The following is a 55,668-nucleotide window of genomic DNA, read 5'->3' as shown; positions in this document are numbered from 1 at the left end:
ACGCAGCCACTTGAACGGCGGCAGCGGGTCCGCCCGCGCGGTGCACAGGTCATCGCGCAGCACACGCAGCCAACGCACCACCCGGCCCGCGTGGGCGCCCGCTCGCTGTCTTCCGCTTACGCGGAGACCTCCGAGCGGTCGCCGCCCCACAGCGTGTGGAACGAGCCGTCGCGGTCCGTGCGCCGGTAGGTGTGCGCGCCGAAGTAGTCGCGCTGCCCCTGGGTGAGCGCGGCCGGCAGGCGCTCCGCGCGCAGGGCGTCGTAGTAGGCGAGGGCCGCGGCGAAGCCGGGGGTCGGCACGCCCTGGCGGGTCGCGGCGATCAGCACCTCGCGCCAGTCGTCCTGCGCGTCCGCGATCTCCCGGGCGAACGTCTCGTCGGACAGCAGGCTCGGCAGGTCGGCGCGGGCGTCGTAGGCGGCGCGGATGCGGTCCAGGAAGGCCGCCCGGATGATGCAGCCGCCGCGCCAGAGCGCGGAGACCGCGCCGAGGTCGATGTCCCAGCCGTACTCCTCGCTGCCCGCGGCGATCTCGTGGAAGCCCTGCGTGTACGACACGATCTTCGACGCGTACAGCGCCTGCTCCACCCGGTCCGCGAACGCCGCCGCCTCCGCCTCGCCGAGCGGCGCGGCCTTCGGTCCGGCGAGGCCCCGCGAGGCCTCCCGCAGCGCCGCGTGACCGGACAGCGAGCGCGCGAACACCGCCTCCGCGATGCCTGACACCGGCACGCCCAGGTCGAGCGCGATCTGCACGGTCCAGCGTCCCGTGCCCTTCTGCTCCGCCTGGTCGACCACCACGTCGACGAACGGCTTGCCCGTGGCGGCGTCCACGTGGGAGAGCACCTCGGCGGTGATCTCGATCAGGTACGAGTCCAGCCGACCGGTGTTCCAGGTGCGGAAGATGTCCGCGATCTGCGCGGGCGTGTACCCGGCGACATCGCGCAGCAACTGGTACGCCTCACCGATCAGCTGCATGTCGGCGTACTCGATGCCGTTGTGCACCATCTTCACGAAGTGCCCGGCACCGTCCGGACCCACGTGCGACACGCAGGGCGTGCCGTCGGCCGCCTTGGCGGAGATCTTCTCCAGCATCGGGCCGAGGGAGTCGTACGACTCCCTCGGCCCGCCCGGCATGATGCTCGGCCCGTGCAGCGCGCCCTCCTCACCGCCGGAGACGCCCATGCCGACGAAGTGGATGCCCTGCTCGCGCAGTGCCTTCTCCCGGCGGCGGGTGTCGGCGAAGTGGGCGTTGCCACCGTCGATGATCATGTCACCGGGCTCCAGCAGCGGGGCGAACTCCTCGATCACGGCGTCCGTCGGCTCACCGGCCTTCACCATGACGACCAGCCGCCGCGGACGCTCCAGCGCCGCCACGAACTCCTTCGCCGTCTCGGCCGCCACGAAACTGCCCTCGTGCCCGAACTCCTCCACCAGCGCATGCGTGCGCGCCGACGTCCGGTTGTGCACCGCGACCGTGTAGCCGTTGCGGGCGAAGTTGCGTGCGAGGTTGCGGCCCATGACCGCGAGTCCCGTGACGCCGATCTGCGCTGAACTGCTCATTGGTGGCTCCTAGTGACCTTGGTATCGGTACTGCCGGGGGTCGGTGGTGCTGCCGGGCTTCCTGTGCCGCCGGTCGGCGCCCGTCGGCCCCGCCGTCGACCATTCTGACCGTCGCGACCATCCTGACGTGCCGCTACCCCGCCCGCACACGCGGGTCCCACGACACCCCGCAGCCACATACGGGCGGGACCCCCTTCCGTACTCATCCGGACCCGTACGGCGCGCACACACGTGTTCGGCGCACGCCCGCGCCTTTGTGCGAGCGGGCCGTACGACGGCGGCAACCGGGGCGCAACGGGCGAAAGGTACCGGCCACTTGGCGCGTCCGCACGGCTGATAGCCGTCTTGTCACCGTCAGTTCGCAGCGCTTACTTTTGCCCCTCCTGACGCAATGTCGAGGGGGACTCCATGGCCGTTCGCGGCCGGCACCGCCGGTATCAGCCGAACCGAATCAACCGCGCCTCGCTCACCGTCACCGCGGGCGGGGCAGGGGTGGCGCTGCCCCTGCTGGGCACCGGCGTGGCCCAGGCGGCCGACGTGGAGACCTGGGACAGGGTCGCCGCCTGCGAGTCCAGCGACGACTGGGACATCAACACCGGCAACGGCTACTACGGCGGGCTCCAGTTCACCCAGTCCACCTGGGAGGCCTTCGGCGGCACCCGGTACGCGCCGCGCGCGGATCTGGCCACCAAGGACCAGCAGATCGCCGTCGCCGAGAAGGTGCTCGACGGCCAGGGCCCCGGTGCCTGGCCGGTCTGTTCCCAGCGGGCCGGACTGACCCGGGGCGGCGACACCCCCGACATCCGGCCGGCCGCCGACCGGACCGAGCGGAAGGGGACCGGTCGCTCCACGGTCGAGGAGGTCAAGCCGCAGCACACGCCCCAGTCCCGGGCGGGCCGCGCCGAGATGTACACCGTGGTCCACGGCGACACCCTGTCCGGCATCGCGGCGGAGGAGCGGGTCCGGGGCGGCTGGCGCGGGCTGTACGAGGCGAACGGCGCGACCATCGGCACCGACCCCGACCTGATCCTGCCCGGCCAGCGCCTCACCCTGCCCGACGGGAAGGCGTCCAAGCGGTCCGGGCAGAGCGGACCGGCCAAGTCCTCCGAGTCCTCCAAGTCCTCCAAGCCCTCCGGCTCGTCCAAGTCGTCCGAGCAGAAGGCCGCGAAGAGCAGGGCCGCGAAGAGCAAGGCCGCCGAGAAGAAGACCGCCGAGAAGAAGGCGCCCGCGCAGCGCACCGAGGGACGGGCCGACCGCGCCACCCAGTCCGGTGCCACCCGGGTGGCGCCGGTCGGCGCCCCGCTGGGCACGCCGTACCACAAGGCGGGTTCCTCCTGGTCGAAGGGCTACCACACCGGTGTCGACTTCCCCGTGCCCACCGGCACGCCCGTGAAGTCGGTCGCGGCGGGCAGCGTGGTCAGCGCCGGTTGGGAGGGCTCGTTCGGCTACCAGGTGGTGGTCCGGCACGCCGACGGCCGCTACAGCCAGTACGCCCACCTGTCGGCGATCTCCGTGCGCAGCGGCCAGTCGGTCGCCGCGGGCCAGGGCATCGGCCGTTCCGGCTCGACGGGCAACAGCTCGGGCCCGCATCTGCACTTCGAAGTGCGGACGGGGCCCGGTTTCGGGTCGGACATCGACCCCGTCACCTACCTGAGGGCGGGCGGCGTCAGGATGTGACCCGCGTACGGTGCCGGTCCTGCAGGGGCAGCGGCACGTACGGGCCGCCGTGGAAGGGCGCGTAGGCGACCAGTGTCAGGGGCGGGTCCGGCTCGACGACCGCGACCGGGGGCCCTCCGGCCTCCGGGGCGGTGCCCACGGCGGCCGGTACGGGGGCCGGGGCCGGTACCCGTACGTTCCGGGTGAGTTCGGTCGGCCTGCGCTGCTCGCGTGCCGACCGTTCCGTCGTCAGCAGGATCAGACCGCCGGCCGCCACCACGCCGCAGCTCAGCGCGAGCGCCGTGCCCGTCGAGCCGTAGCGGAAGGTCTCGCCGAACATCGTGATGCCGACAGCGGCCGCCACCATCGGGTTCACCACCGTCAACGTGGCCAGCGGAGCCGCGAGGCCGGCGCCCCGGTAGGAGGCCTGGGACAGCAGCAGCCCGGCCGTGGCGAACACGCCGATCACCGCGAGGGACGGCACGTCCGTCACCGAGAGGCCGTCGGTCCAGCCCACGGCCACGTCCTTCGTGAAGACGGAGGACATGCCGAAGGCCACACCGGAGGCGACGGCGAGGAGGATGCCGCGCACGGCGGGATGCCGGCGCGCCGCCCGGGCCGCCGCCATCAGGGCGCCGACCGCGGCGGTCGTGGCCGACACCGCCACCGCCCGTTGGACGCCGTCGAGGGACTGGGCGTCGGACGAGGCGACCAGGGACAGCAGACCGGCGAGACCGACGGTCGCCATGAGGGCGCCGCGCCACGCCGTGGCGCCCGCCCTGCGGCCGACGAACAGCGCGGCCATGGGCAGCGCGAACACGATGGTCAGCGCGCCCAGGGGCTGGACGAGGCTCAACGGGCCGTAGGCGAGCGCCACCACGTGCAGCAGTGCGCCGAGGCCGTTGAGCGCGACCGCCGCCCACCAGCCCGGCCGGCGCAGCGGCGCGTACTGCCCGCCGGGCGAGGACACCGCGACCCGCTCCTGCACGATCGCTCCGCCCGCGTACGCCACGGCGGAGACGAACGACAGCAGCACGGACAACGCGAGGGCGCTCATCAGCGGCTCCTCCGCGTGAGGCCGGGGCACTCGGCCCGGCGCGGCGATCGGTCGGCTTTCATGATGAACACGATGCCGTGTCCCGTTGTTCCCGTCGTCGTCCCTGAGCACTCCATGTGTCCTACTGCTGACGGAGTACGCGGACGGCCCCGTCATCCCCTGGGTGGGTGCCGCAGGGCGGAGGTCCCCTGAGGGTCTCCCGCAGGGGCATGGCGCCGTCGCGCCTCGTGGACCCCGGCGGATCTTTGTCATGTCCCTGGACGGATGACGGAATCCGTGTTGTTATGCCAACTGCTGTTCATGACAACGTTGTACAGGCGAGTGCAACGCACAGAACAGAACACGCACCGCGCAACCGAGTACTGCGCAACCGAGTACCGCGCAACCGAGCACCGAGCAGAGAGCCGTCACCTTCCTCACAGACGGAGGATCCGTGCGCATCAGACGACTCAGGAACCGTTTCGCACTCTTCCTGGCCGCCGCACTGGGACTCGCGGGGCTCACCGCGACCGGCCAGACCGCGACCGCGGCCGAGGACGATCCGGTGGACATCCGCGGGCTGAAGGGCGAGTACTACACGCACTCCGCCCCCGGCACCTTCGACTTCCACGAGCTCAAGGCCACCGCCTTCGATCCGCACCTCGACTTCGACAACCTGGAGCCGCGGCTGAACTTCACCACGGGCCGGTCGGACCACGTCAGCGTCCGCTGGACCGGGAAGATCGTGCCGGAGAAGACCGGCGCGCACACCTTCTCGATCATCGGCGACAACGGCTTCCGGCTGTGGATCGACGGCCGGCTCGCCATCGACCACTGGGTCGACGACTGGGACCGCGAACAGAGTGCCGAGCCGATCGAGCTGACCGCCGGCAAGGCCCACGACATCAAGGTCGAGTACTTCGAGCACTACGGCGGCTCCAACTTCCACCTGCGCTGGACCGAGCCAGGCGGCACCAAGAAGCCCGTACCGCAGTCGGCGTTCCGCCTGCCGGACGGCTTCGACTACGACGGAGCCCTCGCGGCCACCGTCCTCGGCTCCGGGCGCACCCTGAAACTCGACTTCCCGCGTCCGCTCGCCGCGCCCCCGGCCGGTCTCACCGAGCACGTCAACGCGGTCATCGGCGGTGCGAAGTGGCCGCTGACGAAGGCCGAGCCGGACCCGGCCGACCCCAAGGCCCTGCTCGTCACGCTCGCCGAACCCGTCGTCGGCAACAAGACGGGCACCGCCCGCGGCACCGCCGACGTCCGTTACGACGGCCAAGGCGGGCTGACCACCACGGGCGGCGACCCCGTGGACGCGTTCATGAGCAGCGGGCCCAACCGCTCCACCCACGAACTGAGCACCGAGTGGGCCGACGAGGTGGGCCCGGACAACGCCCTCCCCGAGTACCCGCGCCCCCAGCTCACCCGGGAGCAGTGGCGCAACCTCAACGGGCAGTGGCAGTTCGCGGCCGCCGAGGAGGGGGAGCGGCCGCCCGTCGGGAAGACCCTGAAGGAGCGCATCCTCGTCCCGTACCCGGTGGAGTCCCAGCTCTCCGGCATCCAGCGGCACGAGGACCGCATGTGGTACCGCCGCACCTTCACCGTCCCCCAGGACTGGCGCATCGGCTCCGGCAAGCGGCTGCGGCTGAACTTCGGCGCCGTCGACTGGCGGTCCGAGGTGTACGTCAACGGCACGAAGGTCGCCACCCACGAGGGCGGGTACGACAAGTTCAGCGCCGACATCACCGACGCGCTGAAGCCCGGCCGCACCCAGGAGCTCATCGTCGGCGTGTACGACCCCACCGACGCCGCGAACGGCGAGAACCCGCCGCTCGGCAAGCAGCGCTTGGACCCCAGCGGCATCTGGTACACGCCCAGTTCGGGCATCTGGCAGACGGTCTGGATGGAGCCGGTGGCCCGGGACCACGTCGACTCCCTCAAGCTGGTCCCGGACGTGCCCGGCGAGCGGCTCACCGTGGAGGCGAAGGGCGTCCGCGACGGCCTGCCGGTCAGGGCGACCGCGTACGACGGACGGCGCAGGGTCGCCACGGCGACCGGTCGCACCGGGAAGCCGCTGACCCTGAAGATCGAGAACCCGCACCTGTGGTCGCCGGACGACCCGTTCCTGTACGACCTGGAGGTGACCGTCGGCGCCGACCGGGTCGACAGCTACTTCGGGATGCGCTCCATCGCCGTCGAGGAGGTCGACGGAGTGCCGCGCACGGTCCTCAACGGCGAACCCGTCTTCCTGATGGCCACCCTCGACCAGGGCTTCTGGCCGGACGGCCTGCACACCGCGCCCACCGACGAGGCCCTCGCGTACGACCTGCGCGTGCACAAGGAGCTCGGGTTCAACTCGGTGCGCAAGCACATCAAGGTCGAGCCGGACCGCTGGTTCCACTGGGCCGACCGGCTGGGGCTGATGGTGTGGCAGGACATGCCCTCCATGAGGGCCGGGGTGAATCCCGACGGGACCGCCCGCGCCCGCTACGAGCGCGAGATGAAGCAGATGATCGACGAGCACATCAGCAGCCCGTCGATCGTCATGTGGGTCACCTTCAACGAGGGCTGGGGCCAGTACGACGTCGGCCGCGTCGCCGAGCAGGCCAAGGCCTGGGACCCGTCGCGCCTGGTCAACAACCAGTCGGGGCTCAACCTCGGCGCCGACGGCAACGCCGGCGACATCATGGACGAGCACGGCTATCCCAGCCCGGCGCTCCCGCCCCGCCCGGACGGGCGGCGCGCCCTGGTCACCGGCGAGTACGGCGGCCTCGGCCTGGCGGTGCCCGGTCACGCCTGGTCGGTGCAGCAGTCGTACGTCGACGTCGACCCGGAGACCTACACCGACGACTACCTCACCAAGCTCGACGAGGTACGGGCCCTGGTCTGCCGGGGCAGCAACGGCGCCGTGTACACGCAGATCTCGGACGTGGAGGGCGAACTGAACGGCCTGCTCACCTACGACCGGCGCGTGCTGAAGCCGGACGTCGCCCGGGTGAAGGCCGGCCATGACGCCCTGATCCGGGACGCGTCCCGGGCGCGACCCGCGGGGTGCCCGGCCCAGGACGCGACGCGGTGAGGACTTCCTCCGGCGGCCCGCACCCGTCCGGGTGGCGTTCGCCCCCGGGGTCTCGTCCCGGGTCTTCCCTCCGGGCGATGACCCGATCGTCTTACCGAGGACCACTTCTGACGCCGTTTCGGACGGTTCCGACCGCACGGCCGTGAGCCCGTCCGCCCGGTGAAGTCCGCCCCTTTCGTCGTACCGACGGGAGGGGCGGAGACGTAATCTGATGTTAACTGTGTGTGGCGGGATCGTACTTGACCGTAATCAGTCAGGGGCGGTGTACTGCTGATCCATCCCGTCGTCATGCGAGGCACGCCTTGAACGCAGACCCACTCGCTCCTCTCGACCTGGCGTTCTGGAACATCGAGTCCGCCGATCACCCCATGCACCTCGCGGCCCTCGGGGTCTTCTCGGCCCGTTCGCCCGCCTCCGGCGCCCACGCGGCGGATCTGCTCGCCTCCCGGGCCGCCGCCGTGCCCGGACTGCGGATGCGCATCCGCGACGTGTGGCAACCGCTGTCCTCGCGCCCCCCGTTCCCGGCTCTGCACCGCCCCGTGGACCCGGCCCTGCGCCGGCCGCTCGTCTCCGCCCTGCGCCGGCCGCTCGCCTTCGGCGGCGCCGAGCGGGAGACCGACCCCGGCTTCGATCCCCAGAACCACGTCAGGCTGCACGCCCCGACCGCCGACTTCCACTCGGCGGCGGGCCGGCTCATGGAACGGCCCCTGGAGCGCACCCGGCCGCCCTGGGAGGCCCATGTGCTGCCGGGGGAGGACGGCGTCTCCTTCGCCGTCCTGTTCAAGTTCCACCACGCCCTCGCCGACGGGCTGCGGGCCCTCACCCTCGCCGCGGCCCTGATGGACCCGATGGACCTGCCCACCCCGCGGCCCCGCCCGGCCGAGCCGTCGCGCGGACTGTTCCCGGACGTGCGCGAGGTGCCCGCCCTCCTCCGGAACCTCCTGTCCGACGCGGGCCGGGCCCTGGACATCGGCGCCTCGGTGGCCCGCTCCACCCTCGACGTGCGCTCCTCGCCCGCGCTCGCCTGCGAGCCCAGCGGCACCCGCCGCACCGCCGGAGCGGTCCTCGACCTCGACGACGTGCACCGGATCCGCAAGAGTGCCGGCGGCACCGTCAACGACGTGCTGATCGCGGTCGTCGCCGGCGCCCTGCGCCGCTGGCTCGACGAGCGCGGCGCCGGCAGCGAGGGCGTCGCCCCGCGCGCCCTCGTCCCCGTCTCCCGGCGCCGCCCGCGCACCGCGCACCCCCAGGGCAACCGGCTCTCCGGCTATCTGATCCGCCTGCCGGTCGACGAGGCGGAACCGCTCGACCGCCTGGCCCTGGTGCGCACCGCCATGGACCGCAACAAGGACGCGGGCCCGAACCGGGGCGCGGGCGCCGTCGCCCTGCTCGCCGACCACGTGCCACCGCTCGGCCACCGGCTCGGCGGCCCCCTGGTCGGCCAGGCGGCCCGGCTCTGGTTCGACGTGCTGGTCACCAGCGTGCCGCTGCCCGGCTTCGGCCTGCGGCTCGGCGGCGACCCGCTGGGCGCGGTCTTCCCCCTCGCGCCGCTCGCCCCCGGGCACTCCCTCGCGGTCGCCGTCTCCACCTACCGCGGCCGCGTCCACTACGGGCTGGTCGCCGACGGCGCCGCCGTCCCCGACCTCGACCGGCTCGCCGGGGCCCTCTCCGAGGAGGTGGCGACGCTCATCTCCGCATGTGATCCCTGACCCGTCGCCCGCCGCGGGTTTGGTGCTGCGGCCCGGCGCTCCGTAAAATCCCCCGTTCGGCAGCGGGCGCGACCGGAGCGCCGCCACAGCAGACCAGGAACGGCGACGGCGATGACGGTGACAGAGGACGGCCTGCGGGCCACGGACGCGGTGGCACACGGGGAGGCCGTGGCACACGGGGACGCCGTGGCGCACGGGCCCGGCATCGACCCGGAGCGGCTGGCCCTGTGCCTCGACGTGCTCGCGGAACTCGACACACTGGACGTCGACCACCCGGACGCGATCAAGGTCCGCCGCGCCACCTCGCACATCTACCGCACGGTCAAGCAGCGCCGTCGCCAGGAGCGCCGGGCCGCCAAGACGGCCCACGACAAGGCGGTCACCGAGGCCACCGCCACCGGGTCCGCCGAGCGCATCGACGACGAGACGGAAGGCATCCTGCCCTCCTCCCGTACCGAGGAGGGCCAGATCGCGGGGATACTCCAGCGCCCCCGCTCCTGCTACATCTGCAAGCAGCGGTACGTCGAGGTCGACTACTTCTACCACCAGCTCTGCCAGAAGTGCGCCGCCGAGAACCGGGCCCGGCGCGACGCCCGGACCGACCTCACCGGCAAGCGCGCGCTGCTCACCGGCGGCCGGGCCAAGATCGGCATGTACATCGCGCTGCGGCTGCTGCGTGACGGCGCCCACACCACGATCACGACCCGCTTCCCGAACGACGCGATCCGCCGCTTCAAGGCCCAGCCCGACAGCGACGAGTGGATCGACCGGCTGAAGATCGTCGGCATCGACCTGCGGGACCCGGCCCAGGTCGTTGCGCTGGCCGACTCGGTGGCCGCCGCCGGCCCGCTGGACATCCTGATCAACAACGCCGCGCAGACCGTACGGCGCTCCCCGCAGGCCTACAGCGAGCTGGTCGCCGCCGAGTCCGCGCCGCTGCCCGCCGGCGAACTGCCCGCCGCCGAGGTGATCGGGGGCTTCGGCTCCGGCGCGGTGGCCGAGCTGCCCGTAGCGGGCTCCGGCGCGCTCACCGCACAGGACGTCACGGGCCTGGCCCTGGTCTCCGGCTCGGCCTCCCTGGAGCGCATCGCGGCGGGCACCGCGATCGACGCCGGCGGACTGGTCCCGGACCTGCACGACACCAACAGCTGGGTGCAGACGGTCGAGGAGGTCTCACCGGTCGAGCTGCTCGAGGTCCAGCTCTGCAACTCCACGGCGCCGTTCCTGCTCATCAGCAGGCTGCGCCCGGCGATGGCGGCCGCGGCGGCGAAGCGGACGTACATCGTGAACGTCTCCGCCATGGAGGGCGTCTTCGACCGCGGCTACAAGGGCGCGGGCCATCCGCACACCAACATGGCCAAGGCGGCCCTGAACATGCTCACGCGCACCAGCGCCCAGGAGATGTTCGACAACGACCGCATCCTGATGACGGCCGTCGACACCGGCTGGATCACCGACGAGCGCCCCCACCCGGACAAGATCCGCCTCGCCGACGCCGGCTTCCACGCCCCCCTGGACCTGGTGGACGGCGCGGCCCGCGTCTACGACCCCATCGTGCGCGGTGAGGCGGGCGAGGACCTGTACGGCGTCTTCCTCAAGGACTACGCACCCGGCAGGTGGTGACGGCCGAGGCGACGTCAGTCCATCGCTCCCAGCCGGGAGTTGCGCGCCGCCAGCAGTTCCAGCACGGTGCGCCAGTCCTCCAGGACCCCGGCGTCGAAACAGGCGGTGCGTGCCTCCTCGTCCGCCGCGCGCAGGGCGAGGAGGTCGTCCTCCGGCGGAAGACCGGGCCGCGGCCGGCAGCGGACCAGGTCGGCGACCCGCTCACCGAGCAGCGCGCGCACCGCGTCCGCGGCCCGGTCCGCCCGGGTGTCCGGCTCCCCCGGCCGCAACAGCCGTCCGATCGGCCGTACCAGGCCCGCCACCTGGAGCTCCTTGTCGGCAGGGCGCCCCCGGCGCAGCAGCGCGGCGGTCCGCAGGGCGTGCTCGTACGTGTCGCCCGGGGCGCCGCCGGGGACCGGGGCGTCCCGGGCGGCCCGGCAGGCGTACAGCAGGTCCATCAGCTCCTCGACACTGCGCAGCTCCATGCGCCGGTCCTCCTGGAAGACAGCCGTTTGCCGTACGGCAGCACAGCATGAGGAGCTTGCGTACCGGCCAACGGGACTTGAATTACGTCATGGCCATGCAACTTTCTCGAACACTCGACCACATGGACAGCCGCATAGTCCGATCGAGTGACCGGCCGTATCGGCACGGATGGCGGGAAAAGAGGTCGTAAGGGCTCATCGGGCGCAGTCCGACGGGCGATCGGCGCCGCGAATTTCGAGCCCCATCGAGCAGGGGGCCGCTCATTTGGTTAATCTGAGTCGGACGGGCAGCCGTAAAGGGTCCTACCCACACCCACAGGTCCGTCATGGGACACGCCGCTTCACAACGGCCTGCTCTCCTACGAGTTAACGGCGCCACCGCGTCCGAACGGCTTTCGACTCATGCCCGAGCGGACGTACGACGCGGGCGCGGCAGGACCGGCGCGAAACGTCCCGAGGGTGACCGACACATAAGGAGTGCGCGGTGACACCGGAGAAGACGACCAGCGATCAGCCGACCAAGGAACGCCCCGAGCGGGCGGGCCGCCCGGCCGGTCAGCTCTGCAGTCTCGACGTGTGGGCCCGGTCGGCCCCGATCCGCCTGGCGGGCTACGAGGACGACCTCGCCGAGCCCCACATCCTGCCCAGCGTCGACTGACCCTCACTCCGGCACCGCGGCGCCGCGGGGGAGACCTGTGTCCGGTCCCGGGCGCCTCCGAGGAGGACGCCCGGGACAGGTGGTGTCAGGGCCGGACGTAGGGCCTGGTCAGGATCTCCAGGTTGTGGCCGTCCGGGTCCTCGAAGTAGGCGCCGCGGCCGCCGAAGAGATGGTTGACCCTGCCGGGTTCGGTGTGGTTCGGGTCGGCATAGTAGGTGACCCCGACCGCCTCGAGGCGGTCGATCATCGTGTCGAACCGCTCCTCGGGCACGAGGAACGCGTAGTGCTGCGACTGGATGGGCTGGTCCCGCAGTTCGTAGTAGTCGAGCGTCACGCCGTTGCCCAGGTCCACGGGGAGGAACGGCCCGAACGGGGCGCCGACCTCCAGCCCCAGTATCGCGGCGAGGAACTCCGCCGAGAGCCGGCGGTCCCGGGCGTACACGGCGGTGTGGTTCAACTGGACTGCTGCGGTGCGGGATTCGGGTGCGTCGGACATGGTCGGTGCGTCTCCGATGTCGATTTCCGTCGGGATGCCACGAGATGCGGCGGGAAGGGGGAGGAACGGAAGAGAACACGGAGAGGGGGCGGGGCGCGGGCGGCGCCCTGCCCTCGGCCGGGCGTGAGCGGGGACAGCCCCGCCCGGATCACGACGAGGCCGGGAGCGTCTTTCGTGTGTGGCCCAAGGCCGACCCGGCAGTCACCCGGCCGACGATAGGCGCACGCCGCCGAGCACCGCAACACCCGGACGGCCGGAGCACTCTCTCAGGGTGTCCCCGAAGCCCGTGCCAGCCGGGTCGGCGGCAGGTACTCGCGCACATACGTCCGCTCCCAGCACGCCCCCGTCTCCCGCAGCTCCCGCCAGGACGTGTAGCGGTACCGGAAGAGCCGGGCGCGCACGTACCGGGGCGGCGCGCCGGGCGGGAAGGGGGAGCGGCGCAGCAGCCGCAGCGTGTCCCGGTCGTCCTCCAGCAGCCGTTCCACCAGCGCGCCGAACCACGGCCCGGCGTAGGACGGCGACAGCGCGGCGAACCACATCAGCCAGTCGAGCCGCAGATGGTACGGCGCGAACTGGCGCGGCCAGCGCCGGGGGTCGCCCGGCTTGCCCCGGAACTCGTACTCCCGCCAGTCCGAGTCCGCCCGGGGCGCCTCGTCGGCGGTGCCCTCGACCACCACCTCGTACCGGATCCGGCTGACGCTGCCGAACGCCCCGTAGGTGTTGACCAGGTGGAGCGGGTCGAACGAGCGGTTCATCACCTGGCGGCGGGAGAGCATGTTGCGCGCCGGCTGGTAACCGAGGCAGAGCAGCAGCGCGGAGACCGCGAGGACGACGACCACGTACCACAGCGGGGCGCTGGCCGTGTCCGGCGGCTCGGAGGGGAACGCGACCGCGGACAGGGCCAGCACGATCGTGATCCAGTTCAGCCAGGAGAAGTTGCCCGACAGCACCAGCCACAGCTGTGTGACGATCATCAGCGCGGCGGCAACCGTGGCGATCGGCTGGGGGGTGAACAACAGGAACGGCACGACGAGTTGGGTGACGTGGTTCGCGGCCGCCTCGGCCCGGTGCAGCGGCTTCGGCAGATGGTGGAAGAACCAGCTCAGCGGCCCCGGCATCGGCTGGGTCTCGTGGTGGTGGTACAGACAGGTCAGCTTCCGCCAGCACGCGTCGCCGCGCATCTTGATCAGCCCGGCGCCGAACTCGACCCGGAACAGGATCCACCGCAGCAGGAACAGCACGACGACCGGCGGGGCCACCTCGTCGTTGCCGAGGAACACGGCGAGGAACCCGACCTCGAGCAGCAGCGACTCCCAGCCGAACGCGTACCAGGTCTGCCCCACGTTCACGATCGACAGGTACAGCGCCCACGGCACCAGCCACAGCAGCATCCCGCCCCACAGCGGAAGCCGGGAGTCCAGCCCCGCGAGCAGCACCGCCGACACCGCGCAGCCCGCCCACGCGCAGAGCGCGAAGAAGCGGTCCGAGTAGTACAGGTGGAACAGGCTCGGCGACCGCCGGAACGGCACCCGCTCCACGTACCGGGGCACCGGCAGCATGCCGCGTGTCCCGGTCAGCGCACGGAACTGCAGCGCCGCCGTCAGGAACGCGACCAGGTACAGGCCGGCCAGTGCCCGCTGGAAGACCAGCCGGCTCAGCCAGTACTCGGATGCGGTGAACCACTCCACGGCCGTGCGCTCCTTCCCCCTCATTGTCCCGCCGCCCGCCCCGGGGCCCGTAGCGGTCGAATAATCCGGTGAATCCTGACAAAGTTACTTTCATGGCTGATCGGGGAGCGAGCGCCCTGTCACTCCCGGACGACTGGCCGGACCACCCGGATCCGATCCTGGCGCTCAACCGCATGGGCAGTTTCGACTTGGACCTGGACACCGGGATGCTTCAGATGGACGCTCAGGCCCGAGACCTCTTCGACCTGCGCGCCGACGAATTCGACGGCCGGCCCGAGTCACTGACGCCACGGGTGCCGACCGCGGAGACCGCCCGCCTGGACACCGCCATCTCGCAGGCAATGAAGGACGGCAGCGAGAACTACGGCGTCTACTTCCGGGTCCGCCGCCGTGACGGCACCCTGCGCTGGACCCACACCCACGGCTACATCCTCCGGGACGGCACCGGCCGGCCCGTCCGCATCATCGGCATCGTCCGGGACGCCACCCAGGAGCTCGGCGCCAGCGAGGTGAGGCAGCAGCGGGTCACCCAGGAGGACGCCCTGCGCGAGCAGACCAACATCGTCCAGCTCACCACGGCCGCACTCGCCCACGCCCGCACCGTGCAGGACGTCATCGACGCCCTCAAGGACACCCACGGCCTCACCCATCTGGGCGCCGCCAGTCTCGTCATGGGCCTGGTGGAGGCCGGCCGCATCCGGCTGGTCGCCGAGGGCCCCGCCGACAGCTTCGTCCCGGGTACCCGCGTCACCCGGATCGACGAGCAGTACCCGATGAGCGAGGCGGTACGGACGCTCAGCCCGCGCTTCATCGAGTCGCCGGAGGAGTTCGCCGAACGCTACCCGGTGCTGTGGCCGCACCTCACCGACCTGCACATCACCTCGGCCGCCTACCTGCCGCTCATCGTCCAGACCCGCCCGATCGGCGCCATGGGCCTGCTCTACAGCGACCGGCGCGGCTTCACCCCCGAGGAGCGCAACATCCTCGTCGCCCTGTGCAGCAGCATCGCCCAGAGCCTGCAGCGGGCCATGTTCTACGAGCAGGAGATGGACCTCGCGCAGGGACTGCAACAGGCCATGCTGCCCCGCACCATTCCCAGCGTGCCCGGCGCCGACATCGCCGTCCGCTATCGCGCGGCCGGCATCGGAGGCTCTCTGAGCCGGGACATCGGCGGCGACTGGTACGACCTGATCCCCCTGCCCAACGGCCGGGTGGGCGCCGTCATCGGCGACGTCCAGGGCCACGACACCCACGCCGCCGCCGTCATGGGCCAGCTGCGCATCGTGCTGCGGGCCTACGCCGCCGAGGGGCACCCGCCGGCCACCGTGATGGCCCGCGCCTCCGTCTTCCTGCACGAACTCGACACCGACCGCTCCGCGACCTGCCTCTACGCCGAGGCCGACCTGGCCACCGGTGTCCTCCAGGTGGTCCGGGCCGGCCACATCGACCCGCTGGTCCGCCGCACCGACGGCTCCTGCCGGCGCGTCTCCGTCGCGGGCGGGCTGCCGCTCGGCCTGTCCGCCGAGTTCGACAGGCTCGAGTACCCGGTCGGGACCATGGAGCTCGATCCCGGCGACGTGATGCTGCTGTGCACCGACGGCCTCGTCGAGCAGCCCGGCGCCGACCTCGACGACGGCATCGAGACGCTCGGCGCGCTCATCGCCACCGGCCCCGAGGACGTGCGCGACCTCGCCGACCGGCTCATCGACGTGGCCGAGGAACGCGGTGGTGACGACGACGTGGCCCTGCTCCTGCTGCGCCGCCGCCCACCGGACAGCCCGCGCTCCGGAGGACGGCTCCAGCAGCACGTGGCCCCCGGCGACCCCGAGGCCCTCGCCGAGGCCCGGCGCATGATCCGTGCCGGGGCCGGCGCCTGGGGCGCCGGGAACCGCGCCGACGAGATCGAACTGACCGCCGACGAGCTGATCACCAACGTGCTGATGCACACCGAGGGTGCGGCCGTCGTCACCCTCAGGGTGCTCACCGGCGCCGAACGGAGACTGCGCGTGGAGGTCACGGACTCCTCCAGCGCCCTGCCGCGCCGTCGCGAGGCGGGGGAGTCGGGCGTCTCCGGGCGGGGCCTGATGCTGGTCGAGACGCTCACCGACCTGTGGGGCGTGGAGGCGCGGGGCGGCGGCAAGTGCGTCTGGGGCGAGTTCGCGGTGAACACTCCCCCCGTCACGGACCACGGCCACGACACCGGGGACGGCACGGGAGGCGGTTCCCGCTGACCGGTCCGGCCCCGGGCGGCCGGTGTCGGCGGGTGCCGGTGGGGGCCGGTGGGGGCCGATGGGGGCCGATGGGTGCGGCGGTCGGTGGGCGTCAGCGGTCGGTGGGCGTCAACGTCACCAGGTGCTCGCCGTCCGAGGAGCGCAGCTCGTAGCGCATGATCTGCCCGGAGTGCAGGGTGGAGCCGCTCGTCATGCTGTTGGGCCGGGCGTCGTGGCGGGGCACGCTCCAGCTGGTCACGGTCTCCTCGGTACCGTCCTGCCCGACCACCACCAGCCGGCAGACGCGGGGACCCGCGCCGTCCTTGACCTTCAGCTCCAGCCGACTGCCCCAGTCCTCGTCCTCCGTGGTGATCTCCGCCCACACCCCGGACCGTTCGTCGGTGGCCGCGATGCTCTCGCGCGGCGGCCGGTCACCGCCGCTCGCCGTCACGGCGAGCACCGGCGCGGTCGTCGCGAGCACCACCGAGGCGGCCAGCGCGAACAGCAGCCGCCGGCGTTCCGCCCGCCGCCGGGCCGTCACCTGCGACAGCAACCGGTCCAGCATCCTCGGACCGGGCCTGGCCATCGGATGCGTCAGCGGCGGCGTGGAGCGCCGGTACAGCATCAACTGCCGTGTCGTCGCACCGAATCCGGTCACCTGTGCAGCGCAGCTGGGGCACTCCATGAGGTGGTCCTCGAAGCGGAACGCCTCCGCCTCGTCCAGCACGCCGAGCGCGTACGCCCCGACGTCGCGATGCCGTTCCAGGGACCTCATGCCGAATCCTCGTACCGTTGGGTATGGGTGGGGTTACTCCTTGCTCCCATCGGTACGCACCAGGCAGTCGATTCACTCAAGCCGCACACCGAATCGTGACCAAAGGATTCGGAGCCCTCGGGTCCACGGATTGGTCCGATTCACCGGAAGGCTAGAAAAGGTGGATGGCGAGGTGCCCGAGCGGCAGTCCGAGCTGCCACGCCGGTGTCCACACCTTCGGCCCCTCGTCCTCGCCGGCCCCCGCGCCGCCGCCCGGCACCGCGTTCAGATCCGGCGCGAGCAGTTCCGTCTCCCGCAGCCAGCGCCAGGCCGACCGGGCGAGTTCCAGATCGGGCCGCACCGTGCTCCGGCCGACGGCGAGGCTTTCCGCGGTCAGGTCCGCCAGGCGCCCCTGCACCCACTCCTGCCACGGCTGGTCGTACGCGGTCAGCGACAGCCAGGTCTCCAGATGGGTGACCACCCGGATGCCGGAGAGCTCGCCCTCGGCGTCGGACAGGAAGACGGTCAGTGCCAGCGCGTCCCGGCCGGCCCGGAACTCGAAGGACGTCGGCGGCATCAGGTCGCCGCTGCGCAGTAGTTCGTCGGCGATGTACTCGGCGTACAACCAGGCCATGGGGACGGTGAGTTCACCGTCCCCGAGGTCGTCGGTGCTCTCTTGCCCTCTGTGCGGCATCCCCTTCAGCCTTCCTCCGGTACGTGCGCGTCGCCCGACCCGGGCTCCCGGTCCGCACCACGGATGAGGACAGCCGATTACTCAACCGGGGCCGTCGGCAAGGCGCTTTACGAAGGTTTGACCCGGCTGTCGGTTTCACCGCAGGTCGGTGGCGTATCCCGGAAGCACCCGGCGCAGGGCCCGCAGCGCGTAGAACGCGCGGGACTTCACGGTACCGGGCGGGATGCCGAGGGCGGCCGCGGCCTCCGCCACGCTCGCCCCCTGGAAGTACACCAGCACCAGGACTTCACGGTGTTCGGGAGTGAGTGTCTTCACAGCCTTGCGGACGTCGAGCGCCGCCGCGGCCCGCTCGGCGTGGTCGGAGGTCACCCGCGCGTTCTCCAGTACCGCGTCGCCCACCTCGGCGGGCCGTGCCTGCCGTGCCCGCCGCGCGTCGATGGCGAGCCGCCGTCCCACCGTCATCAGCCAGGGCCGTACGGAGTCGAAGTCGTCGGCGCGCAGGGCCTCGGGATGCTGCCAGGCCCGTACCAGGGTCTCCTGCACGAGGTCCTCGGCACGCTGCCGGTCCCCGTCGCAGAGCCTCAGCAGCAGTGCGAAGAGGGGCCGGCCGTGCTCGCGTTGCAGGGCGGCGAGTTCGTGCTCGGCGGTGGTCCCGTTCGTGAGTGTGATTCCGGCCGTCATGGCGGTATGGCAGCGCACGGCGATCTCCGGGGACAGGGCGCGCGCAGGAGCGTGCGGCGGACGGTCGATCGCGTCGACGAACGGTTCGACGAACGGTCGAGGCGGCCGTTCGCGCACGCCGGACGGCTTAAAACAGCGTGTCGGAACAGTGATGAGCCAGAAGTTGATTCTTACCTGTTTGTCAGTAAATACAACAACGAAGAGCGTGACAGCGAAGAGATCCGTACCGGGGTGAAGCGATGATTGCACGCAGTAGACAGGTGGCTCTGGCCCTCACCGCCGTCCTCGCCGCGGGCGCCGCCTGCCAGGCCCGGGACCACCACCCACCGGAATCCGGCCATCCGGGTGCCTCGGCCGTGCGGGACCGCGGCTTCACCCTGGTCGCCTCGGGGGACGTGCTGCCGCACGACTCGGTCGTCGACCGCGCCCGCTTCGACGCCGGAGGGGCCGGCCACGACTTCCGTCCGATGCTCTCCGGGGTCCGCTCCGTCGTCGTCGGCGCGGATCTGGCGCTGTGCCACACGGGGATCGCGTACGGCGGCCACGGCGGCTCTCCCGGTTTCACATTCCCGCCCGAACTGGCCCAGGGCCTCGCCGCCACCGGCTACGACGGCTGCTCCACCGCCTCCGGCCACGCCCTGGACGAAGGCGTCGACGGCATCCGGCGCACTCTCGACGCCCTCGACGGCGCGGGCGTGCGGCACGCCGGGACGGCCCGCTCCGAACACGAGGCCCGTACGGCGACCGTGCTGCGCGCGGGCCGGGCCGAGGTCGCCCACCTCGCCTACACCTACGGCACCGGCGGTCTCCCGCTCCCGCCCGACCGGCCCTGGGCCGTCGCCCTGATCGACGAGGCCGGGATCCTCGCCGACGCCCGCGCGGCCAGGAGGGCGGGCGCCGACGTGGTCGTCGTCTCCCTGCACTGGGGCACCGAGTGGCAGGAGGCCCCCGACGGGCAGCAGACCGCCCTGGCCCGTTCGCTCACCGCCGCCCGCACCGGCGACCGGCCCGACATCGACCTGATCCTCGGCACCCGCACCCATGTCCCGCAGGCCTACGAGAAGGTCAACGGCACCTGGGTGGTCTACGGGACGGGCGATCAGATCTCCGGCGGGACGACCGGCTCCGGCGGTGTCCCGGACCCCCGCGGCAACCGGTCCACGCTGGGCCGCTTCACCTTCGCCCCGCCCGTGCGTCCGGACGGGCGCTGGGAGGTGACGAAGGCCGAGTTCGTCCCGCTCCTCTTCGACGTGGACGCCGGCCGCGTGGTCAACCTCGACCGGGCCCTCCGGAAGGGTGCCGAAGTCAGCTCCGTACGCGACCGGATCCGTGACGTGGTGCTGAGCCGGGGCGCGGCCGAGGACGGACTGGTCATGGGGGAGTAGACCGTCCCGCCGAGGCGGCGGTCAGTTCACGTCCACACCGTCGAACAGCGTCAGCATCTGCGCGAGGACCCGCACGCAGGTCCGTACGTCGGCGTCCGTGAGGTCGCCGCCGACCTCCCGCAGCACGGCGTGCTCCCGGGCGACGACGGCCGCGATCGCCGCCCGGCCCTCCTCGGTGAGCCGGATCAGCGAGGAGCGCCGGTGGGCGGGGTTGGGGATGCTCTCCACCAGGTCCCGCGCCACGGCGTCGTTGACCATGCGCTGCACGAACTGACGGCTGATCGTCTGCGCGCGGCCCATCTGGGGCACGGTCATCGGACCGTGCTTGTGCAGCAGGTCCAGCACGGCGCGTACGCCGACGGACAGGGCCTGCTCGCCCTGTGCTCCCTGTGGGCCCTGTTCCACGGCCCGCTGCACCCGCCGGTACAGCGGGCCGATCAGGTCGAACACCTCCATCAGGCGCGGGCCGAGTTCCTCGGGTGAAAGGGGCCTGTCGGTGCCGTTCCCAGTGTTGTTCACCCCCTCATCATGACACTGTGGTTGTCAAATTCCGCCGGAAGTGACACCTTGGTTGTCATGAATACGGTTGCGGAACTCCGCTGCTTCACCTCCTCCGACGGCGACCTCGCCTACCACGACAGCGGCACGGGAGACCCGGTCGTCCTGCTCCACTCCGGCTTCGTCGACCACCGGCTCTTCGCGGACCAGATCCCGGCCCTCGCCGCCCACCACCGGGTGATCGCCCCCGACGTGCGCGGCCACGGCTCCTCCGCCAACGCCACCCAGCCCTTCCGCTGGGCGGACGACCTCGCCGCCCTGCTGCGCCACCTCGACGCGGGGCCCGCGGTCCTGGTCGGCGTGTCGATGGGCGGAGCCATCGCGACCGACACCGTCCTCGAACACCCGGAGCTGGTCCGCGCGGTCGTCGTCTGCGGGGCGGCCACCAGCGAGTTCGAGTACACCGATCCGTGGTCCCGCCGAATCCAGGCCGAGTTCGCCCGCACCCTGGGCGCCGGGGACGTCGAGGGCTGGCTGAACGCCTTCGTGCGGGTCGCGCCGGGCGAGCACCGCGGCTCCGACGGCGTCGACCCGGACATCCCGCGCCGACTGCGGGAGATGGCGCTGCACACGATCTCCAAGCACACCCCGGACGAGAAGGACCTGCGCGTCCCCGTCACCGGCACCTGGGACCGCGTGCCGACGATCGACGTGCCGGTGCTCGCGGTCAACGGCTCGCTCGAACCCGCCGACCTGACCGCGGCGGCGGAACGTCTCGTCCACGAGGTGCGCGACGGCCGCGCCGCCACCGTCGAGGGCGCGGGACACTACGCGTGCATGGAACAGCCCGAGGTCTTCAACGCGATCCTCCTCGACTTCCTGCGCACCCTCTGACACCGCGGAACGTGGGGAACTCCGCGCGCGGGAAGGAGCCGGAGCCGTCCGCTTCGACCACGATCACCTCCGGTCCGCCGGTGCCCCGTTCGAGCCGTGTGGAGAGCTGTTCCGGCACGGTGCAGAGGCTGTCGAAACCCGGTGCCGGCGGGGGCTGGGCCGAGCGGGTGGAATCGTCCCGCCGGACCGGTGCCACCGAGAGGCGCCCGTTCCTCGGGGGGCGACTGATGAGTCATGCAGAAGGATCAGTTGCTCACCCGGCGCCGAGTGCTGCTCGCCGGCGCCGGCGCCGCCGTCGTGGGGGCGGCCGGCACGGCCGGGGTCCTCATGACGGGCGCCGGCACCGAGGCGGCAGGCCCCGCCCCGCCCGCCGCCGGAAGCCTGGCCGCCGGCCGCCCCCTCAAACCCTCCGCGTACCGCCTCAGGCCCCTCACCGGCTACGGCTCGCCGAGGAGCGTGCCCCGCAGGGCCCAGGTGCGGAGCGCACCCCTGCTGCGCCTGTCCGGACAGGGCCGTGCCATGGTGCTGACCTTCGACGACGGACCCGACCCCCGCTACACCCCGGACATCCTCGACACGCTCGCCGCGTACGACGTACGGGCGATGTTCTTCGTGTGCGGGGAAATGGCCTCCTACCACAAGGGCCTGCTGGCCCGTATGTCCGACGAGGGGCATGTCGTCGGCAACCACACCTGGTCCCACCCCCTGCTCACCACTCTCTCCCGGAGCGGGATCCGCTCCGAGATGGAACGCACCAGCGATGTCATCGAGGACGGGTACGGCGAGCGCCCCCAGTGGTTCCGCGCGCCCTACGGGGCCTGGAACCGCGCCGCGTTCCGGCTCGGCGCCGAACTCGGCATGGAGCCGCTCGCCTGGACCGTCGACACCCTCGACTGGACCTCCCCGGGCACCCGCGTCATCGTCGACCGGGTGAGGAACGGCGCCGCCCCCGGCGCCGTGGTGCTCTCGCACGACGCCGGGGGCGACCGGTCCCAGAGCGTGCGGGCGCTGCGTGAGTACCTGCCCGGACTGCTGGACTCCGGCTACCGGGTCACCGTGCCCCGCCGGCAGTACACCTGACACCGGACGGGCGCCCCGCCCGGCTCGGGCGGGGCCCGCTCAGCGGACCGCGGCCAGCCGGGCGAAGACGACGACGTTGCCGTCGTAACCGTTCTGCTGGGTGAAACCGCCTCCGCAGGTGATGACCCGCAATTCCGACGTGCCTTTCGAGTTGTAGACCCGGTCACCGGGAAAGTCGTTCTTCGCGAAGACCTCGACGCCGTAGATCTCGAAATCCGCGGTCTTCCCGTCCTTGCGCGCGATCTCCACGTGCTGGCCCTTCTGCAGCGCGCCGAGCCCGTAGAAGACGGCCGGCCCCTGGTGGTTGTCGACATGCCCGACCACGACCGCCGTGCCCTTCTCCCCGGGAGTGACGCCGCCGGTGAACCAGCCCGCCAGATTGGGGTCCTCGGGCGGTGGCGCGTCGATCCAGCCCTCCGCGTCCAGACCCACCGCCATGACCGGCGCGTCGACCTGGATCGTCGGAATCCTGACCCGGCCCGGCACCGAGTACGGCAGCGGTGCCACCGGGCTGCCCGCGGTGTCACCGGGCGCCCGGCTGCCGGTGGAGGCCGCCACGGCGGGTTGCGGCGGCCCCGCGTCGAACTCCCCCGAACCGTTCCGGATGAGCGCGAGGCCGGTGAGCAGAACCAGCGCTATCACGCCCCACGGAGCACGCTTCTTCCGCCGTGCCTCCTCTTCGATTTCCGCCGGCTCGAAAGCAGACATTCGCTTTTCCCCTCTCGACACGGCCGTCGCCGCGTCACTCGCGCATGGCAGAAACGCTAAGTGCCGCGCGCGTGACCGGCGACGGGAGAAAGGCGAACGGGTGGCGGTGCCGCCATCGGTGCGCCATCCGGGGTTCCGCCGAACGGAGATCTTCTGACACTCCGTGACCTGCGGTGATATCCGAATGCGTGAATGCGCGCGGACGATGTCTCACCGGTACGGACCATTGCCGAAATGCGCGCCGGGGCAGTGCAACTGAGGGTTTTGCCGGGAGGCGCTTTCTCGCCGATCGACCGGGGACCGGCCCCGGGGCGCCTTCCGCGGAGGATCACATGCGCAAGTCACGTGCCCTGGCGTCCGCGGGCGCCGCGGTCGCCGTCCTCGGGCTCGCCGCCCCGGTCGCCGTGGCGGACGGTGGCCGGGCCGCCGGCCCGTCCAACATCGTCGCCCTGCCCAGCGTCATCGCCCGCGGCGGCCAGTTGACCATCACCGTCGACGGCTGCCTCGACGGCGGCCACGCGACGTCCAACGCCTTCCCGCGGACCGAACTGAGGCCCCTCCACGGGGGAGGCGACACCGTGAAGGGCATCGCCACCGTCGACTTCGACGCGCGCGCCGGCTCGTACGACATCACCGTGCACTGCTCCGGCCGGAGCCTGACCCGGCCGGCCGCCTTCACCGTCCTCGGCGGGGTCCGCGGCGGCCTCGGCGGCAGCAGCACCGCCGGGGCGACCCCGACCGACATCGCCATCGGCGGCGGACTGGTGACCGCCGCGGTCGCCGCCGGCGGTGTCTTCTGGATGCGCCGCCGTGCCGAGAGGCAGATCTGAGTCCCAGCCCTCCCGGAGGCCGTTTCCCGCACGTGTGACTTCAGGGCTGTGCCCCGGATCCCGTCCGGGTCCGGGGCACAGCCCTGAAGTCGTGAGATCCCGCCGGACGGAGCCGTCCTCCGTGCCGTCGCGGCGGGAGCGACGCGTATCGCGTGCATGGCGAGTCCTCCGGGTCCCGAGGCGCGGCGGCGGACCTGTTCCGCCGGCGCCGGAAACGCGTCTCGACGTACGAAACACGCCTCGACGTGCGAAACGCTAGAAAGCCGCACCGGCTCGCGCGATCTCAGTCGCGCGAACGGGGTACCGCCGTGGGCCGCGCGGGGGAACCGCGTTACGGCGGCCGGGGGACGCGCACGGCGTGACGCACGTCCCCGCGGGGGGTGCCGTGGTGGGCGCCCCGTCAGCCTCCGGCGTGGGGGAACAGGAGAAGGAACGGATCGGCCGAAGCGGCGAGACCCCGGCTGAAGGGCGCGTCGAAGTCCCAGATCAGAAAGAGCAGGAAGGCGATCAGCGCGGAGAACAGTCCGGCGAGGACCAGTTCCCGGCCGGTGCGGCGGATCTGCAGCGCGAAGATCATTCCGATGGTGATGACGGCCCCGGCGATCAGCCCGAACCACACCACGCCCGGCATGGTCTCCCCGGTCGACTCCGCCCGCGCGGCGCGCGCCTGGTCGGCGGCGGACACCTGGTCGACGAGCGGCTGATAGGCCTGCGCCTCGAAGTCCGTCCGCGGTTCGTAGTCGGTGACGTCCCGGCGGACCCGGTCGAGGAGGTCCGTCCCGCGTTCGGTGACCCGGCCGTCGTCGGCCATGACACGCCACTCGGTGGTGACGACGTGTCCGACATAGGCGTTGACGTCCTCCCGAATGCGGTCACGGACGTCGGCCGGATAGATCCGCACCCGCTCCGAGATCTCGTGCAGAGCCACCGCCTCCGCCCGCACGTGCTCCTGCGCCGCGCCGCGGCCCTCCCAGACGCCGGCGATGGCCAGACCCAGGACGATGGCGTACACCACGCCGATCCACATCGTCATGTACTCGATGACGTCAGGGGTCTCGCTGGGGTCCTCGTCGTCGGCGGCCGTGCGGTGACGTACGAGAGTGATGGCGACCACCACGACGCAGACGGCCAGCATCGCGAGGGTGAGAACAAGCCATTCCGGCAAGAGGTGCCTCCACGGCGGGACGGGCCCTGTGCGGGCGTTCGGGTTCAGCGGGGCCGCAGCGCGGCGACGGCGACCACGGCGGGCGTGGTGATGAGCAGGACGAAGGTGAGGGGCGACGTGGCGCCGCCGGAAGGCCGTTTGACCGGGGGCGCCGCCCGGTACCGCGGGTAGCGCACGGGCGTCGCGGACGGAGACGGCGTGGGGGTGGCCGAGGGGGCCGGGGGAGGCGAGGGGCGCGGCGTGGGAGTGGGAGGAGTGGGCGTGGGGGCCGGACGGGCGGGCGGTGGCGCGGGGCGGGCCCGTCGCGGAGGTGGCGGAGGCGGTGGTTCGGGCTTCGCCGTGGGGGTGGGCTTCGGTGTCGGAGGAACCGGAGAAGGCGGCGGGGGCGGGGGAGCGGGGGGCGGCGGGGTCGGCGTGGGTTCGGGTGGCGGTGGAGGGGGCGTGGGTGTGGGGGTGGGCGGCGGCGGGGCGGGGGGTGAACAGGGCGGGGGCAGCGGCCAGGGCATGCTGCCGGCGACCGCCACCGCCTCCGTTCCCCCCGGGCCCGTCGAGGCGTAGGCGCAGGCGTCGGCCGTCGCCGCGCCAGGGGCGCCGACGAGTGCCCAGGCCAGCGTCGCCGTCGCCAGCGCGCGTGCGGCGAGCGCGGATCGGGTCGGTACGAGTCCTTGCACGACGGAGATCATGAGCCGGGGCGGCACGGGACACGCGCGGGCTCCGGATGAATAGCCCGATGGAGTTAAATCCGTCATCTTGCGATTGGTCCAGGCTGATCACCCTCCAGGAAAAGGCGTACTGGTGTGCGATACGGCAGGGCTGTGCGGGCGGATCGGGGCGGAAGTACGGGTTCCGGAAGAAATATGGGCCGCCGTTGAACACAGCAGGTGCCTTCATGCGTACTCCACGTCGAGCGGCGGCGCAGCAGGGCGCTGCAACACCCTTGCGATGATTCTGGAGTTGAGATGAAGACCTCCTGGCGGACCGCCTCACTGGTGGTGAGCGCCGCGGCGGTGCTGACACTGACGACGGCGTGCGGTCAGGACACCGCGCCGCCGGCCAGCAGTCAGAACGTCGGCGCCTCGGCCGTGCCCGGCGACCTCGGGGGCATCGACACGGGGGCCGGCGCAGAGGCGTCCGAGGCCCCCGTCGGCGGCGTGGGCACGCTGGGTGTCTCCACCAACGCCGAACTCGGCGAGCTGGTGACGGACGAACTCGGGCTCACGCTCTACCGCTTCGACCAGGACACCGCACAGCCCCCCAAGTCCAACTGTGAAGGCGACTGCGCCAAGACCTGGCCCCCGGTGCTCGCCGACGACGCCAAGGCCGGCAAGGGCATCGACGCGTCACTGCTGGGGGAAGTCACCCGGGCGGACGGTTCCAAGCAGCTCACCGTCGACGGCTGGCCCGCCTACCGCTACGTCAAGGACGTCAACGCCGGTGACGTCAAGGGCCAGGGCGTGGGCGGCAAGTGGTTCGGGCTGACCCCCGAGGGCAAGAAGGCGCAGGCGGCCGACCTGCCCGGTCTGTCCACCCGCAAGGACCCCGAGCTCGGTGAGATCGTCGTCGACAAGAACGGCATGACGGTCTACCGCTTCACGAAGGACGAGGCCTGGCCGAAGCCGGTCTCCGCCTGCACCGGCGCGTGCCTGGAGAAGTGGCCGGTGGTGGCGCCGGTCGACATCAACGACACCAAGGGCATCGTGAAGAAGAACTACATGAAGTTCACCCGCCCGGACAACGGTGCCGAGCAGCAGACGATCTACTGCTGGCCGATCTACACCTTCGCCGGCGACAAGGCCCCGGGTGACACCAACGGCCAGGGCGTCGGCGGCACCTGGTACGCCGTGCGCCCCGACGGGAAGCCGGTCGGCGCGCCGGAGAAGTAGCAGCCTCCCCAGGGCGTCGTCCACTTCGGCGCCGCCGGTCCCGGTCCGCCCCTCCGCGCCGCACGGAGGGGCGGACCGTTTTGCTGTGATTCACCGGAACTCGTGGAAATTTCGGCGGCCTTCTCCCCGCGTTTCACCGCACGTCGGAACTCTCCGGGACGCCGCAGGTACCTTTCGTGACGTTCTTTACGGGCGACAATGCGGTATGTGCCACTGGCAGTGACCGGGAACGGACGGTCAATTTCCGTTTGGGGTCGCTCCCTTGGCGGGCGATCAGTAGCCTCGGCTCGAACACCGGATCGCCTACGCTGTGGAGAGATACATGGAGCGTCCCGCCTGGGCCCCACGGAGCATCGACATCACGGTGCCCAGTGTTTCCCGGATGTACGACTACTACCTGGGCGGTTCGCACAACTTCGAGGTCGACCGGGAAGCAGCCCGCAGGGCCATGGAGTTCATGCCGGGACTGCCCAAGGTCATGCAGGCGAACAGGGCATTCCTGCGCCGGGCGGTACGGTTCGCGGTCGGCGAGGGCGTCACCCAGTTCCTGGACATCGGCTCCGGCATCCCGACGTTCGGCAACGTCCACGAGGTGGCACAGGCGGCCGCTCCCGGCACGCGGGTGGTCTACGTCGACCACGACCCGGTGGCCGTCGCGCACAGCCAGGCCGTCCTCGAGGGCGACGACGGCGCGGGCGTGGTCGCCGGGGACCTCCGAAAGCCCCAGGACATCCTGGCGAGTTCCGAGGTGGGGCGCCTGATCGACCTGGACCGGCCGGTGGCGCTGCTGCTCGTCGCCGTACTGCACTTCGTGGAGGACGCGGACGACCCGTACGCGGCGGTGGCCGAACTGCGTGAGGCCCTCGCGCCCGGCAGTATGCTGATCCTCACCCATGCCTCGTACGAGGGAATCCCCCTGCCTCCGGAGCGGGCCGGTGGCGCGGTGGACGTGTACAAGGACATCCGCAACCCGTTGATCATGCGCTCGCGTGAGGAGATCACGCGGTTCTTCGAGGGGTACGACATGGTGCAACCCGGACTGGTGCCGATGCCGCGGTGGCGGCCGGACACCGCACCGGAGGACGAGGATCCCTACGAGCTCTCCGGACTCGCGGGCGTGGGGCGTACCGCGTGAGCGCGGAGCCGGACGGGCCGGAGGACAGACTGCGCCGGTTCGCGACGATCTGGAGCCGGGCGGTCTTCCCGGTGACCTCGACGTCGTCGACCCGGCCCGAGTTCGAGAAGCAACTGCTGCCGCTGGCCCGGCGGTTGAGTGAAGCGCTGCTGGCCAGGGCCTTCGATCCGGACGCCGGTCAGGCGGTCGGAGCCGCCCTGATCCGGGTGCACTGCACCGACCCGGAGGCGCTCAGCCGGACCCTGGACTGCGTGGACGCCTACCTCGTCCTGTACTGCGGCGGGGACGGCGACCACGAGGACCTGCGGGCGCGCAGCGCCAGACTGCAACACGCCATGGCCGCCGGTTTCGCGCGGGCGCTGCGGAAGCGGACGCTGGCCGAGCAGGAGGCCGTCGCCCAGGCCGCGCTGAAGGCGCAGGGCGCGGTGGCGCAGGCCCTGCACGCCACCGAGGCCCGGTTCCGCGCGGTCTTCGAAGGCGCGGCGATAGGAATCGGCATCGCCGACCTCGACGGCAACGTCCTGCAGGTCAACGGCGCCCTGCGGCGCATGTTCGGCCTGTCCGAGCAGGGCCTGCGCAGCCGCAACGTCAGGGAGTGGACACACCCCGACGACGCCCCGCAGACCTGGAACCTCTACGACGAACTGGTCCGCGGCGACCGTGAGCACTACCACCTCGAGAAGGCGTTCCACCGGCCCGACGGAACGGTCCTGTGGACCAATCTGACGGTGTCCCTGCTGCGCGACGCCGACGGTGAACCGCAGTACCAGCTCGCCCTGATGGAGGACACCACCGAGCGGCGGCTGCTCAACCTCCGGCTGCGCTACGAGGCCACCCACGACGCGCTCACCGGTCTGCCCAACCGCACCTTCTTCTTCGAGCGGCTGGAGAAGGCGCTCAGCGCCGGCCCCGGACAGCGCTTCGGTCTGTGCTACCTCGACCTGGACGGCTTCAAGACCGTCAACGACAGTCTCGGACACGCGGCCGGCGACCGGCTGCTCGTCGAGGTCGCCGACCGGCTCCAGTCCTGTGCCACCGCGCCCGGCGAGATGGTCGCCCGGCTCGGCGGCGACGAGTTCGTGGCGCTGACCACGGGCCCCGACACCGAGCGCACGGTCGACGAACTCGCCACCCGCATCATGAGCGCGCTGCTCGCCCCCATCGGCGTCGACGGCCGCGACCTGACCGTGCGCGGCAGCATCGGCGTCGTCGAGGGGCCGGCCGGGGAACGCAGCCCGGCGGAGGTGCTGCGCAGCGCCGACATCACCATGTACCGGGCCAAGTCGGCGGGCGGCAACCGCTTCGAACTGGCCGATCCGGAGTCCGACGCCCGCGCCATCACCCGGCACGGACTCACCACGGCACTGCCCGCGGCCCTGGAACGGGGCGAGTTCTTCATCGAGTACCAGCCGCTGGTCCACCTCGGCGACGGCAGCGTCCGGGGCGCCGAGGCACTGGTGCGCTGGCTGCACCCGCAGCACGGTGTGCTGTCCCCGGACCGGTTCATCCCGCTCGCCGAGCACACCGGGCTGATCGTCCCGCTGGGCCGCTGGGTGCTCGAGCAGTCGGTGCGCCAGGCCCGCGCCTGGCAGGAGCGGCACGGCGGGGCGGAGGCGCTCGGCCCGCTGCGCATCAACGTGAACCTCTCGCCCTGCCAGCTCACCCACCCCGGCCTGGTCCAGGACACCGTCGACATCCTGGAGCGCACCGGTGTCGAGCCGGACGCACTGTGCCTGGAGGTGACCGAGTCGGCGCTGATCGGCGCGGACGACGACCTGCTGAAGCCGCTGCGGCGGCTGGCGGAGATGGGCGTGGACATCGCCCTGGACGACTTCGGCACCGGCTACTCCAACCTCGCCAACCTGCGCCGCCTCCCGGTGAGCATCCTCAAACTGGACCGTTCCTTCACCCAGAGCATGCAGCAGTACCCGGCCGACCCGGTCGACCTCAAGATCGTCCAGGGGATCGTCTCCCTGGCCCACAGCCTCGACCTCGCCGTCACGGTGGAGGGGGTGGAGACCGGAGCGCAGGCCGAGCAGCTCCGCGTACTGGGCTGCGACACGGCGCAGGGCTGGTACTACGCCCGCCCCGGACCTCCGGAACGCCTGCACGACCTGGCCCTGGCCGACGCGACGGGCTGACCCCGACGGCCGCGGCAGGCCGGTGGCCGAGCCCCGGACCCACCGCACCGGGCCCACCGCACCGGACCCCGGCTCGTGCTGCCCGGCGCGGGTTCGACGCGCAGCGGGTACCGCGGGTACCGCGGGTGCGCCCCGTGCGGAGCGGTACCGGGGCCGGGTGCCGGGTTGCGGCCGCGGGGCGGTGGGCTGCGGGACGGCACCCGGCCGGCGGGCTCACCGCTCCAGCAGCATCCGCTGCAGTTCCCGGGCCGCGCGCGGCGGCGCCACGTCGCTGCGGTGGGCCAGGGCGATGGTGCGGTGGAGGCCGGGACGGGCCAGGGGGGTGACCCGCAGGCCCTGCCCGGACCGCGCGGCGACCATGCGGGGCACCACGGCGACGCCCAGCCCCGCCCGCACGAAGCCCAGCACGGCGTCCATCTCCCCGCCCTCCACCGCGAAGTCCGGTTCGAAGCCCTCCGCGCGGCACGCGGCCACGGTCAGCTCCCGCAGGTCGTAGCCGTGCCGGAACATCACCAGCCGCTCGCCCTCCAGATCGGCGACGCGCACGGTGCGCCGGCCCCGGCCGGGCTGAGAGGCGTCGGGGGAGGACACCACCACCAGGTCCTCGCGCAGCAGCTCCACCGTGGTAAGGGCGGGGGAGGGGGTCGGCAGGGGCAGGACGACCAGGGCCAGGTCGAGCGCACCGCGGGCCAGCTCCCGCACCAGGTCGTGGGAGCCGCTCTCCTCGACCAGCAGCCGGACGCCCGGATAGCGGTCGTGGAAGGCGCGCAGCACGTCCGGCAGCAGACCGGTGCACAGGCTCGGCGTCGCCCCCAGCCGTACCCGGCCGCTGCGCAGCTGCACCAGCTCCTGCACCTCGTGCCGGGCCGTGTCGGCGTCGGCCAGGATGCGCCGCGCCAGCGGCAGCAGCGCCTCGCCGGCGTCGGTGAGCGTGATGTTGCCGCGCGCCCGCAGGAACAGGTCCGCCCCCAGCTCCCGCTCCAGCGTCTTGATCTGCTGCGAGAGGGAGGGCTGCGCGACATGGACCATTTCGGCGGCCCGGGTGAAGTGCCGGGTCTCGGCGACCGCCACGAAATACTGGAGCTGCTGGAACTGCATGGGACCACTGTAGACCTTCCATAGGTGAAGGCTATGGAAACGAGGCAGACCATGTCTTGGACCGATGGGGCTCTTCGGCCCTAGCGTCTTGTGGCATGGCTCTGGCAACGCGGACGGACCGACGGCCGTCCATGGCGCGCACCGTGTGGGACTCGACCGTCGGCAAGAAGACAGTGATGGCCGTCAGCGGCCTGATCATGCTGCTCTACCTGGTCGCCCACATGATCGGCAACCTGAAGATCTACTTCGGGGCCGCCGAGTTCAACGAGTACGCACACTGGCTGCGCACCCTGGGCGAGCCCCTCCTGCACCACGAGTGGGCGCTGTGGCTGGTCCGGGTCGTGCTCGTCGTCGCGGTCGTCGCCCACGCCGTCTCCGCGTACCAGCTCAGCCGCCGCGACATCAAGGCGCGCCCCAGCAAGTACGTCCACAAGAAGGCGCGGGCCAGTTACGCCACGCGCACCATGCGCTGGGGCGGGATCATCCTCGGCCTCTTCATCGTCTGGCACATCCTCGACCTGACCACCGGCACCGTGCACCCCGGCGGTTTCGAGACGGGCAAGCCCTACCAGAACGTCGTGGACACCTTCTCCACCTGGTACGGGAACGTCATCTACATCGTCGCGGTGCTCGCCCTCGGAATGCACGTCCGGCACGGCTTCTGGAGCGCCGCCCAGACCCTCGGCGTCGGCAGCCGCACCCGCGACCGCGTGCTCAAGGCCGCCGCCAACGTCCTCGCGCTGCTGCTCACGGTCGGCTTCGTCGCCGTCCCCGTGGGCGTCATGACCGGAGTGGTGAGCTGAAATGACCGCCTACGCTGTCTACACCGAGTACACGACCGGTGAGCCGGTCGCCGACACCAAGGCCCCGTCCGGGCCGATCCACGAGCGCTGGGACACCCGCCGCTTCGAGGCCAAGCTGGTCAACCCCGCCAACCGGCGCAAGCAGACCGTCATCGTCGTCGGGACCGGCCTGGCCGGCGGCGCGGCCGGGGCCACGCTCGCCGAACAGGGTTACCGCGTCATCCAGTTCTGCTACACGGACTCCCCGCGCCGGGCCCACTCCATCGCCGCGCAGGGCGGCATCAACGCGGCGAAGAACTACCGCAACGACGGCGACTCCGTCCACCGCCTCTTCTACGACACCGTCAAGGGCGGCGACTTCCGGGCCCGCGAGTCCAACGTCCACCGCCTCGCGCAGATCTCCGTGGAGATCATCGACCAGTGCGTGGCCCAGGGCGTGCCGTTCGCCCGCGAGTACGGCGGTCTGCTCGACACCCGCTCCTTCGGCGGCGTCCAGGTCTCCCGCACCTTCTACGCCCGCGGCCAGACGGGCCAGCAGCTCCTCCTCGGCGCCTACCAGGCGCTGTCCCGGCAGATCGCCGCCGGGAACGTGGAGATGCACCCGCGCACCGAGATGCTCGACCTCGTCGTCGTCGACGGGCGGGCGCGCGGGATCGTCGCCCGGGACCTGATCACCGGGAAGATCGAGACCTACTTCGCCGACGCCGTCGTCCTCGCGACCGGCGGCTACGGCAACGTCTTCTACCTGTCGACGAACGCCATGAACTCCAACGCGACCGCCGTCTGGCGGGCGCACCGGCGCGGCGCGTACTTCGCCAACCCCTGCTTCACCCAGATCCACCCCACCTGCATCCCGCGCACCGGCGACCACCAGTCCAAGCTGACGCTGATGAGCGAGTCGCTGCGCAACGACGGCCGCATCTGGGTGCCGAAGGCGAAGGGCGACGACCGCCCGCCGAACGAGATCCCCGAGGACGAGCGCGACTACTACCTGGAGCGCATCTACCCGTCCTTCGGCAACCTCGTCCCCCGTGACATCGCCTCCCGCGCCGCGAAGAACGTCTGCGACGAGGGCCGGGGCGTCGGCCCCGGCGGCCAGGGCGTCTACCTGGACTTCGCCGACGCCATCGAGCGCATGGGGCGGGCGGCGGTGGAGGCCAAGTACGGCAACCTCTTCGACATGTACCAGCGGATCACCGACGAGGACCCGTACCGGGTGCCGATGCGGATCTACCCCGCGGTGCACTACACGATGGGCGGCCTGTGGGTCGACTACGACCTCCAGACCACCGTCCCCGGCCTGTTCGCCATCGGTGAGGCCAACTTCTCCGACCACGGCGCCAACCGCCTCGGCGCCTCCGCGCTGATGCAGGGACTGGCGGACGGCTACTTCGTCCTCCCCTCCACCATCAACGACTACCTCGCCCGCAACCCGCACAAGGACGAGGTCGACGCCGGCCACCCGGCGGTGCAGGAGGTGCTGGCCGAGACCGAGGACCGGCTCAACCTGCTGCTGTCCGTGGACGGCGACCGCACCCCCGACTCCTTCCACCGCGAACTCGGCGAACTCATGTGGGAGTTCTGCGGCATGGCCCGTACCGAGGCGGGCCTGCGCAAGGCGCTGGAACGCATCCCGCAGATCCGTGAGGAGTTCTGGCGGCGGATCAAGGTGCCCGGCACCGGCGAGGAGTTCAACCAGTCGCTGGAGCGGGCCAACCGCATCGTCGACTACCTGGAGCTCGCCGAGCTGATGTGCCTCGACGCGCTGCACCGCTCCGAGTCCTGCGGCGGCCACTTCCGCGAGGAGTCCCAGAGCCCCGAGGGCGAGGCGGCCCGCAAGGACGAGGAGTTCTCCTACGCGGCCGCCTGGGAGTTCACCGGCACCGGCGAAGCCCCCACCCTGCACAAGGAAGACCTGGTCTTCGAGTACGTCCACCCCACTCAGCGGAGCTACGCATGAAGCTCACCCTGCGCGTCTGGCGGCAGAAGAACGCCGATGCCGACGGCGCCATGTCCACGTACGAGGTGGACGGCATCTCGCCCGACATGTCCTTCCTGGAGATGCTCGACACCCTCAACGAGGAACTCACCCTCAAGGGCGAGGACCCCGTCGCCTTCGACCACGACTGCCGTGAGGGCATCTGCGGCGCCTGCTCGCTGGTCATCAACGGCGACGCCCACGGCCCCGAGCGCACTACCACCTGCCAGCTGCACATGCGGTCCTTCAAGGACGGCGACACCATCGACATCGAGCCGTGGCGGGCGTCGGCCTTCCCGGTGGTGAAGGACCTCGTGGTGGACCGGTCGGCGTTCGACCGGATCATCCAGGCCGGCGGCTACGTCAGCGTCCCCACCGGCTCCGCGCCCGAGGCGCACGCCACGCCGGTGCCGAAGCCGGACGCGGACTTCGCCTTCGAGCACGCCGAGTGCATCGGCTGCGGCGCCTGCGTCGCGGCCTGCCCGAACGGCGCGGCGATGCTCTTCACCTCGGCGAAGATCAACCATCTCAACGTGCTGCCGCAGGGCGCGCCCGAGCGTGAGACCCGGGTGCTCGACATGGTGGCGCAGATGGACGAGGAGGGGTTCGGCGGCTGCACCCTCGCCGGCGAGTGCGCCACCGCCTGCCCGAAGGGCATCCCGCTGACCTCCATCACCGGGATGAACAAGGAGTGGCTGCGGGCCACGCGCAAGGGAACCGGACGGTAGCCGCCGGGCGGGCAGGGGAGAACGTTCGCCAGGGGGCGGACGGGCGGGGCCGGGAGTGGTGCTCATCCCCGGTCCCGTCTGCCGTCCGGGTGACGCCCGGCATTCAGCATCCCCACATCCGCGCTCCCGGCTCAGGTCACGTGCACGCCAACCGGCACAGGCAGAAACAAGGGGAGTCCCCCTTTTTTTCCCGCTCCGGCGCGTGACCAGGAGAGAGCCATGACCGGCGTGCTGACCGCAGACCACCCCGCGAAGCCCGCGGCGCCCACCCGTTACACCGTCACCCTCGCCCGCGACGAGGAGGACGTGCGCGCCGCCCAGCGGCTGCGGCACGACGTCTTCGCCGGTGAGCTGGGCGCCCTGCTGTCCACCCCCCAGCCGGGCCTGGACGTCGACCCCTTCGACGCCTACTGCGACCACCTGCTCGTGCGCGAGGAGGTGAGCGGCCAGGTCGTCGGCACCTACCGGCTGCTGCCGCCGGAGCGTGCCGCGGTCGCCGGGCGCCTGTACGCCGAGAGCGAGTTCGACCTCGGCGCGCTCGACCCGATCCGGCCGGGCCTCGTCGAGGTCGGCCGCTCCTGCGTGCACCCCGACCACCGCGACGGCGCGGTCATCGGCCTCATCTGGGCCGGCATCGCCCGCTACATGGTCGACCGGGGGCACACATGGCTGGCGGGCTGCTGCTCCATACCGCTCGCCGACGGCGGCGCGCTCGCCTCCGCCGCCTGGGACCGGGTGCGGGGCGGGCACCTCGCCCCCGAGGAGTACCGCGTGCGCCCCCTGCTCCCGTGGCCGACGAACCCCGGGGCCCTCGCGGCGCCCGCGGCCCGCACCGAGTTGCCCGCCCTGCTGCGCGGCTACCTCCGGCTCGGCGCCTGGGTCTGCGGCGAGCCCGCGCACGACGTCGACTTCGGCGTCGCCGACCTGTACGTCCTGCTGCCGATGGACCGGGTGAACCCGCGCTACCTGCGGCACTTCCTCTCCCTCGTACCGGCCTGATGAGCGTCTGGCTGCCCGCCGCGCCCTGCACCCCGAGCGGCTGTGTGGAGCCGACGGGGGCCGCATCGGCCGTACCCAGGGCGGTGCTGCGGCTGACGGCGGTCGCCCTCCTGGTCCTCGCCGGGGCGGCGCTGCTGCCGGCCGGACGGTGGATCCCGGCAGGGCTGGTGGGCCGCTGGTGCCGGTGGACCGTGCGGGCCGCCGGGGTCCGGGTCCGGGTCACCGGCGCCGCCCCGCCCACCGGCGGGCTGCTCCTCGTCGCCAACCACATCTCCTGGCTCGACGTACCGCTGCTGAGCGCGGTCCGCCCGGCCCGGATGCTGGCCAAGACCGAGATACGGCGATGGCCGGTGGCCGGGCCGCTGGCCGGACGCGCCGGCGTCCTGTTCATCGACCGCGACCGTCTGCGCGCCCTGCCGGACACGGTCGCCCGGATCGCCGGGGCGCTGCGCGAGGGCGCGGCGGTCGCCGCCTTCCCCGAGGGCAGCACCTGGTGCGGCCGACGGCAGGGCTCCTTCCGCCGGGCCGTCTTCCAGGCGGCACTGGACGCCGGGGCCCCGGTCCAGCCGGTCCGCATCCACTACCGGAGCGCGCACGGGACGCCGGCCACCGCCGCGGCCTTCGTCGGCGACGACACCCTGCTCGCGTCCCTGTGGCGGGTGGTCTCGGCCCGCGGTCTGACCGCCGAGGTCGAGATACGGGCCGCGATCCCGCCGGGCACCCACGCCGACCGCCGCGCCCTGGCCGCCGCCGCGCAGCCGCCGGCCGGCGGCCCCGGGCGGGAACATCCGGTCGAGGACGTGCGGCGGGGGCACCAGAAGTGAGCGCTGCCGAAAATTAAGTGCGTTTTATCCCTTACGTGAAGTTTCCATGGTGTTGATGAGGACATCCGGACGGGAGTGACACCCTGAAAGGAGGGTGAGGCCAGATGATCACCCGCGATGAGGTCAAGATCCTCCTGGATCACCCCGTCTACGACGGCGAGGGCAACAAGATCGGTGAGGCCAAGCACGTCTTCTTCGACGACATGAGCGGCCGCCCCGAGTGGGTGAGCGTCAGGACGGGCATGTTCGGCTCCAACGAGTCGTTCATCCCCATCCGCGACGCCGAACTGGTGGAGGACCACCTCGAAGTCCCGTACCTCAAGGAGAAGGTCAAGGGCGCACCCGACGTCGACGTCGACGCACAGGGCCACCTGTCGGAGTCGGAGGAACACCGGCTGTACGAGTACTACGGCATCGACTGGAGCGGTGTGCTGCGCGACGACACCGAGCGCTCCGGCGAGGGCCGCGGCGACCGGCACCCCGGCATGGGCAAGGCGGGAACGGCCGGCGCGGCGGGTGCCGCCGGCGCGGCGGGCGCGGCCGGGACGGCGGGAACGACCGGAAAAGCCGGGATGCCGGGCAGGACGGGGACACCGGGTGCCGCTGGAACAGCCCGCACGGCGAACACGGCGGGCACGGCGACGGCCGGCGCCGCGGGAACGTCGGCGACGACCGGGAAGACCGGCCGGACCGCCGCACGCGGCGGGCCGGGCGCCGACTCCATGACGCGCATGGAGGAGGAGATGCACGTCCGCGTCGAGCGACGCGAGACCGGACGGGCCAGGCTGCGCAAGTACGTCGTGACGGAGGAGGTCGAGAAGATCGTGCCGGTGCGCCACGAGGAGGTGCACGTGGTGCGCGAGCCCATCACGGAGGCCGACCGCGCGGCCGCGCTCTCCGGCGCCGAGATCGGCGAGGCCGACTACGAGGTCATCCTGCACGAGGAGCGCCCCGTCGTGGAGACCCGGGCGGTGCCCGTGGAACGGGTACGGCTGACCATGGAGGAGCACACCGAGAACGAGACCGTGCGCGGCCGGGTCCGCAAGGAGCGCATCGAGAGCGAGGGAGTGCCGGACGACACCCTGCGGAGCGACGACACGACCCGGCGGGGTCGCGACGTTCCGCGGCGCGGCCGCGGCTGACCGGACCGAACCGCGTGCGCGCCGGTGAGGCGGCTCACCGGCTCACCGGCGCGCCGCGCCGCCGTCCGGATCCGGGTGCCGCGCGCCGCCGTCCGCCCCCGGAAGACCGGCGACGGCGGCGAGCCGCCGGTAGGAGTCCAGCAGGGCCGTACGGTCGTGGGTGCTGGTGGTGACCAGGACCTCCTGTGCGCCCGTCTCCTCCAGCACCCTCTCCAGTTCGTCGGCCACCTGCTCCTCGGTGCCGGCGATGTGGCCCCTGAGCCCGGACTCGTACAGGTCGCGCTCCTTGGCCGTCATGGAGAGCGCATCGACGCGCTCGGCGGGCGGCAGCGGCGGGAAGGTGCCGCGGGTGCGGGAGTGCGCCATCGACCAGGCCTCCGGAACCAGCAGCCGGCGGGCCTGTTCGGACGTGCCGGCCACGGCGACCGTGCCGGAGATCACCACGTACGGCTCGCTCGCCCACTCGGACGGGCGGAACCGCGCGCGGTAGTCGTCGATGCCGCGGCGCATCCGGTCGCGGCCGCGCAGGTCGCCGATGACCATCGGCAGGCCCGCGCGGGCGGCGATCGCCGCCCCCTCGCCCATGGCGAGCACGAACGGGGGCACGGCCAACCCCTCGGCCGGACGGGCGCGCACCCCGGTGGGGGAGGTGCCGCGGAACCAGCCGAGCAGCTCGTCGATCTGGGCGCCGAAGTCCTCGGCGTCGTCCCTGCCGCGGCCCAGAGCCCTGCGCACCCCGTCGGTGAAGCCGACCGAGCGGCCCAGGCCCATGTCCACCCGCCCCGGGAAGAGCGACTCCAGCACCCCGAACTGCTCCGCCACGACGAGCGGTTGATGGTTGGGCAGCATGACCCCGCCGGTGCCCACGCGGATCGTCCCGGTCGCCGCGGCGACGGCGGCGGCCAGCACCGTCGGCGCGGAACCGGCCACCCCGGGCACCCCGTGGTGCTCGGAGACCCAGAACCGGTGGTAGCCGAGCCGCTCCACCTCCCGCGCCAGCCGCACGGTGTCACGCAGCGCCTCGGGACCGGTGTGCCCCTCGCGGATGCGGGACCGGTCGAGGACGGAGAAGCGGGTACGGGCGATCAGCGGGGTCACACCTGGTTCAACACCCGGCCCGCCACCGCATTCCCCCGTCCGGGCCGGACGGTGCGACCGACGGCGGGAAGCACCCGCCGGACGGCCCCGCCCCGGGGCGGGGCCGTTCCCCTCCGGAGCGGGCTCAGTCCGTCTCGTCCAGGCGGAAGCCGACCTTCAGGCCCACCTGCCAGTGCGCGATCCGGCCCTCCTCGATCTGGCCGCGCACCTGGGTCACCTCGAACCAGTCCAGGTTGCGCAGGGTCTGGGAGGCGCGCTCGACACCGTTGCGAACGGCCTGGTCCACGCCGTCGGGCGAGGTGCCGACGATCTCCGTGACCCGGTAGGTGTGGTTCGACATGCGGTGCTCCTCTCGACGGCGGCTCCCACCGGTACGCGGGACGCCTCCTGATGCCACACGTCACTCCACCGTGCCTCAAGTCGTGGCGTACCGCGAGACGTCGGCCCTCCAGGCCCCCCGGCAGGTCAACGCGCCCTGCTCAGCGACAGCGCGAACCGTTCCTCCTCGTCCGTCCACCATCGGTCCAACTCCATTCCCGCTGCACCGAGTTCCTCCCGTACTCCCTCCTTGCGGAACTTCGCCGAGACCTCGGTGCGCAGTTCCTCGCCCGCGTCGAAGTCGACGGCGAGACCGAGCGCGGGGACCTTCACCGTCTGCGCCCCGCGCGAGCGCAGCCGCATCTCGATCCACTCGCGCCCGGCGTCCCACACGGCCACGTGGTCGAAGGCCGCCGGATCGAAGTCGGCGCCCAACTCCCGGTTGATCACGGTCAGGACGTTCTTGTTGAAGGCGGCCGTCACCCCGGCCGCGTCGTCGTACGCCCGGACCAGTGTCTTCTCGTCCTTGACCAGGTCCGTGCCCAGCAGCAGCGCGTCCCCCGGGGCGAGCAGTCCGCGGACGGAGGCCAGGAACGCGGCCCGCTCGGCGGGCAGCAGATTGCCGATCGTGCCCCCGAGGAACGCCACCAGGCGCGGCCCCGGGGTGTCGGGCAGCGTCATCCGGCCGGTGAAGTCGGCGATCAGCGCGTGCACCGCGAGGTCCGGCCGCTCGGCGACGAGCGCCTGCCCCGCCCGGGTCAGGGCGCTCTCGCTGACGTCGACGGGGACGTAGGTGTGCAGTGAGGTCAGGGCGTCGATCAGGTGACGGGTCTTCTCCGAGGAGCCGGAGCCCAGTTCGATCAGGGTGCGGGCGCCGGCCGCCGCGGCGATCTCACCGGAGCGGGCGAGCAGGATCTCGCGTTCGGCCCGCGTCGGGTAGTACTCGGGCAGCTCGGTGATCTCTTCGAACAGCTCACTGCCGTACGCGTCGTAGAACCACTTCGGCGGCAGCGTCCTCGGCCTGCCGCTCAGGCCCCGGAGGACGTCGGCGCGCAGGGCAGCGTCGGTGGCGTCCTCGGGCAGGGTGCGGGTGAGCAGGAACGGACTCACGTGCGGAGCTCCTTCAGGGGTGCCGATGGGTCGGTGGGCGCCAGGACCTCGTCCGGCTCCTCGATCGGGGTGAGCAGCACGTCGGTGCGGCTCGCCGCCAGCAGCGTGCGGTCGGGGACCTCGCACCAGTGCGGATCGTCGTCGTAGGGCTCCGAGGCGACGACGGTGCCGCCGCCCGGCCGGGCGAGGTACCACAAGGTGTCGCCCCACGCGGTCGCGGTGACCGTGTCGCCCTGGGTGAGCAGCAGGTTGAGCCGGGAGCCGGGGGCCGCCGCGGCGACCTCCAGCACGGTGTCGGCCAGCGCCTGCCCCTCGGGTTCCCCGGCCCGCAGCCGGGCGAGCACGAGGGCCCACACGAACGCGGAGTCGCTGCGGGCCTCCAGCGACAGCACGTCCTCGGCGGGCAGGGACCCGGCGAGCGGCGCGAGCGTGCCCGGCCAGCCCCGTACGGCGCCGTTGTGGCTGAACAGCCAGATCCCCGCGGCGAACGGGGCCGCCGCGGCCTCGCCGTCCGCGCCCGACAGGGTCGCGTCCCGTACGGCGGCGAGCAGCGCCGGGGTGCGGACGACCCGGGCGAGATCGGCGAACGACAGGTCCGCCCAGATGGGCCCGCCCCTGCGGTACCGGGCCGGCACCGGGTCCCCCGGCGCGTACCAGCCCACCCCGAAACCATCGGCGTTGACCGTTCCGTACCGCTGGCGCCGGGGCGCCCACGACTGGCGGTACAGCCCGTGCGGCGGGCCCACGAGGAGTCGGCCGAGCGGTTCCTCGGGCCCCACGTACGCGAGGTGACGACACATCAGGCGCTCTCCGATCGTGCCGTGCGGAAGCCGGAGAAGATCTGCCGCCGGACGGGGTGGTCCCAGTTGCGGAACGTGCCCCGGCAGGCCACCGCGTCCACCGCGAACGAACCGCCGCGCAGCACCTTGTACCCGGACCCGAAGAACACCTCCGAGTACTCCTTGTACGGGAACGCCCTGAACCCCGGGTACGGCAGGAAGTCGCTCGACGTCCACTCCCACACGTCGCCGATCAACTGGCGCACCCCGAGCGGCGACTCACCGGCCGGATAGCTCCCCGCGGGCGCGGGCCGCAGGTGCCGCTGGCCGAGGTTGGCGTGCTCCGGGCCGGGTTCGGCGTCGCCCCAGGGGTAGCGCGCCGAGCGGCCGCCGGCCGGGTCGTGGCGGGCGGCCTTCTCCCACTCGGCCTCGGTGGGCAGCCGGCGCCCGGCCCAGCGCGCGTACGCGTCGGCCTCGTACCAGCACACGTGCAGCACGGGCTCGTCGGGCGGCACGGCCTCGGTGACACCGAAGCGGCGCCGTAGCCACCGCCCCGTGCCGGGGGCGCCGTCCCGCTGCCAGAACAGCGGGGCGGTGACGGAGTTCCGGCGGATGTGGTCCCAGCCCCGGGCGGTCCACCAGCGCGGGTCGTTGTAGCCGCCGTCCTCGACGAACGCCTGGTAGGCGGCGTTGGTCACCGGGGTGGTGTCGATGTGGAACGGCGCCACCTCGCGCCGGTGCGCCGGGCGTTCGTTGTCCAGCGCCCACGGCTCGTCGGAGGTGCCCATGGTGAACGGGCCGCCGGGGACCAGCACTTCGGACGGGCCGGTGAACAGCGGCACCGGCTCCGGGTCCGGGGCGGTCAGCGCCTGCGGCCCCCTGCGCAACTGATGGGTGATCAGCATCGTCTCGTCGTGCTGCTGTTCGTGCTGCGCGATCATCCCGAAGGCGAAGCCCGCCTCGGTCAGCCGCTCGCCGTGGAACGCGGTGGCCTCCAGCACGTCCAGCGCCCGGCCGCGCACGTCCGCGACGTAGCGGCGGGCCTCCTCGGGAGGCAGCAGCGGCAGCCGCGGCCGCTCGGCACGCGGGTGCTCGAAGGCGTCGTAGACGCTGTCGATCTCGGGCCGTATCGCCTCCTGCCCGGCGACGGCCCGCAACAGCCACTGCTCCTCCTGGTTGCCGATGTGGGCGAGGTCCCACACCAGGGGCGACATCAGCGGCGAGTGCTGGGCGGTCAGCTCGGGTTCCTCGACACAGCCGGTCAGCAGGGTGGTCCGGTCGCGCGCGGTGATCAGCGCGGCGACCGCGCGCTCGCGCAGGGCTTCGGAGTCGGGGGCGGGGGCGGTCATGAGCGGGTGTCCTTCCCGTGCGGAGGCACTCCGTGCGTGTGCGGGTGCGTGCGCGCGCCGGACACGGCGGTGCCGTCGGCGCGGGCGGTGACGGCACCGCGCAGGGTGTCGAGCAGGTCGTCGGCGGGGCAGCGGCCCCGGGCGACATAGCGGTCCCGGTACCCCGCCACCGCGTCCACGACCCCGGTCGTGGCGCCCAGCCGGGGCAGCGCCCGCAGGGCCGCGGCGAAGCAGGCGGTGGCCACCTCGCGCAGCTCCGGATCGGCCAGGCCGCCGCGGGCCGCGTCCCGCCACAGCGGATTGTGCGGCGCAGGCATCCCGTGGGTCCGCTCGGCCAGCGGCTTCACCGCCCGGTAGGCGGTCTCGGCGGCCTCCGGATCGTCGAACAGCGCCGCCGTCACGGCCAGCGGCACGATCCAGCCGTCGTCACCGGGCTGGGCGTCGATCATCCGCAGCTCCAGGTGACCGCGCGGCCTGACCGGCGGGAACAGCGTCGTCACGTGGTAGTCGAGATCGTCCCGGGTCGGCGCCCTGGGCACCCTGGACCTGGTCCACTCACGGAAGGTCAGCCCCTTCGGCACGTCCCACGGGCCGCCGTCGCGCCGTACGCACATCACCGGCGCGTCCAGGACGTGGCGGGCCCAGGCCGCGCGCGGATCGGAGTCCAGCACGGGGCCGCCCGCGCGGCCGGTGCCGATCTGCGCCCAGCGCAGCTGCCGGGTGGACAGCCAGCCGGTCGGCCGGTGCCCGGCCAGCGGGGAGTTGGCGAACACGGCGACCAGGACCGCGCCGAGCTGGTGCGCCAGCCACCAGCGCCGCACATGGCCGAGGGGGCCGGGCTCCTCGTACCCGGCGTCCAGGCACACCTGCACGGACGCGGAGGTGCACATCATGGCGCGGCCGGCGGGGCCGGTGCGGTCCAGGCAGGCCTCCATGGCGTCGTAGCGCGGTTCGCGCAGGAACCGGCGTGGTGTGTGCCAGGGATCGTGGCCGAGACCGACGAGGGTGAGATCGTCCTCGCGCAGTACCGCGCGGACGGCGTCGAGGTCGGCGCGGACGGTGTCGACGCACTCCATGAGGGAGGCGGCGGGCGGCGAGCTGAGCTCCAGCTGGCCGCCGGGTTCGACGGTGAGCGCCGAACTCAGGGGCACGGTCCGCAGTGCGGCGTAGGCCGCTTCGAGTCGTTCGGATGTCACGGGGAGCTGCGGGGCGCGCAGCTCGTGGACGAGCCATTCCACCTCGACTCCGAGGCGGCGCGGCGGTCCGGTCTTGAAGCAGATGCCGCGGACCAGCGCATCCACCTCGGCTTCGGTGACGGCGGGACGTGGCCCGGTATGGCCACTTGCCGAATCGGACATGTGGGGATCCTCCTGAGATACCTCCATGTCGCCGGCCGGGGTCCTTCGGTCCCGTCCGGCTTCAACTCGTCCACCCAAAACCCTCGCGACGCTCGGCACAAGAGCGCCCGGTGGGGCGTCCCGGGTGCGGGAAAACCCCGTTGCGTCGCCTCACCAGCATCGCTCACGATGCTCGTACGGGCACGGCGGGGAGATCACGGGGAGCCGGTGGGGATGTCGGTGAGGGGATTCGCGGGGCGCGCGGTCACGGAGCGTACGGGGGTTGCGGCGTGAGCGCGCGTCTGCGCGGCATCGCGCGCGAGGCCGAGCAGATCGTGGCGGCCGGGACCCACCGCGCTCCGAGCGGCCGCGAGGTACGCCTCGCGGCGGCCTTCCGGGCCGCCCGGGACGGGACCCGGATGTACGGGCCGGAGCCGGTGCGGGCCCCGGAGGAGGCCCCGGAGCGGGTCTCCCCGGTCAGGACCCGGATCGAGGTCACCGGGGAGAGCGGCCTGGAGGCCGCGCGCCGGCTCGCGGGAGACGCGGGGCCGGACGAGCCGCGCCGGGAGCCGGGAGTGCTGAACTTCGCCTCCGCGATCCCCAAGCTCTCAGCTTCGTTCGAGCAGGGAGGCGCCCCCACCCCCGGCGGCGGCTACCTCAACGGCGCGCAGGCCCAGGAGGAGGCGCTGTGCCGGGCCTCCGCGCTCCACACCTGCCTGCTGCGGGCACCGGAGTACTACGACCACCACCGGACCCACCGTGACCCGTTCTACTCCGACCGGGTGATCCACTCACCCGCCGTGCCCGTCTTCCGCGACGACCGCGGCCGGCTCCTCGAGGAACCGTTCCGGGCGGGCTTCCTCACCTCGCCCGCGCCGAACACGGGCGTCATCCTCCGGACGGCGCCGGAGCGCGCGGGCGAGGTGCCCGGCGCCCTGGCCGTCCGGGCGAGCGGGTGCTGGAGACCGCCGTGGCGGTCGGCCACCGGCGGCTGGTGCCGGGCGCCTGGGGCTGCGGGGTCTTCCGCAACGACCCCGCGCGGCGGGTGGCGGCCGCGTTCCGGGCGCTGCTGGAGCCGGGCGGCCGGTTCGCGGGAGCCTTCGAGCACGTGGTCTTCGGGATCCCGGACCGCACGCGCGGGGGCGCGATCTGCGGGGCCTTCGACCGGACGTTCGCGGATCTGGCGGCGCACACCGCGGACACCGCGGATCCGGCGGAGGTCAGCTCCAGCCGTACCGCTCCCGCAACCGGTGACGCACCAGATTGAACCGCATCCGGTCCAGGGCGCAGGCCTCGCGGCGCATGCCGTCCTCGTGCAGCCGCAGCACCCGGTCGACGGCGACCCACGAATCCCGGCCCGACCGGTCCCACGGCCCGCTGCCGATCGGCACCCAGTCCCGGTCCCCGTCGCGCCGCCTGCTCGACAGCTGCACGGCGAGAACGGTTCCGGCCGCCTCACGGGCGACGACGAGCACCGGACGGTCCTTGCCCCGGCCGTCGTTCTCCTCGTAGGGAACCCAGGTCCAGACGATCTCCCCGGGATCGGGGTCACCGTCGTGCGCGGGCGAGTACTCCGTGCGCACCCGGCCCACCTCGCCGGGCCCGGCCTCGACGGTGGCGGTGGGGCCGAAGCGCCCCGGGGCTTCCTCAGTGCTGTACTCGGTCACAGGCGTACCGTACGGGATGCCCCCGGACCCGTGATCAACTGCCGTGCGGCACCGGGCCGGTGGCCCGGCGGTCTCAGGCGGTCGGCGCGGCGCCGTGCACGCCCAGGCCCGTGAGTTCCCGCCCCGAGACCATGCCGGCCTCGATCCGTACGAACACCCCGTCCCGCATCGGCATCCAGGTGTCGGGACCGTTCCGCAGCAGCCGCTCGTGCTCGGCGGGGTCGGTCACCACGGCGGCCCGGCCGGTGATCACCACGCTCCAGCCGGCCCGCAGCTCGGCCTGGAAGTCGTCGGCCTCGAAGGCCACCACGACACCGTCGATCGCGCGCACCAGGTCGGAGTCCCGCGAGGTGCACAGCAGCACGGAGGAGTCCGTGTCCAGGGAGAAGTTGACCGGGAGGACCGCAGGCAGCGCATGCCGGGTGTATACGACGCGCCCCACCGGCACCTTGGCCAGCAGGCGCAGGCACTCCTGGCGATCGAGTGCGCGGAAGCCATCGCTCTGGAACATCAGTCCATCGTCGGCGGCGGAAACCACCGGAGCTAGGGCCGGACGGCCCTGATGAGCCGCCGGTGCTTGAAAACGGTCCCGGCGGGTACCCCGGAGGCCGGTGGGGTCCGGCAGGGACGGCCGGGCCCTGCCGTGCGGCACCGTGGGGCGGTCGCTCCCCGCCGGGGACACTGAGCGTATGGCCCGCACCCCGGCCCCTTTCTGCTCTCCCGGTCCCCCCGCCTCCCCGCAGCCCGTGCCCGCCGAGCTCCGTCCCTATCTGGAGGAGCAGGTACGTCGCATCCGCACCGTCTGCGGTCCTCACCTGGTGAGCGTCCTCGCGATCGGTTCGATCGCCCTCGGCGACTACCTGCACGGGCGCAGTGACGTCGACGTCATGGTCGTGGTGGACCCGTCCCTGCCCGGCCGGGCACTGCACGAACTGGCCGGGACGCTCAGCCACTCCGCACTGCCGTGTCCCGCCGCCGGGCTGGAACTGGTCGTCCACGCCTCCGACACCGTGGCCGGGGCGGGGGAGGGCGGGGCCGGCTATCTGCTGGACCTCGACACCGGGGCGGAGCTGCCCGAGAAGGTGAGTTTCGACCCGGTGGAGTCCGCGGACTTCTGGTACGTCATCGACCGCTCCATCGCCTTGCGGGCCGGACGCCGGCTGTTCGGCAGGCCGGCCCGGGAGGTGATCGCCGAGCCGCCCCGCGCCGCACTGCTCACCGCGCTGCGGGCCTCCGTCCGCGAGCACGCCGACGGAGAGGGCCACCTGGCGGACAACAGGGTGCTCAACGGCTGCCGCACCCTGGTGTTCTGCCGCACCGGCCAGTGGCTCCCCAAACGCAGGGCGGCGGAGGCGGTCGTCGGCTCCGGGACCGCTTTCCGACCCCTCGTCGAGGCCGCGCTGCACAGTTTCGAACGCCCCCGCGGGGCCGCGCTCCCGCTGCCGGCCGCCGATGTCCGCCGCTTCCTGGAGCAGGTGGCCGCCCGCGTCGACGGGGCCATGGAGGCCCGTAGGCGGCGGGACCTCGAGGAGCACCTCGACGACGGCCGACCGGGCTGCCTATGATCCCCGTGCGGCATCGCGTGTCGGTCACCGGCAGGGTGAGGCATGGAGGCGCCGCGGATGCCCGTGGAGGCATTGAAACCGTGTCAGTCGAGTTCAACCACACCATCGTCCTGACCCGCGACCGGGAGAAGTCCGCCCGTTTCCTCGCCCGGATCCTGGGACTGGAGGTCGGCGAACCGGCCGGGATGTTCCTGCCGGTGACGACGGCCAACGGCGTCACGCTGGACTTCGCGACCATCGACGCCGACATTCCCGTGCAGCACTATGCCTTCCTCGTCTCCGAGGACGAGTTCGGCTCGGTCCTCGGCCGGCTCGTGGAGGCCGGGGTTCCCGTCCAGGCCGATCCGCACGGCCGGTACCCGCGCCGGATCAACCGCAATGACGGCGGGCGCGGCGTGTACTTCCGCGATCCGGCCGGACACGGTCTGGAAGTGATCACCCGCCCCTACGGCAGCGACCCGGCGTCGCCGCTGAACGGCGTCACGGAGGAGGTCCCCGGAGCGCTCTGAGCACCGGGCGGGCGGTGTGGCCCGGAGGGAGGGGAGGGCTCAGCGCCGGTACAGCCCCACCAGGGTGCCGTCGGCGATCCGGGTCCTGTCCACGACCTCGTGCACCTGCTCCGCGCGGGGCGCGTCGGGCAGCACACACGGCTCGGCGAGGGCGTAGAGCCGGAAGACGTAGTGGTGCGCGTCGTCCCCGGGCGGCGGATGCGGCCCGCCCCAGCCGCGCTCCCCGTAGCCGTTGACCAGCGCGGTGCCCCGCGGCGGACTCTGCCCCGCGCCGACGCCGCCGCTGTGCGGGTCGATGCCCACGACGATCCAGTGCACGAACGTCCCCGACGGCGCGTCGGGGTCCTCGCACAGCAGGACCAGCTCCGCCGCGTCGTCCGGCACGCCGCTCCAGGCCAGCGGCGGCGAGACGTTCGCCGCCTCGTACGCGTGCCGCCGGGCGATGAACGTGTGGTCGTCGAAGGCGTCACTGCCGATGTCGATACCGGTCATGCGCCCCGGGGTACCCCCTCGTCCCCCGGGCATGCGCTCCTGGACCGGCGCGGGAGGTTCGTCGGTGGAGCGTGCTTCGGACCGTCCGCGACGGGGTACGCGGGAGCCGCGCCGGGGGGAGCCGTCCCCGGTGCGGAGACCGGTGCGGAGAGGGGCGTCCGTCATGCTGTTCCGTGATCGACGGGAAGCCGGCCGGGAACTCGCCGAGAGGCTGCGCGGGATGCGGGGCGACGGCGCGCTGCCCGAGCCCGTGGTCCTCGCCCTGCCCCGCGGTGGCGTCCCCGTGGGCCACGAGATCGCCGAGGCGCTCGAGGCGCCGCTCGACGTGCTCGTCGTCCGGAAGATCGGCGCCCCCTTCCACCGGGAGGTGGGCGTCGGGGCGATGGCCGGTGACGAGGTGCCCCTGTTCGATCCGTCCACCCTGCGGGCGCTGGGCCTGAGCGAGACCGATCTGGATTCCGTGGTCGAGCGGGAGCGCGTCGAACTGCGACGCCGTGAACAGCTCTACCGCCAGGGCCGGCCCGCCCCCGAGCTGCGGGGACGTACCGTGATCGTCGTCGACGACGGTCTGGCGACCGGTTCCACGGCCCGCGCCGCGCTCCGGTTCGTACGGCGTCAGGCGCCCGCCCGGGTCGTGCTGGCCGTCCCGGTCGGTTCCCCGGAGAGCGTCGAACGGATGCGCGCCGAGGCCGACGAGGTGGTCTGCCCGCACCGGCCCGCCGGCTTCATGGCCGTGGGCGAGTGGTACGCGGACTTCGACCAGCTGACGGACGAGGACGTGCTGACGGCGCTGCACCGGCGCCAGGGGGCGGCCGGTCCGTAGGCGCGAAGCGGATGCCGCCGCCCGCTCGGACGACGCCGCCCGCTCGGACGACGGCACCCGTTCAGACGACGTCGTCCGCGCGCAGGGCGCCGATCTCGGCGGGGGAGTGGCCCAGTTCGGTGAGGATCGCCTCCGTGTGTTCGCCGACCGCCGGCACCGGGTCCATGCGGGGCGGCAGGCCCGCGAGGTCGGCCGGTGGAAGCAGGGCCTGAACGGTCGCTCCGGGCACGGCCACCTCGCGCCAGCGGTCGCGGGCGGCGAGGACCGGGTGGTCGAGGAAGGCGGCGACGTCGTTGACCCCGGCGCAGGCGATGCCGGCGGCCTCCAGCTCCTCCAGCAGCTCCTCGGCGCCGGAGCGGGCGCAGCGCTCGGCGATGACGGCGTTGAGCTCCTCGCGGTGCGCCACCCGGGCGGAACCGGTGGCGAAGCGGGGATCCTCGGCCAGCTCGGGGCGGCCCAGGAACTCCGTGCACAGGGCAGCCCACTCGCGCTCGTTCTGGACGGAGAACAGCACCTCGTGCCCGTCGGCGGCCGGGTACGTCCCGTACGGGGCGATCGTGGCGTGCTGGGTGCCCAGCCGCGGGGGCTGGGCGCCGCCGTGGCGGGTGTAGTAGGCGGGCTGGCCCATCCACTCGGCGAGCGCCTCGAACAGCGACACCTCCACGGGGTGGACGGTGCCGGTGGTCGCGCGGGTGTACAGCGCGGTGAGGACACCGCTGTACGCGTACATCCCGGCGGCGATGTCGGCCACCGAGATACCGGTCCGGGCGGTGCCGTCCGGAGTCCCGGTCAGCGACACCAGACCCGTCTGGCACTGCACCAGCAGGTCGTACGCCTTGCGGTCGGCCCAGGGACCACTCGTGCCGTAGCCGGAGATGGTGCAGGGGATCAGCCGGGGGTGGCGCCGGGCGAGTTCGTCGGCGCCCAGGCCGAGCCGGCCTGCCGCGCCCGGTGCCAGGTTCTGCACGAACACGTCGGCACCGGCGAGGAGCCGGTGCAGGATCTCCCGGCCCCGCGGATCCTTGAGGTTCAGCGTGAGGGAGTCCTTGGAGCGGTTGAGCCACACGAAGTAGCTGGAGTGACCGTGGACGGTGGTGTCGTAGCGACGGGCGAAGTCCCCCTCGCCCGGCCGCTCCACCTTGATCACACGGGCGCCGAGGTCGGCGAGCTGCCGGGTGGCGTACGGCGCGGCCACGGCCTGCTCCAGACTGACCACCGTGACCCCGGCCAGGGGATGTCTCTGCACGTCCACGCCCTCCGCTCACCTCCCCGATTAGTACGGCCGAGGCGAGCGGCCTGTCAACGGGCGCCCGTTCCACCTCGTCGCGCACGGGCTGGGCGTCGCCCTGATTCCGCGGCTGGCTCAGCTGACCCCGCACCTGCCGATCACCCGTGTGCGCTGCACGGGCAACCCGCACCGCAAACTGCTGACCTGCACGCGAGGAGGCGCCCACGCCCGCCCGGCGATCGAGGCCGCCCTGCGTGAACTACGGGAGCTGGCGCCGACGGCCGTCGCCCAGCACCGGCCGGGGTCGGGCAGCGGGCCGGGGCCGAGCGGCAGGGCGGGCGACCGGTGCCGCCGAGGCCCTGCGACCTGATCCGCCGGACGGGTCCCGGTCGCCCGTCGCGGCCTACCGCCGTCCGGGTGCCCCCGTGCGCAGCCCGTCCATGATGAGGTCCAGCAGCCGGGCGGCCTGTGGTCGCCAGTCCCCGGTGGGGTCGAGCTGCCAGAGGCCGCCGATCGCCAGAGTGAGGTCGTCCGCGCTCACCCCGGGCCGGATGGACCCGGCCTCCTCGCAGGCGCGCAACAGACGGTCGGCCGCATCGGTCACCGGGGTGTGGCCCGGCTTCGCCGGGCTGCCCGGAGCGCCGGTGGCCTGCCGGATGGCGTCGGCGAGTCCGGCCTTGGTCATGGCGAAGAGGGCGAGCCGGTCCATCCACTCGCGCAGCGCCCGGTCGGGTTCCCGGGTCTCCAGCAACCGGGCGGCGCTGTCGGCGACCTGGCACATCTCATGCCGGTAGATCTCCAGGACGAGCGCCTCACGGCTGGGGAAGTTCCGGTAGAGCGTGCCCTGCCCGACGCCCGCCTTCCTGGCGATCACACTCAGCGGGGTGTCGGCCGAGCGAGTCAGCTCGGCGAGGGCCACCTCCAGAATGCGCTCGCGGTTGCGCCGGGCGTCCGCACGCAACGGTGCCTGCGCGCGGGGAGACGCCTCGTTCTCCTGCCCCACTCGTCGGTCCTCCTCGGCGGGCGGCCGTGGCCGAAAGCCGTCCTTGTTAACCGGACAGCTGTCCGTTACGGTTTTTCGAGTAACGGACAGCCGTCCGCTTCGGCGCATCGTATCGGTGGCCGCGGACGGTGCGGGAGGACCGACCGGTATGCCGGTGCGCCCGGGGGCGGCCGGCGTCCCCGCATCCACCCCCCGGCACGGTTCCGTTCCTCTCCCGTGTGCCCGATGCCCTTCTCCGACCCTCTGACCGCTGTCCTGACTCGTCCGCCTTCCGGAGGACCCTGTTCGGTCTGCCCGGATCCGCGAAAGAAGGCTGTTCATGGCCCCCTCGACGTCCAGCACCGTCACTTTGAACATCAACGGCGAGAAGCACACCCTCTCCCTCGACCACCGCACCACCCTGCTCGACGCCCTGCGCGAGCGCCTCGATCTCACCGGCACCAAGAAAGGCTGCGACCAGGGACAGTGCGGTGCCTGCACCGTCCTGGTCGACGGGCGCCGGACCGTGTCCTGCCTGCAACTGGCCGTGGCGGCGCAGGAACGGGAGATCACCACCGTGGAGGGCGTCGCCGACGGGGAACGGCTGCACCCCGTGCAGCAGGCCTTCCTCGACCTGGACGGCTTCCAGTGCGGCTACTGCACGCCCGGCCAGATCTGCTCCGCCGTCGCCGTGATCGAGGAGCACGCCGCGGGCTGGCCCAGCGCCGTCACCGCCGACGTGCGGCCCGAGGCGGGACCACCACCCCTGAGCCCCCAGGAGATCCGCGAACGGATGAGCGGAAACCTCTGCCGCTGCGGCGCCTACGTGTCGATCGTCGAGGCGGTCGCCCGCGCGGCCGCCGAGCGCACCGGGCCCACCGCACCCGTCGAAGACCCGGACCGGACCCGGACCACGGACCGCGCCGGGGCCGAGGAGGCCGCCGCATGAGGGAGTTCGACTACCGTCGCGCCGAGGACGTCCCCGGCGCGGTCGCCCTGCTCGGCGCCGACCCCGACGCCCGTTACCTCGGCGGCGGAACCAATCTCGTCGACCTGATGAAGACCGGCGTCGAACGCCCCGCCCGGCTCGTCGACGTACGCGAACTTCCCCTGAACCGGATCGAGTCGACCGGTGACGGCGGGCTGCACATCGGCGCCACCGTCACCAACAGCGACCTCGCCGCCCATCCCGAGGTACGGCGCCGCTGGCCGGCGCTGACCCAGGCCGTGCTCGCCGGCGCCTCGGGACAGCTGCGCAACATGGCCACCGTCGGCGGAAATCTGCTCCAGCGCACTCGCTGCGGCTACTTCACCGACGTGACCCAGCCCTGCAACAAGCGGGACCCCGGCAGCGGTTGCCCCGCCGTCGAGGGCGAGCACCACAACCACGCCATCCTGGGCGCCTCCGAGCACTGCGTCGCCGTCCACCCCTCCGACATGGGCGTGGCGCTCACCGCCTTCGACGCCGTCGTCACCTACCGGACCGCCGACGGGCCGGGCGAGTTGCCCGTCACCGACTTCTACCTGCCGGTCGGCGACAGCCCGCACCGGGAGACGGCCCTGCCGCAGGGCGCCCTCGTCACCGGTGTCACGCTGCCGCCCGCACCGATTGCCGCCCACTCCCGCTACCGCAAGGTGCGCGAACGCGCCTCGTACGCTTTCGCGATCGGCTCGATCGCCGCCGCCCTCGACGTGAGCAACGGCGTCGTGCGCGAGGCGCGTCTCGCCTTCGGCGCGGTCGCGTCCCGGCCGTGGCGGGCCCGTGAGGCCGAACGCGTACTGACCGGGGCCCCGGCGGATGCCGACTGCTTCGCCGCGGCGGCCGACGCCGAACTCGCGGCGGCCCGGCCGCTGCCCGGCAACGCCTACAAGGTGACGCTCATGCGCAACCTCGTGGTGTCCGTCCTGTCCGAACTCGCCGAGGAGACCGCCCGATGACCACCACGACCGGCCGTGCGACGGTGACGGGCGCCGTCGGAACCGCCCACACCCGCGTGGAGGGCCGCGAGAAGGTGACCGGAGCCGCCCGCTACGCGGGCGAGATCCCCTTCGACGGACTGGCCCACGGCTGGCTGGTGCTGTCCACCATCGCCCGCGGCCGGATCAGGTCCGTCGAGACCGCTCCCGTCCTCGGCATGCCGGGCGTGCTCACCGTGCTGCACCACCGAAACGCCCCCCGCCTGGAGACCGACTACATCGGCCTGCTGGGCGTCCCGCCGGACCCGACCGCCGCCGTCTTCCAGAACGACCGTGTCCCGCACGCGGGCTGGCCCGTCGCGCTCGTCGTCGCCGAGACGTCCGAGCAGGCCCGGGAGGCCGCCGAAGCACTCGTCGTGACGTACGAACAGGAGCCGCACGACATCGCGTTCTCCGGAGACCGCCCGGACGCGTACCCGGTGGACGGGCACATGCCCGGGGTGACGGAGAAAGGCGATCTGGAGGCCGAACTCGCCGCGTCCGCCCACGTCCTGGACGTCGAGTACACCACTCCCGAAGAGCACCACAGCATGATGGAACCGCACGCGGCGACCGCCCTGTGGGACGGCGGACGGCTCGAGGTCGTCGACTCCAACCAGGGCACCACCTGGGTCGCCGACGAACTCCGCCGGATGTTCTCCCTCGACGCGTCCGCCGTGCGGGTGCGCTCCGAGCACGTCGGCGGCGGCTTCGGCAGCAAGGGCCCGCGCGCCCACCAGGTGTCCGCCGTCATGGCCGCCACCGCGCTGCGCCGCCCGGTCCGGGTGGTGCTGACCCGCCGTCAGATGTTCTCGCTCACCGGCTACCGCAGCCCCACCGTCCAGCGGATCAGGCTCGGCGCCGACGCCGACGGGCGGCTGCGCGCCCTGGAACACCGCTCGCTCAGCCAGACGTCGACGGTCTGGGAGTTCGTCGAGCCCAGCGCGGGCGTGGCACGGGTGATGTACGACGCCCCCGCCCACCGCACCGCGAACGAGGTGGTGCGCCTGGACGTGCCGTCGCCGTCCTGGATGCGCGCGCCGGGCGAGGCACCGGGCGCGTTCGCGCTCGAGGCGGCGCTCGACGAGCTCGCCGAGCAGTGCGGCGTCGACCCGATCGAGCTGCGCCTGCGCAACGAACCCGACCGCGGCCCGGTCTCCGGGCTGCCGTTCAGCGGCCGCAACCTCACCGCCTGCTTCCGGGAGGGTGCCCGCCGCTTCGGCTGGGCGGCCCGGGACCCGCGCCCGGGCGTGCGCCGGGAAGGGAACCTGCTGATCGGCACCGGTACCGCCGCGGCCTCCTTCCCCGCCGGCGCCGGCCCCTCCACGGCCGCGGTGACGGCGGAGCCGGACGGCACCTTCACCGTGCGGATCGCCGCGGCCGACATCGGCACCGGAGCCCGTACCGCGCTCACCCTGGTCGCCGCCGACGCGCTCCGGGTGGCGCCCGCGCGGATCCGGATGCGGATCGGTGACAGCGACTTCGGCCCCGCGATGATCGCCGGAGGTTCCACGGGCACCCGCTCCTGGGCCTGGGCGATCACCGTCGCGGCCGCCGAACTGCGGGAGCGGCTGGTGCCGGGTGCCGCCGTCCCGCCGGAGGGCGTGACCGTGCGCTCCGACACCACCGCGGCCCTCGGTGCGCTGGAGCAGAAGGAACGGCACTCCTTCGGCGCGCAGTTCGCCGAGGTCGCCGTGGACGTCACCACGGGCGAGGTACGGGTGCGCCGGATGCTCGGGGTGTTCGCCGCCGGGCGGATCGTCAACCCGCTCACCGCGCGCGGCCAACTCGTCGGCGGAATGGTCTGGGGCATCTCCATGGCGCTGCACGAGGAGGGGGTCCGTGACCGCTCCTCCGGCCGCCACTACGGCGGTGACCTCGCGAGTTATCACGTCGCCACCAACGCCGACGTGCCGGTCGTCGAGGCGGACTGGGTGGACGATCCGGACCCCGACGACCCGGTCGGCATCAAGGGGATCGGCGAGGTCGGCATCGTGGGAGCCGCGGCCGCCGTCGCCAACGCGGTCTGGCACGCGACCGGAGTGCGGCACCGTCGGCTTCCCATCCGGCCGGACCGGATCCTCACCGCGGGCGGGCCGCGTGTTTGACATCGCCGGTGAGCTGCACGAGTGGCTGGAGGAGGGCCGGGAGTTCTCCGTCGCCACCGTGGTGTCGGTGGGCGGCAGCGCACCGCGCGGCCCCGGCGCGGCGCTCGCCGTCGACAGCGCGGGCACGGTGATCGGCTCGGTCTCCGGCGGTTGCGTCGAGGGCGCGGTGTACGAGCTGTGCGTCCAGGCGCTCGCGGACGGCGTGACCAGGGGCGAACGGTTCGGGTACAGCGACGAGGACGCCTTCGCGGCGGGTCTGACCTGCGGCGGGAACATCGACATCATGGTCACCCCGGTCGATGCGCGCGCTCCTGCCCGCGAGGTGCTCCGAAAGGCCCTGTCCAGGGCCGCCCGCGGCGAGCCGGGAGCGCTCGTCCGGGTCGTCGAAGGCCCCGACGAGCAACTCGGCGGGGCACTCCTCGTGCACTCCGACGGGTCGTACGAGGGGGGTCTCGCCGGCCACCCGGATCTGGACCGGACGGCGGCGGCCGAGGCGCGGGCCCTGCTGGACGGCGGACGCACCGGCACCGTCGGCCTCTCGGCGGACGGATCGCACTGCCCCGGTGGTCTGACCCTGTTCGTGGAGTCGGCGGTCCCGCCGCCCCGGATGATCGTCTTCGGGGCGGTCGACTTCGCGGCGGCCCTGGTCCGGGCCGGCGCGTTCCTGGGCTACCGGGTCACGGTGTGCGACGCGCGTGCCGTCTTCGCCACCCGGGCCCGCTTCCCGGAGGCCGAGGAGATCGTCGTCG

Annotated in this window: 50 protein-coding genes and 2 pseudogenes; 28 read left to right on the top strand and 24 right to left on the bottom strand. The window is 72.7% G+C overall.

The features are described from left to right. Nucleotides 1-116 precede the first annotated feature (116 nt). Complete coding sequence (gene gndA / locus ACWEQO_RS31200) at nt 117-1,556, bottom strand: NADP-dependent phosphogluconate dehydrogenase (protein WP_361460307.1); 1,440 nt, start codon at nt 1,554-1,556, stop codon at nt 117-119. Between the two features lie 408 nt (nt 1,557-1,964). Here gndA and ACWEQO_RS31195 point away from each other — a divergent pair, with 408 nt between their 5' ends. Then, the gene (locus ACWEQO_RS31195; protein ID WP_452986039.1) at nt 1,965-3,233 is read left to right on the top strand and encodes a transglycosylase family protein; all 1,269 of its coding nucleotides are present in this window, start codon (nt 1,965-1,967) and stop codon (nt 3,231-3,233) included. Here the strand turns inward: ACWEQO_RS31195 and ACWEQO_RS31190 are convergent. Further along, nucleotides 3,223-4,269, bottom strand: a complete 1,047-nt coding sequence (locus ACWEQO_RS31190; protein WP_452986038.1) for a DMT family transporter — start codon at nt 4,267-4,269, stop codon at nt 3,223-3,225. The genes ACWEQO_RS31195 and ACWEQO_RS31190 overlap by 11 nt on opposite strands. Nucleotides 4,270-4,702: 433 nt before the next feature. On the opposite strand from ACWEQO_RS31190, the gene ACWEQO_RS31185 reads away from it, so the two are divergent. From ACWEQO_RS31185 to ACWEQO_RS31175, 3 genes are all read left to right on the top strand, one after another. Beyond that, nucleotides 4,703-7,330 (top strand): PA14 domain-containing protein, encoded by a 2,628-nt coding sequence (locus tag ACWEQO_RS31185; protein ID WP_452986037.1) that lies wholly within the window; start codon nt 4,703-4,705, stop codon nt 7,328-7,330. 302 nt (nt 7,331-7,632) lie between these two features. Beyond that, nucleotides 7,633-9,039: a wax ester/triacylglycerol synthase family O-acyltransferase gene (locus tag ACWEQO_RS31180; protein WP_452986036.1), complete on the top strand. Its 1,407-nt coding sequence runs from the start codon at nt 7,633-7,635 to the stop codon at nt 9,037-9,039. 111 nt (nt 9,040-9,150) lie between these two features. Further along, nucleotides 9,151-10,662 carry an SDR family NAD(P)-dependent oxidoreductase gene (locus tag ACWEQO_RS31175; protein ID WP_361460299.1) on the top strand — a complete coding sequence of 504 codons (1,512 nt, stop codon included), beginning with the start codon at nt 9,151-9,153 and terminating at the stop codon, nt 10,660-10,662. Between the two features lie 14 nt (nt 10,663-10,676). Here ACWEQO_RS31175 and ACWEQO_RS31170 read toward each other — a convergent pair whose 3' ends face one another. Further along, nucleotides 10,677-11,126: a hypothetical protein gene (locus ACWEQO_RS31170; protein WP_361460297.1), complete on the bottom strand. Its 450-nt coding sequence runs from the start codon at nt 11,124-11,126 to the stop codon at nt 10,677-10,679. Nucleotides 11,127-11,610: 484 nt separating this feature from the next. Here ACWEQO_RS31170 and ACWEQO_RS31165 point away from each other — a divergent pair, with 484 nt between their 5' ends. Next, nucleotides 11,611-11,784 carry a hypothetical protein gene (locus ACWEQO_RS31165; RefSeq protein ID WP_202281012.1) on the top strand — a complete coding sequence of 58 codons (174 nt, stop codon included), beginning with the start codon at nt 11,611-11,613 and terminating at the stop codon, nt 11,782-11,784. Nucleotides 11,785-11,869: 85 nt separating this feature from the next. Here ACWEQO_RS31165 and ACWEQO_RS31160 read toward each other — a convergent pair whose 3' ends face one another. Together ACWEQO_RS31160 and ACWEQO_RS31155 are read right to left on the bottom strand one after the other, a co-directional pair. Beyond that, nucleotides 11,870-12,280 carry a VOC family protein gene (locus ACWEQO_RS31160; RefSeq protein WP_452986035.1) on the bottom strand — a complete coding sequence of 137 codons (411 nt, stop codon included), beginning with the start codon at nt 12,278-12,280 and terminating at the stop codon, nt 11,870-11,872. A gap of 266 nt (nt 12,281-12,546) precedes the next feature. Beyond that, nucleotides 12,547-13,968: a lipase maturation factor family protein gene (locus tag ACWEQO_RS31155; protein ID WP_361460293.1), complete on the bottom strand. Its 1,422-nt coding sequence runs from the start codon at nt 13,966-13,968 to the stop codon at nt 12,547-12,549. Nucleotides 13,969-14,060: 92 nt separating this feature from the next. Here ACWEQO_RS31155 and ACWEQO_RS31150 point away from each other — a divergent pair, with 92 nt between their 5' ends. After that, entirely contained in the window at nt 14,061-16,199 is a 2,139-nt protein-coding gene (locus tag ACWEQO_RS31150) for a SpoIIE family protein phosphatase (RefSeq protein ID WP_361460292.1), read from the top strand. Nucleotides 16,200-16,290: 91 nt separating this feature from the next. Here the strand turns inward: ACWEQO_RS31150 and ACWEQO_RS31145 are convergent, their stop codons facing one another. From ACWEQO_RS31145 to ACWEQO_RS31135, 3 genes are all read right to left on the bottom strand, one after another. Then, nucleotides 16,291-16,953 carry a zf-HC2 domain-containing protein gene (locus tag ACWEQO_RS31145; protein ID WP_361460290.1) on the bottom strand — a complete coding sequence of 221 codons (663 nt, stop codon included), beginning with the start codon at nt 16,951-16,953 and terminating at the stop codon, nt 16,291-16,293. 151 nt (nt 16,954-17,104) lie between these two features. Further along, complete coding sequence (locus ACWEQO_RS31140) at nt 17,105-17,626, bottom strand: hypothetical protein (protein WP_452986034.1); 522 nt, start codon at nt 17,624-17,626, stop codon at nt 17,105-17,107. Nucleotides 17,627-17,761: 135 nt separating this feature from the next. Then, nucleotides 17,762-18,307, bottom strand: a complete 546-nt coding sequence (locus ACWEQO_RS31135) for a sigma-70 family RNA polymerase sigma factor (RefSeq protein WP_361460314.1) — start codon at nt 18,305-18,307, stop codon at nt 17,762-17,764. A gap of 239 nt (nt 18,308-18,546) precedes the next feature. Here ACWEQO_RS31135 and ACWEQO_RS31130 point away from each other — a divergent pair, with 239 nt between their 5' ends. Then, nucleotides 18,547-19,692: a CapA family protein gene (locus ACWEQO_RS31130; protein ID WP_452986033.1), complete on the top strand. Its 1,146-nt coding sequence runs from the start codon at nt 18,547-18,549 to the stop codon at nt 19,690-19,692. 21 nt (nt 19,693-19,713) lie between these two features. On the opposite strand, the gene ACWEQO_RS31125 is transcribed toward ACWEQO_RS31130, so the two are convergent. After that, nucleotides 19,714-20,148, bottom strand: coding sequence for a MarR family winged helix-turn-helix transcriptional regulator (locus tag ACWEQO_RS31125; RefSeq protein ID WP_452986040.1), 435 nt, complete (start codon nt 20,146-20,148; stop codon nt 19,714-19,716). A gap of 120 nt (nt 20,149-20,268) precedes the next feature. Here ACWEQO_RS31125 and ACWEQO_RS31120 point away from each other — a divergent pair, with 120 nt between their 5' ends. Next, the gene (locus tag ACWEQO_RS31120) at nt 20,269-21,084 is read left to right on the top strand and encodes an alpha/beta fold hydrolase (RefSeq protein ID WP_452986032.1); all 816 of its coding nucleotides are present in this window, start codon (nt 20,269-20,271) and stop codon (nt 21,082-21,084) included. Between the two features lie 234 nt (nt 21,085-21,318). Further along, nucleotides 21,319-22,164, top strand: a complete 846-nt coding sequence (locus ACWEQO_RS31115) for a polysaccharide deacetylase family protein (RefSeq protein WP_452986031.1) — start codon at nt 21,319-21,321, stop codon at nt 22,162-22,164. Nucleotides 22,165-22,203: 39 nt separating this feature from the next. Here the strand turns inward: ACWEQO_RS31115 and ACWEQO_RS31110 are convergent, their stop codons facing one another. Further along, a complete protein-coding gene (locus tag ACWEQO_RS31110; protein WP_361460284.1) occupies nt 22,204-22,872 on the bottom strand; it encodes a class F sortase in 669 nt (222 codons plus the stop codon). 332 nt (nt 22,873-23,204) lie between these two features. Between ACWEQO_RS31110 and ACWEQO_RS31105 the strand changes: the two genes are divergently transcribed. Next, nucleotides 23,205-23,702, top strand: a complete 498-nt coding sequence (locus ACWEQO_RS31105; RefSeq protein WP_361460282.1) for a hypothetical protein — start codon at nt 23,205-23,207, stop codon at nt 23,700-23,702. A 400-nt stretch (nt 23,703-24,102) separates the two neighbouring features. Here the strand turns inward: ACWEQO_RS31105 and ACWEQO_RS31100 are convergent, their stop codons facing one another. After that, on the bottom strand, nt 24,103-24,867 hold the full coding sequence (locus ACWEQO_RS31100) for a bestrophin-like domain (RefSeq protein ID WP_361460281.1): 765 nt from the start codon (nt 24,865-24,867) through the stop codon (nt 24,103-24,105). 44 nt (nt 24,868-24,911) lie between these two features. After that, a complete protein-coding gene (locus ACWEQO_RS31095) occupies nt 24,912-25,043 on the bottom strand; it encodes a hypothetical protein (protein ID WP_361460280.1) in 132 nt (43 codons plus the stop codon). Between the two features lie 783 nt (nt 25,044-25,826). Between ACWEQO_RS31095 and ACWEQO_RS31090 the strand changes: the two genes are divergently transcribed. The 3 genes from ACWEQO_RS31090 (at nt 25,827) to ACWEQO_RS31080 (ending at nt 30,026) form a co-directional block, all read left to right on the top strand. Further along, a complete protein-coding gene (locus ACWEQO_RS31090; protein ID WP_361460279.1) occupies nt 25,827-26,750 on the top strand; it encodes an SCO0930 family lipoprotein in 924 nt (307 codons plus the stop codon). Between the two features lie 322 nt (nt 26,751-27,072). Beyond that, nucleotides 27,073-27,885 carry an SAM-dependent methyltransferase gene (locus tag ACWEQO_RS31085; protein WP_361460278.1) on the top strand — a complete coding sequence of 271 codons (813 nt, stop codon included), beginning with the start codon at nt 27,073-27,075 and terminating at the stop codon, nt 27,883-27,885. Continuing rightward, a complete protein-coding gene (locus ACWEQO_RS31080; protein WP_452986030.1) occupies nt 27,882-30,026 on the top strand; it encodes a putative bifunctional diguanylate cyclase/phosphodiesterase in 2,145 nt (714 codons plus the stop codon). The genes ACWEQO_RS31085 and ACWEQO_RS31080 overlap by 4 nt, the downstream gene beginning before the upstream one ends. A 213-nt stretch (nt 30,027-30,239) precedes the next feature. Here the strand turns inward: ACWEQO_RS31080 and ACWEQO_RS31075 are convergent, their stop codons facing one another. After that, entirely contained in the window at nt 30,240-31,124 is an 885-nt protein-coding gene (locus ACWEQO_RS31075) for a LysR family transcriptional regulator (protein WP_361460274.1), read from the bottom strand. Nucleotides 31,125-31,255: 131 nt separating this feature from the next. Between ACWEQO_RS31075 and ACWEQO_RS31070 the strand changes: the two genes are divergently transcribed. The 6 genes from ACWEQO_RS31070 (at nt 31,256) to ACWEQO_RS31045 (ending at nt 37,598) form a co-directional block, all read left to right on the top strand. Next, nucleotides 31,256-31,927 carry a succinate dehydrogenase gene (locus tag ACWEQO_RS31070; RefSeq protein ID WP_361460310.1) on the top strand — a complete coding sequence of 224 codons (672 nt, stop codon included), beginning with the start codon at nt 31,256-31,258 and terminating at the stop codon, nt 31,925-31,927. A gap of 1 nt (nt 31,928) precedes the next feature. After that, the gene (locus tag ACWEQO_RS31065; protein ID WP_452986029.1) at nt 31,929-33,887 is read left to right on the top strand and encodes a fumarate reductase/succinate dehydrogenase flavoprotein subunit; all 1,959 of its coding nucleotides are present in this window, start codon (nt 31,929-31,931) and stop codon (nt 33,885-33,887) included. Further along, on the top strand, nt 33,884-34,633 hold the full coding sequence (locus ACWEQO_RS31060; protein ID WP_361460270.1) for a succinate dehydrogenase/fumarate reductase iron-sulfur subunit: 750 nt from the start codon (nt 33,884-33,886) through the stop codon (nt 34,631-34,633). Before ACWEQO_RS31065 ends, ACWEQO_RS31060 begins: the two co-directional genes overlap by 4 nt. Before the next feature lie 219 nt (nt 34,634-34,852). After that, nucleotides 34,853-35,632, top strand: a complete 780-nt coding sequence (locus tag ACWEQO_RS31055) for a GNAT family N-acetyltransferase (protein WP_361460268.1) — start codon at nt 34,853-34,855, stop codon at nt 35,630-35,632. Then, on the top strand, nt 35,632-36,456 hold the full coding sequence (locus ACWEQO_RS31050; protein ID WP_361460266.1) for a lysophospholipid acyltransferase family protein: 825 nt from the start codon (nt 35,632-35,634) through the stop codon (nt 36,454-36,456). Before ACWEQO_RS31055 ends, ACWEQO_RS31050 begins: the two co-directional genes overlap by 1 nt. A gap of 104 nt (nt 36,457-36,560) precedes the next feature. Beyond that, nucleotides 36,561-37,598 carry a PRC and DUF2382 domain-containing protein gene (locus tag ACWEQO_RS31045; protein WP_361460265.1) on the top strand — a complete coding sequence of 346 codons (1,038 nt, stop codon included), beginning with the start codon at nt 36,561-36,563 and terminating at the stop codon, nt 37,596-37,598. Between the two features lie 42 nt (nt 37,599-37,640). Here ACWEQO_RS31045 and ACWEQO_RS31040 read toward each other — a convergent pair whose 3' ends face one another. The 6 genes from ACWEQO_RS31040 to egtA all read right to left on the bottom strand — a co-directional run bounded on the left by ACWEQO_RS31040 (nt 37,641) and on the right by egtA (nt 43,610). Beyond that, a complete protein-coding gene (locus ACWEQO_RS31040; protein ID WP_452986028.1) occupies nt 37,641-38,696 on the bottom strand; it encodes an LLM class flavin-dependent oxidoreductase in 1,056 nt (351 codons plus the stop codon). A 124-nt stretch (nt 38,697-38,820) separates the two neighbouring features. Further along, nucleotides 38,821-39,036, bottom strand: coding sequence for a dodecin (locus tag ACWEQO_RS31035; protein WP_361460262.1), 216 nt, complete (start codon nt 39,034-39,036; stop codon nt 38,821-38,823). A gap of 125 nt (nt 39,037-39,161) precedes the next feature. Next, complete coding sequence (egtD, locus tag ACWEQO_RS31030; protein ID WP_452986027.1) at nt 39,162-40,124, bottom strand: L-histidine N(alpha)-methyltransferase; 963 nt, start codon at nt 40,122-40,124, stop codon at nt 39,162-39,164. After that, nucleotides 40,121-40,924, bottom strand: a complete 804-nt coding sequence (egtC, locus tag ACWEQO_RS31025) for an ergothioneine biosynthesis protein EgtC (RefSeq protein WP_361460258.1) — start codon at nt 40,922-40,924, stop codon at nt 40,121-40,123. The genes egtD and egtC overlap by 4 nt, the downstream gene beginning before the upstream one ends. Next, nucleotides 40,924-42,252 (bottom strand): ergothioneine biosynthesis protein EgtB, encoded by a 1,329-nt coding sequence (egtB, locus tag ACWEQO_RS31020; protein ID WP_452986026.1) that lies wholly within the window; start codon nt 42,250-42,252, stop codon nt 40,924-40,926. Before egtB ends, egtC begins: the two co-directional genes overlap by 1 nt. Further along, nucleotides 42,249-43,610 (bottom strand): ergothioneine biosynthesis glutamate--cysteine ligase EgtA, encoded by a 1,362-nt coding sequence (gene egtA, locus ACWEQO_RS31015; RefSeq protein ID WP_452986025.1) that lies wholly within the window; start codon nt 43,608-43,610, stop codon nt 42,249-42,251. Before egtA ends, egtB begins: the two co-directional genes overlap by 4 nt. 269 nt (nt 43,611-43,879) lie before the next feature. On the opposite strand from egtA, the pseudogene ACWEQO_RS31010 reads away from it, so the two are divergent. Beyond that, nucleotides 43,880-44,856 (top strand): annotated as a pseudogene (locus ACWEQO_RS31010) (TIGR02452 family protein). Here the strand turns inward: ACWEQO_RS31010 and ACWEQO_RS31005 are convergent. Both ACWEQO_RS31005 and ACWEQO_RS31000 read right to left on the bottom strand, forming a co-directional pair. After that, nucleotides 44,810-45,256 carry a type II toxin-antitoxin system PemK/MazF family toxin gene (locus ACWEQO_RS31005; protein ID WP_452986024.1) on the bottom strand — a complete coding sequence of 149 codons (447 nt, stop codon included), beginning with the start codon at nt 45,254-45,256 and terminating at the stop codon, nt 44,810-44,812. The pseudogene ACWEQO_RS31010 and the gene ACWEQO_RS31005 sit on opposite strands and share 47 nt — an antisense overlap. Before the next feature lie 73 nt (nt 45,257-45,329). Continuing rightward, entirely contained in the window at nt 45,330-45,767 is a 438-nt protein-coding gene (locus ACWEQO_RS31000) for a pyridoxamine 5'-phosphate oxidase family protein (protein ID WP_361460250.1), read from the bottom strand. A 178-nt stretch (nt 45,768-45,945) separates the two neighbouring features. Between ACWEQO_RS31000 and ACWEQO_RS30995 the strand changes: the two genes are divergently transcribed. Beyond that, the gene (locus ACWEQO_RS30995; RefSeq protein WP_452986023.1) at nt 45,946-46,821 is read left to right on the top strand and encodes an aminoglycoside adenylyltransferase domain-containing protein; all 876 of its coding nucleotides are present in this window, start codon (nt 45,946-45,948) and stop codon (nt 46,819-46,821) included. Nucleotides 46,822-46,901: 80 nt separating this feature from the next. Beyond that, nucleotides 46,902-47,330: a VOC family protein gene (locus tag ACWEQO_RS30990; protein WP_452986022.1), complete on the top strand. Its 429-nt coding sequence runs from the start codon at nt 46,902-46,904 to the stop codon at nt 47,328-47,330. A 39-nt stretch (nt 47,331-47,369) separates the two neighbouring features. Here the strand turns inward: ACWEQO_RS30990 and ACWEQO_RS30985 are convergent, their stop codons facing one another. Then, nucleotides 47,370-47,822, bottom strand: a complete 453-nt coding sequence (locus ACWEQO_RS30985; RefSeq protein WP_452986021.1) for a YbhB/YbcL family Raf kinase inhibitor-like protein — start codon at nt 47,820-47,822, stop codon at nt 47,370-47,372. Between the two features lie 163 nt (nt 47,823-47,985). On the opposite strand from ACWEQO_RS30985, the gene ACWEQO_RS30980 reads away from it, so the two are divergent. Then, complete coding sequence (locus ACWEQO_RS30980; RefSeq protein WP_452986020.1) at nt 47,986-48,645, top strand: phosphoribosyltransferase; 660 nt, start codon at nt 47,986-47,988, stop codon at nt 48,643-48,645. A gap of 61 nt (nt 48,646-48,706) precedes the next feature. Here ACWEQO_RS30980 and ACWEQO_RS30975 read toward each other — a convergent pair whose 3' ends face one another. Beyond that, nucleotides 48,707-49,897 carry a CaiB/BaiF CoA transferase family protein gene (locus tag ACWEQO_RS30975; RefSeq protein WP_361460243.1) on the bottom strand — a complete coding sequence of 397 codons (1,191 nt, stop codon included), beginning with the start codon at nt 49,895-49,897 and terminating at the stop codon, nt 48,707-48,709. Between the two features lie 64 nt (nt 49,898-49,961). Between ACWEQO_RS30975 and ACWEQO_RS30970 the strand changes: the two are divergent. Continuing rightward, nucleotides 49,962-50,162 (top strand): annotated as a pseudogene (locus ACWEQO_RS30970) (LysR family transcriptional regulator); the annotation flags it as partial. A 114-nt stretch (nt 50,163-50,276) separates the two neighbouring features. Here ACWEQO_RS30970 and ACWEQO_RS30965 read toward each other — a convergent pair. Next, complete coding sequence (locus ACWEQO_RS30965; RefSeq protein ID WP_361460241.1) at nt 50,277-50,876, bottom strand: TetR/AcrR family transcriptional regulator; 600 nt, start codon at nt 50,874-50,876, stop codon at nt 50,277-50,279. Nucleotides 50,877-51,195: 319 nt separating this feature from the next. Between ACWEQO_RS30965 and ACWEQO_RS30960 the strand changes: the two genes are divergently transcribed. The 4 genes from ACWEQO_RS30960 to ACWEQO_RS30945 all read left to right on the top strand — a co-directional run. Continuing rightward, nucleotides 51,196-51,804, top strand: a complete 609-nt coding sequence (locus tag ACWEQO_RS30960) for a 2Fe-2S iron-sulfur cluster-binding protein (RefSeq protein WP_361460239.1) — start codon at nt 51,196-51,198, stop codon at nt 51,802-51,804. After that, a complete protein-coding gene (locus ACWEQO_RS30955; RefSeq protein ID WP_452986019.1) occupies nt 51,801-52,793 on the top strand; it encodes an FAD binding domain-containing protein in 993 nt (330 codons plus the stop codon). The genes ACWEQO_RS30960 and ACWEQO_RS30955 overlap by 4 nt, the downstream gene beginning before the upstream one ends. After that, a complete protein-coding gene (locus ACWEQO_RS30950) occupies nt 52,790-54,919 on the top strand; it encodes a xanthine dehydrogenase family protein molybdopterin-binding subunit (RefSeq protein WP_361460236.1) in 2,130 nt (709 codons plus the stop codon). Before ACWEQO_RS30955 ends, ACWEQO_RS30950 begins: the two co-directional genes overlap by 4 nt. Beyond that, nucleotides 54,912-55,668 (top strand): XdhC family protein (locus ACWEQO_RS30945; protein ID WP_452986018.1); only part of this gene is annotated, 757 nt, incomplete at its 3' end. The genes ACWEQO_RS30950 and ACWEQO_RS30945, both read left to right, overlap by 8 nt.

It is taken from the genome of Streptomyces sp. NPDC004051, from assembly GCF_053604275.1.
Note: the sequence above shows the minus strand (reverse complement) of the source record. Positions and strands in the feature narration are given on the sequence as shown.

What these genes read in the sequence shown, in the direction of transcription:
- gndA (WP_361460307.1), bottom strand. Translation starts at nt 1,556, where the DNA reads ATGAGCAGTTCAGCGCAGATCGGCGTCACGGGACTCGCGGTCATGGGC.
- ACWEQO_RS31195 (WP_452986039.1), top strand. Translation starts at nt 1,965, where the DNA reads ATGGCCGTTCGCGGCCGGCACCGCCGGTATCAGCCGAACCGAATCAAC.
- ACWEQO_RS31190 (WP_452986038.1), bottom strand. Translation starts at nt 4,269, where the DNA reads ATGAGCGCCCTCGCGTTGTCCGTGCTGCTGTCGTTCGTCTCCGCCGTG.
- ACWEQO_RS31175 (WP_361460299.1), top strand. Translation starts at nt 9,151, where the DNA reads ATGACGGTGACAGAGGACGGCCTGCGGGCCACGGACGCGGTGGCACAC.
- ACWEQO_RS31170 (WP_361460297.1), bottom strand. Translation starts at nt 11,126, where the DNA reads ATGGAGCTGCGCAGTGTCGAGGAGCTGATGGACCTGCTGTACGCCTGC.
- ACWEQO_RS31160 (WP_452986035.1), bottom strand. Translation starts at nt 12,280, where the DNA reads ATGTCCGACGCACCCGAATCCCGCACCGCAGCAGTCCAGTTGAACCAC.
- ACWEQO_RS31150 (WP_361460292.1), top strand. Translation starts at nt 14,061, where the DNA reads ATGGCTGATCGGGGAGCGAGCGCCCTGTCACTCCCGGACGACTGGCCG.
- ACWEQO_RS31145 (WP_361460290.1), bottom strand. Translation starts at nt 16,953, where the DNA reads ATGAGGTCCCTGGAACGGCATCGCGACGTCGGGGCGTACGCGCTCGGC.
- ACWEQO_RS31140 (WP_452986034.1), bottom strand. Translation starts at nt 17,626, where the DNA reads ATGCCGCACAGAGGGCAAGAGAGCACCGACGACCTCGGGGACGGTGAA.
- ACWEQO_RS31135 (WP_361460314.1), bottom strand. Translation starts at nt 18,307, where the DNA reads ATGACGGCCGGAATCACACTCACGAACGGGACCACCGCCGAGCACGAA.
- ACWEQO_RS31130 (WP_452986033.1), top strand. Translation starts at nt 18,547, where the DNA reads ATGATTGCACGCAGTAGACAGGTGGCTCTGGCCCTCACCGCCGTCCTC.
- ACWEQO_RS31125 (WP_452986040.1), bottom strand. Translation starts at nt 20,148, where the DNA reads ATGGAGGTGTTCGACCTGATCGGCCCGCTGTACCGGCGGGTGCAGCGG.
- ACWEQO_RS31120 (WP_452986032.1), top strand. Translation starts at nt 20,269, where the DNA reads ATGAATACGGTTGCGGAACTCCGCTGCTTCACCTCCTCCGACGGCGAC.
- ACWEQO_RS31115 (WP_452986031.1), top strand. Translation starts at nt 21,319, where the DNA reads ATGCAGAAGGATCAGTTGCTCACCCGGCGCCGAGTGCTGCTCGCCGGC.
- ACWEQO_RS31110 (WP_361460284.1), bottom strand. Translation starts at nt 22,872, where the DNA reads ATGTCTGCTTTCGAGCCGGCGGAAATCGAAGAGGAGGCACGGCGGAAG.
- ACWEQO_RS31105 (WP_361460282.1), top strand. Translation starts at nt 23,205, where the DNA reads ATGCGCAAGTCACGTGCCCTGGCGTCCGCGGGCGCCGCGGTCGCCGTC.
- ACWEQO_RS31090 (WP_361460279.1), top strand. Translation starts at nt 25,827, where the DNA reads ATGAAGACCTCCTGGCGGACCGCCTCACTGGTGGTGAGCGCCGCGGCG.
- ACWEQO_RS31085 (WP_361460278.1), top strand. Translation starts at nt 27,073, where the DNA reads ATGGAGCGTCCCGCCTGGGCCCCACGGAGCATCGACATCACGGTGCCC.
- ACWEQO_RS31075 (WP_361460274.1), bottom strand. Translation starts at nt 31,124, where the DNA reads ATGCAGTTCCAGCAGCTCCAGTATTTCGTGGCGGTCGCCGAGACCCGG.
- ACWEQO_RS31070 (WP_361460310.1), top strand. Translation starts at nt 31,256, where the DNA reads ATGGCGCGCACCGTGTGGGACTCGACCGTCGGCAAGAAGACAGTGATG.
- ACWEQO_RS31065 (WP_452986029.1), top strand. Translation starts at nt 31,929, where the DNA reads ATGACCGCCTACGCTGTCTACACCGAGTACACGACCGGTGAGCCGGTC.
- ACWEQO_RS31060 (WP_361460270.1), top strand. Translation starts at nt 33,884, where the DNA reads ATGAAGCTCACCCTGCGCGTCTGGCGGCAGAAGAACGCCGATGCCGAC.
- ACWEQO_RS31055 (WP_361460268.1), top strand. Translation starts at nt 34,853, where the DNA reads ATGACCGGCGTGCTGACCGCAGACCACCCCGCGAAGCCCGCGGCGCCC.
- ACWEQO_RS31050 (WP_361460266.1), top strand. Translation starts at nt 35,632, where the DNA reads ATGAGCGTCTGGCTGCCCGCCGCGCCCTGCACCCCGAGCGGCTGTGTG.
- ACWEQO_RS31045 (WP_361460265.1), top strand. Translation starts at nt 36,561, where the DNA reads ATGATCACCCGCGATGAGGTCAAGATCCTCCTGGATCACCCCGTCTAC.
- ACWEQO_RS31035 (WP_361460262.1), bottom strand. Translation starts at nt 39,036, where the DNA reads ATGTCGAACCACACCTACCGGGTCACGGAGATCGTCGGCACCTCGCCC.
- egtC (WP_361460258.1), bottom strand. Translation starts at nt 40,924, where the DNA reads ATGTGTCGTCACCTCGCGTACGTGGGGCCCGAGGAACCGCTCGGCCGA.
- egtB (WP_452986026.1), bottom strand. Translation starts at nt 42,252, where the DNA reads ATGACCGCCCCCGCCCCCGACTCCGAAGCCCTGCGCGAGCGCGCGGTC.
- egtA (WP_452986025.1), bottom strand. Translation starts at nt 43,610, where the DNA reads ATGTCCGATTCGGCAAGTGGCCATACCGGGCCACGTCCCGCCGTCACC.
- ACWEQO_RS31000 (WP_361460250.1), bottom strand. Translation starts at nt 45,767, where the DNA reads ATGTTCCAGAGCGATGGCTTCCGCGCACTCGATCGCCAGGAGTGCCTG.
- ACWEQO_RS30995 (WP_452986023.1), top strand. Translation starts at nt 45,946, where the DNA reads ATGGCCCGCACCCCGGCCCCTTTCTGCTCTCCCGGTCCCCCCGCCTCC.
- ACWEQO_RS30985 (WP_452986021.1), bottom strand. Translation starts at nt 47,822, where the DNA reads ATGACCGGTATCGACATCGGCAGTGACGCCTTCGACGACCACACGTTC.
- ACWEQO_RS30980 (WP_452986020.1), top strand. Translation starts at nt 47,986, where the DNA reads ATGCTGTTCCGTGATCGACGGGAAGCCGGCCGGGAACTCGCCGAGAGG.
- ACWEQO_RS30960 (WP_361460239.1), top strand. Translation starts at nt 51,196, where the DNA reads ATGGCCCCCTCGACGTCCAGCACCGTCACTTTGAACATCAACGGCGAG.
- ACWEQO_RS30955 (WP_452986019.1), top strand. Translation starts at nt 51,801, where the DNA reads ATGAGGGAGTTCGACTACCGTCGCGCCGAGGACGTCCCCGGCGCGGTC.
- ACWEQO_RS30950 (WP_361460236.1), top strand. Translation starts at nt 52,790, where the DNA reads ATGACCACCACGACCGGCCGTGCGACGGTGACGGGCGCCGTCGGAACC.